The sequence below is a fragment of the Alsobacter ponti genome, assembly GCF_024294805.1.
Classification (GTDB): Bacteria; Pseudomonadota; Alphaproteobacteria; order Rhizobiales; family Beijerinckiaceae; genus Alsobacter; species Alsobacter ponti.
The window spans coordinates 223,225-278,057 of sequence record NZ_JANCLU010000002.1 but is presented as its reverse complement, the minus strand read 5'-3'; the positions used below and the strand labels follow the sequence as shown (position 1 = coordinate 278,057).

Annotated in this window: 57 protein-coding genes, 1 tRNA gene and 1 pseudogene (1 of these 59 running past the window's edge); 22 read left to right on the top strand and 37 right to left on the bottom strand. The window is 70.9% G+C overall.

What is annotated here, in order from left to right; genetic code table 11:
* Positions 1-55: 55 nt before the first annotated feature.
* Positions 56-580 (bottom strand): winged helix-turn-helix transcriptional regulator, encoded by a 525-nt coding sequence (locus NK718_RS03675; protein ID WP_254738752.1) that lies wholly within the window; start codon positions 578-580, stop codon positions 56-58.
* A gap of 108 nt (positions 581-688) precedes the next feature.
* On the opposite strand from NK718_RS03675, the gene NK718_RS03670 reads away from it, so the two are divergent.
* Complete coding sequence (locus NK718_RS03670; protein WP_254738750.1) at positions 689-1,279, top strand: dihydrofolate reductase family protein; 591 nt, start codon at positions 689-691, stop codon at positions 1,277-1,279.
* Complete coding sequence (locus NK718_RS03665; RefSeq protein WP_254738748.1) at positions 1,276-1,932, top strand: glutathione S-transferase family protein; 657 nt, start codon at positions 1,276-1,278, stop codon at positions 1,930-1,932. The genes NK718_RS03670 and NK718_RS03665 overlap by 4 nt, the downstream gene beginning before the upstream one ends.
* Before the next feature lie 22 nt (positions 1,933-1,954).
* Here the strand turns inward: NK718_RS03665 and NK718_RS03660 are convergent, their stop codons facing one another.
* The 7 genes from NK718_RS03660 to NK718_RS03630 form a co-directional block, all read right to left on the bottom strand.
* On the bottom strand, positions 1,955-2,635 hold the full coding sequence (locus NK718_RS03660; protein ID WP_254738746.1) for an ankyrin repeat domain-containing protein: 681 nt from the start codon (positions 2,633-2,635) through the stop codon (positions 1,955-1,957).
* A gap of 55 nt (positions 2,636-2,690) precedes the next feature.
* Entirely contained in the window at positions 2,691-3,206 is a 516-nt protein-coding gene (locus NK718_RS03655) for a MaoC family dehydratase (protein ID WP_254738744.1), read from the bottom strand.
* Positions 3,203-4,366 carry a CaiB/BaiF CoA transferase family protein gene (locus tag NK718_RS03650; RefSeq protein WP_254738742.1) on the bottom strand — a complete coding sequence of 388 codons (1,164 nt, stop codon included), beginning with the start codon at positions 4,364-4,366 and terminating at the stop codon, positions 3,203-3,205. Before NK718_RS03650 ends, NK718_RS03655 begins: the two co-directional genes overlap by 4 nt.
* A 9-nt stretch (positions 4,367-4,375) precedes the next feature.
* Positions 4,376-5,557 carry an ABC transporter substrate-binding protein gene (locus NK718_RS03645; RefSeq protein WP_254738740.1) on the bottom strand — a complete coding sequence of 394 codons (1,182 nt, stop codon included), beginning with the start codon at positions 5,555-5,557 and terminating at the stop codon, positions 4,376-4,378.
* Positions 5,558-5,568: 11 nt separating this feature from the next.
* Positions 5,569-6,864 (bottom strand): TRAP transporter large permease, encoded by a 1,296-nt coding sequence (locus tag NK718_RS03640; RefSeq protein WP_254738738.1) that lies wholly within the window; start codon positions 6,862-6,864, stop codon positions 5,569-5,571.
* A complete protein-coding gene (locus NK718_RS03635) occupies positions 6,861-7,379 on the bottom strand; it encodes a TRAP transporter small permease (protein ID WP_254738736.1) in 519 nt (172 codons plus the stop codon). The genes NK718_RS03640 and NK718_RS03635 overlap by 4 nt, the downstream gene beginning before the upstream one ends.
* Before the next feature lie 63 nt (positions 7,380-7,442).
* Positions 7,443-8,423, bottom strand: a complete 981-nt coding sequence (locus tag NK718_RS03630) for a C4-dicarboxylate TRAP transporter substrate-binding protein (RefSeq protein ID WP_254738734.1) — start codon at positions 8,421-8,423, stop codon at positions 7,443-7,445.
* A 115-nt stretch (positions 8,424-8,538) separates the two neighbouring features.
* Between NK718_RS03630 and NK718_RS03625 the strand changes: the two genes are divergently transcribed.
* The 5 genes from NK718_RS03625 (at position 8,539) to NK718_RS03605 (ending at position 14,203) form a co-directional block, all read left to right on the top strand.
* Positions 8,539-9,390 (top strand): IclR family transcriptional regulator, encoded by an 852-nt coding sequence (locus NK718_RS03625; RefSeq protein WP_254738732.1) that lies wholly within the window; start codon positions 8,539-8,541, stop codon positions 9,388-9,390.
* Positions 9,387-9,845, top strand: coding sequence for a MaoC family dehydratase (locus tag NK718_RS03620; RefSeq protein WP_254738730.1), 459 nt, complete (start codon positions 9,387-9,389; stop codon positions 9,843-9,845). Before NK718_RS03625 ends, NK718_RS03620 begins: the two co-directional genes overlap by 4 nt.
* 1 nt (position 9,846) lies before the next feature.
* Positions 9,847-10,626: an SDR family NAD(P)-dependent oxidoreductase gene (locus NK718_RS03615; protein WP_254738728.1), complete on the top strand. Its 780-nt coding sequence runs from the start codon at positions 9,847-9,849 to the stop codon at positions 10,624-10,626.
* Between the two features lie 43 nt (positions 10,627-10,669).
* Positions 10,670-11,788, top strand: a complete 1,119-nt coding sequence (locus NK718_RS03610; RefSeq protein WP_254738726.1) for an enolase C-terminal domain-like protein — start codon at positions 10,670-10,672, stop codon at positions 11,786-11,788.
* A gap of 150 nt (positions 11,789-11,938) precedes the next feature.
* Positions 11,939-14,203: an FAD-dependent oxidoreductase gene (locus tag NK718_RS03605; RefSeq protein WP_254738724.1), complete on the top strand. Its 2,265-nt coding sequence runs from the start codon at positions 11,939-11,941 to the stop codon at positions 14,201-14,203.
* Positions 14,204-14,209: 6 nt separating this feature from the next.
* On the opposite strand, the gene NK718_RS03600 is transcribed toward NK718_RS03605, so the two are convergent.
* Complete coding sequence (locus NK718_RS03600) at positions 14,210-14,488, bottom strand: DUF6522 family protein (RefSeq protein ID WP_254738722.1); 279 nt, start codon at positions 14,486-14,488, stop codon at positions 14,210-14,212.
* A complete protein-coding gene (locus tag NK718_RS03595) occupies positions 14,485-14,943 on the bottom strand; it encodes an Rrf2 family transcriptional regulator (RefSeq protein ID WP_254738720.1) in 459 nt (152 codons plus the stop codon). The genes NK718_RS03600 and NK718_RS03595 overlap by 4 nt, the downstream gene beginning before the upstream one ends.
* A 76-nt stretch (positions 14,944-15,019) precedes the next feature.
* Here NK718_RS03595 and NK718_RS03590 point away from each other — a divergent pair, with 76 nt between their 5' ends.
* Together NK718_RS03590 and NK718_RS03585 are read left to right on the top strand one after the other, a co-directional pair.
* Complete coding sequence (locus NK718_RS03590) at positions 15,020-15,178, top strand: hypothetical protein (protein ID WP_254738718.1); 159 nt, start codon at positions 15,020-15,022, stop codon at positions 15,176-15,178.
* Positions 15,179-15,186: 8 nt separating this feature from the next.
* The gene (locus tag NK718_RS03585; protein WP_254738716.1) at positions 15,187-15,612 is read left to right on the top strand and encodes a group III truncated hemoglobin; all 426 of its coding nucleotides are present in this window, start codon (positions 15,187-15,189) and stop codon (positions 15,610-15,612) included.
* Positions 15,613-15,619: 7 nt separating this feature from the next.
* Here the strand turns inward: NK718_RS03585 and NK718_RS03580 are convergent, their stop codons facing one another.
* The gene (locus NK718_RS03580; RefSeq protein ID WP_254738714.1) at positions 15,620-16,054 is read right to left on the bottom strand and encodes a hypothetical protein; all 435 of its coding nucleotides are present in this window, start codon (positions 16,052-16,054) and stop codon (positions 15,620-15,622) included.
* Positions 16,055-16,339: 285 nt separating this feature from the next.
* Between NK718_RS03580 and NK718_RS03575 the strand changes: the two genes are divergently transcribed.
* From NK718_RS03575 to NK718_RS03540, 8 genes are all read left to right on the top strand, one after another.
* Complete coding sequence (locus NK718_RS03575) at positions 16,340-16,801, top strand: RidA family protein (protein ID WP_254738712.1); 462 nt, start codon at positions 16,340-16,342, stop codon at positions 16,799-16,801.
* On the top strand, positions 16,798-17,850 hold the full coding sequence (locus NK718_RS03570) for a pyridoxal-phosphate dependent enzyme (protein WP_254738710.1): 1,053 nt from the start codon (positions 16,798-16,800) through the stop codon (positions 17,848-17,850). The genes NK718_RS03575 and NK718_RS03570 overlap by 4 nt, the downstream gene beginning before the upstream one ends.
* Before the next feature lie 75 nt (positions 17,851-17,925).
* Positions 17,926-19,524: an ABC transporter substrate-binding protein gene (locus tag NK718_RS03565; RefSeq protein WP_254738708.1), complete on the top strand. Its 1,599-nt coding sequence runs from the start codon at positions 17,926-17,928 to the stop codon at positions 19,522-19,524.
* A 3-nt stretch (positions 19,525-19,527) separates the two neighbouring features.
* A complete protein-coding gene (locus tag NK718_RS03560; protein ID WP_254738706.1) occupies positions 19,528-20,448 on the top strand; it encodes an ABC transporter permease in 921 nt (306 codons plus the stop codon).
* Entirely contained in the window at positions 20,441-21,289 is an 849-nt protein-coding gene (locus NK718_RS03555) for an ABC transporter permease (protein WP_254738704.1), read from the top strand. Before NK718_RS03560 ends, NK718_RS03555 begins: the two co-directional genes overlap by 8 nt.
* Positions 21,290-21,294: 5 nt before the next feature.
* On the top strand, positions 21,295-22,413 hold the full coding sequence (locus NK718_RS03550; protein WP_254738702.1) for an amidohydrolase family protein: 1,119 nt from the start codon (positions 21,295-21,297) through the stop codon (positions 22,411-22,413).
* A gap of 6 nt (positions 22,414-22,419) precedes the next feature.
* Positions 22,420-23,403: an ABC transporter ATP-binding protein gene (locus tag NK718_RS03545; RefSeq protein ID WP_254738700.1), complete on the top strand. Its 984-nt coding sequence runs from the start codon at positions 22,420-22,422 to the stop codon at positions 23,401-23,403.
* Positions 23,400-24,371 (top strand): ABC transporter ATP-binding protein, encoded by a 972-nt coding sequence (locus tag NK718_RS03540; protein WP_254738698.1) that lies wholly within the window; start codon positions 23,400-23,402, stop codon positions 24,369-24,371. The genes NK718_RS03545 and NK718_RS03540 overlap by 4 nt, the downstream gene beginning before the upstream one ends.
* A 21-nt stretch (positions 24,372-24,392) precedes the next feature.
* Here the strand turns inward: NK718_RS03540 and NK718_RS03535 are convergent, their stop codons facing one another.
* The gene (locus NK718_RS03535; protein ID WP_254738696.1) at positions 24,393-25,586 is read right to left on the bottom strand and encodes a type 1 periplasmic-binding domain-containing protein; all 1,194 of its coding nucleotides are present in this window, start codon (positions 25,584-25,586) and stop codon (positions 24,393-24,395) included.
* 25 nt (positions 25,587-25,611) lie between these two features.
* Positions 25,612-26,586 carry a PQQ-dependent catabolism-associated beta-propeller protein gene (locus NK718_RS03530; protein WP_254738694.1) on the bottom strand — a complete coding sequence of 325 codons (975 nt, stop codon included), beginning with the start codon at positions 26,584-26,586 and terminating at the stop codon, positions 25,612-25,614.
* A 122-nt stretch (positions 26,587-26,708) separates the two neighbouring features.
* Here NK718_RS03530 and NK718_RS03525 point away from each other — a divergent pair, with 122 nt between their 5' ends.
* Positions 26,709-27,638 carry an ankyrin repeat domain-containing protein gene (locus tag NK718_RS03525; RefSeq protein ID WP_254738692.1) on the top strand — a complete coding sequence of 310 codons (930 nt, stop codon included), beginning with the start codon at positions 26,709-26,711 and terminating at the stop codon, positions 27,636-27,638.
* Positions 27,639-27,646: 8 nt separating this feature from the next.
* Here the strand turns inward: NK718_RS03525 and NK718_RS03520 are convergent, their stop codons facing one another.
* The 19 genes and pseudogenes from NK718_RS03520 to fdnG form a co-directional block, all read right to left on the bottom strand.
* Positions 27,647-28,225, bottom strand: coding sequence for a c-type cytochrome (locus tag NK718_RS03520; RefSeq protein WP_254738690.1), 579 nt, complete (start codon positions 28,223-28,225; stop codon positions 27,647-27,649).
* Between the two features lie 111 nt (positions 28,226-28,336).
* Positions 28,337-30,046: a pyrroloquinoline quinone-dependent dehydrogenase gene (locus NK718_RS03515; protein ID WP_254738688.1), complete on the bottom strand. Its 1,710-nt coding sequence runs from the start codon at positions 30,044-30,046 to the stop codon at positions 28,337-28,339.
* Positions 30,047-30,165: 119 nt separating this feature from the next.
* Positions 30,166-30,522 (bottom strand): hypothetical protein, encoded by a 357-nt coding sequence (locus NK718_RS03510; protein WP_254738686.1) that lies wholly within the window; start codon positions 30,520-30,522, stop codon positions 30,166-30,168.
* Positions 30,523-30,542: 20 nt separating this feature from the next.
* Positions 30,543-32,780, bottom strand: a complete 2,238-nt coding sequence (gene selD, locus NK718_RS03505) for a selenide, water dikinase SelD (protein WP_254738684.1) — start codon at positions 32,778-32,780, stop codon at positions 30,543-30,545.
* A complete protein-coding gene (locus NK718_RS03500; RefSeq protein ID WP_254738682.1) occupies positions 32,777-33,217 on the bottom strand; it encodes a biotin/lipoyl attachment domain-containing protein in 441 nt (146 codons plus the stop codon). The genes selD and NK718_RS03500 overlap by 4 nt, the downstream gene beginning before the upstream one ends.
* A gap of 1 nt (position 33,218) precedes the next feature.
* Complete coding sequence (locus tag NK718_RS03495; protein ID WP_254738680.1) at positions 33,219-33,602, bottom strand: DsrE family protein; 384 nt, start codon at positions 33,600-33,602, stop codon at positions 33,219-33,221.
* On the bottom strand, positions 33,599-34,705 hold the full coding sequence (locus tag NK718_RS03490; RefSeq protein WP_254738678.1) for a lipoate--protein ligase family protein: 1,107 nt from the start codon (positions 34,703-34,705) through the stop codon (positions 33,599-33,601). The genes NK718_RS03495 and NK718_RS03490 overlap by 4 nt, the downstream gene beginning before the upstream one ends.
* Entirely contained in the window at positions 34,702-35,892 is a 1,191-nt protein-coding gene (locus NK718_RS03485; RefSeq protein WP_254738676.1) for a radical SAM protein, read from the bottom strand. Before NK718_RS03485 ends, NK718_RS03490 begins: the two co-directional genes overlap by 4 nt.
* Position 35,893: 1 nt before the next feature.
* On the bottom strand, positions 35,894-36,904 hold the full coding sequence (locus NK718_RS03480) for a radical SAM protein (protein ID WP_254738674.1): 1,011 nt from the start codon (positions 36,902-36,904) through the stop codon (positions 35,894-35,896).
* Positions 36,901-37,302 carry a hypothetical protein gene (locus NK718_RS03475; RefSeq protein ID WP_254738672.1) on the bottom strand — a complete coding sequence of 134 codons (402 nt, stop codon included), beginning with the start codon at positions 37,300-37,302 and terminating at the stop codon, positions 36,901-36,903. Before NK718_RS03475 ends, NK718_RS03480 begins: the two co-directional genes overlap by 4 nt.
* A 1-nt stretch (position 37,303) precedes the next feature.
* Positions 37,304-37,753 carry a hypothetical protein gene (locus NK718_RS03470; RefSeq protein WP_254738670.1) on the bottom strand — a complete coding sequence of 150 codons (450 nt, stop codon included), beginning with the start codon at positions 37,751-37,753 and terminating at the stop codon, positions 37,304-37,306.
* Between the two features lie 46 nt (positions 37,754-37,799).
* A tRNA-Sec gene (locus NK718_RS03465) sits at positions 37,800-37,895 on the bottom strand.
* A 126-nt stretch (positions 37,896-38,021) separates the two neighbouring features.
* Positions 38,022-39,869: pseudogene (selB, locus tag NK718_RS03460) on the bottom strand (selenocysteine-specific translation elongation factor); the annotation flags it as partial.
* Positions 39,866-40,654, bottom strand: coding sequence for a tetratricopeptide repeat protein (locus NK718_RS03455; RefSeq protein WP_254738668.1), 789 nt, complete (start codon positions 40,652-40,654; stop codon positions 39,866-39,868). The pseudogene selB and the gene NK718_RS03455, both read right to left, overlap by 4 nt.
* Positions 40,651-42,051 (bottom strand): L-seryl-tRNA(Sec) selenium transferase, encoded by a 1,401-nt coding sequence (gene selA, locus NK718_RS03450; protein WP_254738666.1) that lies wholly within the window; start codon positions 42,049-42,051, stop codon positions 40,651-40,653. The genes NK718_RS03455 and selA overlap by 4 nt, the downstream gene beginning before the upstream one ends.
* 6 nt (positions 42,052-42,057) lie before the next feature.
* Positions 42,058-42,975 (bottom strand): formate dehydrogenase accessory protein FdhE, encoded by a 918-nt coding sequence (gene fdhE, locus NK718_RS03445; protein WP_254738664.1) that lies wholly within the window; start codon positions 42,973-42,975, stop codon positions 42,058-42,060.
* Positions 42,976-43,042: 67 nt separating this feature from the next.
* On the bottom strand, positions 43,043-43,708 hold the full coding sequence (locus NK718_RS03440; RefSeq protein WP_254738662.1) for a formate dehydrogenase subunit gamma: 666 nt from the start codon (positions 43,706-43,708) through the stop codon (positions 43,043-43,045).
* A complete protein-coding gene (fdxH, locus tag NK718_RS03435) occupies positions 43,705-44,613 on the bottom strand; it encodes a formate dehydrogenase subunit beta (RefSeq protein ID WP_254738660.1) in 909 nt (302 codons plus the stop codon). Before fdxH ends, NK718_RS03440 begins: the two co-directional genes overlap by 4 nt.
* Before the next feature lie 15 nt (positions 44,614-44,628).
* Positions 44,629-47,715 carry a formate dehydrogenase-N subunit alpha gene (fdnG, locus tag NK718_RS03430; protein WP_254738658.1) on the bottom strand — a complete coding sequence of 1,029 codons (3,087 nt, stop codon included), beginning with the start codon at positions 47,713-47,715 and terminating at the stop codon, positions 44,629-44,631.
* A gap of 243 nt (positions 47,716-47,958) precedes the next feature.
* Here fdnG and NK718_RS03425 point away from each other — a divergent pair, with 243 nt between their 5' ends.
* The 4 genes from NK718_RS03425 to NK718_RS03410 all read left to right on the top strand — a co-directional run bounded on the left by NK718_RS03425 (position 47,959) and on the right by NK718_RS03410 (position 51,766).
* Positions 47,959-48,213, top strand: a complete 255-nt coding sequence (locus NK718_RS03425) for a sulfurtransferase TusA family protein (RefSeq protein WP_254738654.1) — start codon at positions 47,959-47,961, stop codon at positions 48,211-48,213.
* Positions 48,214-48,529: 316 nt separating this feature from the next.
* Positions 48,530-49,024: a MarR family winged helix-turn-helix transcriptional regulator gene (locus NK718_RS03420; RefSeq protein WP_254738652.1), complete on the top strand. Its 495-nt coding sequence runs from the start codon at positions 48,530-48,532 to the stop codon at positions 49,022-49,024.
* A complete protein-coding gene (locus tag NK718_RS03415; protein ID WP_254738650.1) occupies positions 49,021-50,193 on the top strand; it encodes an HlyD family secretion protein in 1,173 nt (390 codons plus the stop codon). Before NK718_RS03420 ends, NK718_RS03415 begins: the two co-directional genes overlap by 4 nt.
* A 10-nt stretch (positions 50,194-50,203) precedes the next feature.
* On the top strand, positions 50,204-51,766 hold the full coding sequence (locus NK718_RS03410) for a DHA2 family efflux MFS transporter permease subunit (RefSeq protein ID WP_254738648.1): 1,563 nt from the start codon (positions 50,204-50,206) through the stop codon (positions 51,764-51,766).
* A gap of 16 nt (positions 51,767-51,782) precedes the next feature.
* On the opposite strand, the gene NK718_RS03405 is transcribed toward NK718_RS03410, so the two are convergent.
* From NK718_RS03405 to NK718_RS03385, 5 genes are all read right to left on the bottom strand, one after another.
* Complete coding sequence (locus tag NK718_RS03405) at positions 51,783-52,025, bottom strand: tautomerase family protein (RefSeq protein ID WP_254738646.1); 243 nt, start codon at positions 52,023-52,025, stop codon at positions 51,783-51,785.
* A 51-nt stretch (positions 52,026-52,076) separates the two neighbouring features.
* Complete coding sequence (locus tag NK718_RS03400; RefSeq protein WP_254738644.1) at positions 52,077-52,472, bottom strand: (R)-mandelonitrile lyase; 396 nt, start codon at positions 52,470-52,472, stop codon at positions 52,077-52,079.
* Between the two features lie 76 nt (positions 52,473-52,548).
* Positions 52,549-53,568 carry an SH3 domain-containing protein gene (locus NK718_RS03395; RefSeq protein ID WP_254738642.1) on the bottom strand — a complete coding sequence of 340 codons (1,020 nt, stop codon included), beginning with the start codon at positions 53,566-53,568 and terminating at the stop codon, positions 52,549-52,551.
* A gap of 178 nt (positions 53,569-53,746) precedes the next feature.
* Positions 53,747-54,397, bottom strand: a complete 651-nt coding sequence (locus NK718_RS03390; protein ID WP_254738640.1) for a carboxylesterase family protein — start codon at positions 54,395-54,397, stop codon at positions 53,747-53,749.
* 37 nt (positions 54,398-54,434) lie between these two features.
* Positions 54,435-54,833 carry the 3' portion of an SGNH/GDSL hydrolase family protein gene (locus NK718_RS03385; RefSeq protein ID WP_254738638.1) on the bottom strand. Its footprint extends 381 nt past the window's final position, so only the last 399 of its 780 coding nucleotides appear in the window; its start codon lies beyond the right edge, outside the window; the stop codon is at positions 54,435-54,437.

The window sequence follows — 54,833 nt, the reverse complement described above, 5'->3', positions numbered from 1 at the left end:
CAACGCAACTTTAAGCCCAACTCCCGGCGAATGGGCCTAATATTAAGCTGCTTGTTTAATTTTCCGCTGGCTCCTCACCGGCCTCGCCGCCGGCTTTTCGCGCCAGGACGGCCCGGTAGGCGGCCTGCAGCTCGGCCATCACCGAGCGAGCCGGCCGGGGCGCGCCCAGGTGCAGGTGGCGCAGCTCCGCCATGAACGCCTCCCAAAGCGGCGGACCGCCTTTCTCCAGCAGCTCGGCGCGGATCGACAGCTCCTCGGACACCGGCGTGTGCCGGCGTCCCCACGCCCCCATGTGGGCGAGCAGCGGCACGAGCTGGATGGCCGGCTCGGCGAGGCTGTAGATCGCCTTCTGCTGGTGGGCGGGGTCGCCCACGCGGGTGAGCAGGCCGGCCTCGACCAGCTTCTTCAGCCGGTCGGCCAGGATGTTGGAGGCGATGCCCTCCTCCGAGTGGCGCTGCAACTCGCGGAAATGCCGCCGGTTGCCGAACATGACGTCCCGGATGACGATCAGGCTCCAGCGGTCGCCGAGCACTTCGAGGGTCAGATTGATCGGGCAGCCGGACCGGTGCGCGGCGTCCATGGCGTCTCCGCAGGCGGACGAACCAAAACCGCTTGCAATGTAAAAGCGCTTGCGTCACCCTTCAACTGCTTGCAATATGCAATCAGAAAAACATTTCGGAGGACCGCCATGGGAAGCCTCGTCCTGTCCGTCTTCGTCAGCCTGGACGGCTACATGGAGATGCCGAACGGTCAGTTCCGCCCCCCGGCGTGGTCGGATGACCTGGCGACGCACTGGTCGGGCTACGCGCTCGGGCGCGCCCGCCACCTCGTGTACGGGCGGGTCAATTTCCTCTTCAACAAGGCGTTCTGGATGCCGGCCGCGACGGACAAGTCGAGCCCCGCCGCCGGCGTCCCCCACGCGGCGACCATGAACAGCCTGCCCAAGACGGTGTTCTCGCGCACGCTGTCGGGCGACCCCGGCTGGAACGCCCGGCTGGCCGGGCCGGACCTCCCCGCCGAGATCGCCCGGCTCAAGCGCGAGGTGGACGGCGACATCTTCGCCTTCGGGGGCGCGAGCCTCGCCAACGCGCTGATGCGGGCGGACGTCGTCGACGAGTATTTCGTCATGGTGCTGCCGGAGCTGTGGGGCGAAGGCCGCCGCCTGTTCGAGCCCGGGCGTCCCGAGATGAAGCTGAAGCTGCTGGACACGCGCTCCTTCGACACCGGGGCCGTCGCGCTGCGCTACGCCCGCGACCGCGCCGAAGGAGCCGCGCCATGACGCCGATCCTCTACGCCCACCCGTTCTCGTCCTACTGCCAGAAGGCGCTGATCGGGCTCTACGAATACGGCGCGCCGTTCGACTACCGCATGCTGTCCTCCGAGCACCCTGAGAACGGGGCCGAACTGGCCCGGCTCTGGCCGCTGCTGCGCTTCCCGGTGCTGGTGGACGCGGGCCGCACCATCATGGAGGCGTCCATCGTCATCGAGCATGTCGGCCTCTCGCATCCGGACGCGATCCGGCTGGTGCCGAGCGACCCGGGCGAGGCGATCGAGGTGCGGATGCTCGACCGCGTCTTCGACAACTACGTGATGACGCCCATGCAGACCGTCGTCTTCGACGCCCTCCGCCCGCCGGAGCACCGCGACGGCTACGGAGTGACCAAGGCGCGCGAGCTGCTGGACCGCACCTATGCGTGGCTGGACCAGCGCCTCGCCGGCGGCGGCTGGGCGGCCGGCGCGTTCAGCCTGGCCGACTGCGCCGCCGCGCCGTCGCTGTTCTTCGCGGACTGGGTGCACCCGATCCCGCCCGAGCGCGCCGCCCTTCGCGCCTACCGCGCCCGGCTGCTGGCCCGCCCCTCCGTCGCGCGCGCCGTCGACGAGGCGCGCCCCTACCGTCACCTCTTCCCGCTCGGCGACCCCGGCCGCGACTGAGGCGGAGGCGACAGGCTCCCGCCTAAGGCTTCAGCAGCGCCATGATGGCGGTGTAGCCGCGCGCCTGGGCGAGGTCGTAGGGCGTCTTGCCGTTGCGGTCGGCGATGTCGCGATTGGCCCCGGCGCGCACCAGATGGCGCACCGTCTCCTGGTGCCGCCGGCCGCCGTCGCCGAGGATCACCGCCTCGATCAGCGCCGTCCAGCCAAGGTTGTTGACATGGTCCAGCGGCGCGCCGGCGTCGATCAGGATCTTCACCACCTCGTCGTGGCCGAGATGGGCGGCGGCGATCAGCGCGGTGCCCTTGTAGGGGCTCGTCACCTGCCGCGGATTTCCGCCGACGGCGATGGCGGCGCGCAGGGTGGGCGGGTCGTCGGCCACCGCCGCGATGGTGATGCAGTCGTAGTCCTGGTTGTCGACGGCGCGCGGGTCCGCGCCGGCGTCGACGAGGGCGCGCATGGCGTCCTGCCGTCGGGCGAAGCAGGCGACGTGGAGCGGCGTGCGCCCGGCGCCGTCGCGGGCGTTGGGGTTCGCGCCCGCCTGCGCCAGCCGGCGCAATTCGGCGGCGTCGCCCTGCTGCGCCGCCGCGTGAAGGCCGCGATAGGCGGCGATCTCGGCGGCCGACGGCGGCGTCTGGGCGCGCGCGCCTTCGCCGAGCGCGACGACGGCGAGGCCGGCGAGCGCGGCCATACTCCGGATGAACATCGTGCTGTCCTCCCCTGCGGGAAGGCAGCTTAGCCGGGGGCGCGGCGCGCGGCGATCACAGTCCCGCGCGCGCGGCGGCGGCGTCGCGGTAGGTCACGGTCTGCAGGTGCTCGCAATAGAGCACCAACTCGCCCTCGCCCTTGAAGACCTCGTAGCTGCACACGGCGAGCCCCATTTCCGGGTACTTCGCCTCCTTCCGCAGCCAGGTGCGGATGCCGTAGATCGTGTCGCCGATGAAGACCGGCTTGACGAAGCGCAGCCGGTCGTAGCCGTAGCTGAAGCTGTTGGTGTTGTTGTGCGCGAACAGGCCCAGCCCGTAGCTGAACACCTGCGCGCCCGAGACGAGGCGGCGGCCGAACACGCCCTCCTTCTCGGCGAAGATGGCGTCGCCGACATAGGGGTGCATGTCGAGCACCATGCCGTTGAACATCATGGCCTCGCCCTCGGAGATGGTGCGCCGGATCGAGCGCTTGCGCTCGCCGATCGGCACGTCCTCCCACAGCCAGGTCTCCATGTTCCACACCGGGATGGCGGCGTGGGCGGCGGGGTCTGGATTCGGGTTGCGGCTCATGCGTCGCTCCTCGCCTCGGTGAGGCCGTACTCGTTCTCGATCTCCACCGTGTGCTCGCCGACGCGCGGGGCGGCGCGGCGGGCCCGCAGGCGGTCGCCGTCGACGGTGATCGGGCAGCGCGTGGTGGTGAGCCGCGCGCCGCTGCCACGCTCGATCTCTTGCAGGAAGTCGAGCCGGCGGAAGGCGTCGTGCTGCAGCAGCTCGTCCCAGCTCATCACCGGCGCGCACCAGTAGTCGGCCGGCGTCAGCAGGTCGAGCCAATGCTGGGTCGAGTTGGTCGCGATGTGGTCGACCAGGATGCGCTTGATCTCGTCGCGCCGGTCGAACCAGCTCTTGGGGTCGGTATAGGCGGCGAGCGGGGCGCAGCCCAGGATCTCGCCGAGCTTCGTCACCGAGCCCATGGCCAGCGCCAGGAAGCCGTCCGTCGTGCGGTAGATGCCGTAGGGCGCGGCGAGATAGGCGTGGGCGTTGTTCACCGCCGAGCGGCGCGGCGGCTGGCCGCCGTCGTTGAGGTGCGTGCTCAGCACCTCGAACTGGAAGTCGAGCATCGACTCCAGCAGGCTCACCTCGATGTGCCCGCCCTTGCCCGTCACGCCCCGGCGCACCAGGCCGGCCAGGATGCCCTGCACCAGATGCGCGCCGGTGAGCATGTCGGCGACCGCGAGGCCGCACGGCATCGGCCCCTGCCCGGCGTCGCCGTTGAGCCAGACGAAGCCCGAGCGGCTCTGCGCCAGCAGGTCCTGCCCGGGCAGTTCGGCCCACGGCCCGTCCGGTCCGTATCCGGTGACGCTGCCGTAGACGATGCGCGGGTTGATGCGGGACACCTCGTCGTAGCCGAGGCCGAGCCGGTCGATGACGCCGGGCCGGAAGTTCTGGATCAGCACGTCGGCGCGGCCGATCAGCCGCTTCAGGCGGGCGACGTGGTCCGGGTTCTTCAGGTCGCAGGCGTAGCTGCGCTTGTTGCGGTTGATGGTGTGGAACAGCGTGCTGTCGCCGTCGAGCTCCAGGTTGGAGATGTAGAGGTGGCGGCAGAGGTCGCCCTGCCCCGGCCGCTCGACCTTGATCACCTCGGCGCCGAGGTCGGCGAGGCGCAGGGCGGCGCTGGGGCCTGACAGGAACTGGCTGAGGTCGAGGACCAGCAGGCCTTCGAGTGGTCGCATCGTGATGTCCTATGCGGAGCGCGCGACGCCGGCGGCGTCCTGGGCGCGGGCGAAGCTGTCGTTGAGCCAGGCGAGCAGCGCGTCGTCGGCGATCTCCCCGCGCAGGCAGGCGGTGATGCGCTCGCCGGCGTGCTCGAACAGCGGGATCCAGCCGTCGAAGCGCGGGCGCACATGGGCGGTGCGCAGCGTCTCCAGCGTGCCGGAGAAGAAGCCGCCGCACAGCGCGTCGTTGCCGGCGTCGGTCCAGGCGGCGAGGCTGGCCGGCTGCCCGCCCAGGCGGACATAGTCGCCCTTCTGGTGCTCGGCGCTGGCGAGCCAGCGCGCATAGTCCATCGCCACGTCGACGTTGCGCGAGCGCGCGCTGACGGCGACCCCGGTGCCGCCGAGCTGGGTGCCGGCCGGGCCGCACCCGCCATGCGAGGGCGCGTCGGTGAAGGCGAGGCGCGGGCGCGGGTTCTCGCGGGCGTAGTTGGTGTAGCCGTAGCCGTAGGCGCAGTAGACGATGTCGTCGCCCGTCACCATCGCCTCGTAGCAGCGGATCGGGTTCATCTCGGTCGAGCGCGGGTGCGACACGTCGGCCAGCGCGTGGAAGCGCTGCATCACCTCGCGGCCCAGCGCCTCGGGCAAGAAGACCGGCGTCTCGTCGACGATGGGATGGCCGAGATTGGCGGCGATCGAGATGACGGTGGAAATGGCGTCCGTGGGGAAAGCCGTGGTGGCGATCCACTGGCCGCGCGCCTTGGCGCGGCGGCCGAGCGTCAGCACCTCCTCGAACGTGGCCGGCGGGCCGACCTCGAAGGCGCGCAGCAGGTCCGGCCGGTAGGACGAGACCTGCGTCGCGGCGTCGAGCGGCAGCGCCCAGACGCCGCCGCGATACTCGTAGGATGGCCAGGACTGGCCGACGCTGTCGGCGGCGAAGGCGGCCTTCTCGTCCGCCGTCAGCGCCCGCGACCAGTCGACCAGGTAGGGATGCGCGGCGGCGAAGCCGACGAAGGGATGGTCGACGACGATCAGGTCGTAGACCTCGGCGTACTGCTCCAGCGGGGCTTCGCCGAACTCGCGCAGGCTGCGCTTCTCCCAGACGATCGACACGCCGGGATGGGCGGCCTCGAAGGCGGGCGCGCCCTTCACCAGCGGATCGACGCCGCGCGGGTGGTCCCAGGTCATGCCGCGCAGGACGATGCCGGACATCACGTTCTCCGTCAGTTGTACATGAGGTTGGGCAGCCACAGAGTGAGCCCGGGGAACACGCTCAGGATCACCAGCAGCAAGCACATCATCGCCAGATAGGGGAACACCTCGATGGCGTAGTCGCGCATCGGCACGCCGAGCACGCGCGAGGCGATGTACATCATGCCGCCGACCGGTGGCGTGACGCCCGCGATGGTGAGGTTGGCCACCATCACCACGCCGAAATGCACCGGGTCGATGCCCGCCTTCTGCGTCATCGGCAGGAGGATCGGCGTCAGCACGATCAGCGCCGACGACCCCTCGATGGCGGTGCCGATGATGATCAGCAGCACGTTGATGACCAGCAGCAGCGATGTCGGGTTCCACTGCCCCTCGAGGCCGGCGGCGAGCTTCTGCGGCACCATTTCCCAGGCGAGATAGAAGCCGAAGGCCGAGGCGGCGCAGATCATGATCATCACGGCGCTGGTGTCGAGCACGGCGTCCTGGATGATCGCCGGCAGCGCCTTCAGCGGGAAGGCGCGGTAGACGACGAGCCCGATCACCAGCACGTAGGCGACCACCACCGCGCCGGACTCGGTCGTCGTGAAGATGCCATAGCGCGTGCCGAACAGGATCACGAAGGGAATGGAGAGCGCCCACAGGCCGTCGAGCAGCGCCTGGCGGATTTCCGCCGCCGTTGCGCGCTTGTCGCGCTGGGGCCCGTAGCCCCGGCGCACGGCCACCACCCAGGTGGTCAGCATCAGCCCGAGCCCCAGCAGCAGCCCCGGCACGATGCCGGCCGCGAACAGCCGCCCCACCGAGGTCTCGGTGAGGTAGCCGTAGACGATGAGGCCGATCGACGGCGGGATCAGCGCGGCGATGATCGACGAGCAGGAGGTGATGACGGCGGCGAAGGCGGGCGAGTAGTTGCGCCGCGCCATCTGGATGCCGATGGTCTTGGACAGGATCGCCGAATCCGCGTTCGACGAGGCGGTGAGCCCGCCCAGCATGGTGGCCAGCACGATGCACATCTGCGCGAGCGCGCCGGTCATGTGGCCGACCAGGATCTCGGCGACGTTGAGCAGGCGGCGCGTGATGCCGGCCGCGTTCATGATGGCGCCGGCCAGCACGAAGAACGGCAGGGCCAGCAGGGAGATCGACTGCGTCCCCTCCGTCAGCTCCTGCGCGAAGGTGGAGAGCGGGACGTCCTGCCGGTTCAGCACGAAGAACAGCAGCGCCGGGATGGCCATCGCCCAGGTCACGGGCGTGCGCAGCGCGAACAGCACGAACATCAGGAGCGAGGGCAGCCAGGGCGAAAGCGCGGTCATGTGATGTTCGCCTCGTGCATCTGGAAGCGGTCGGGATTGCGCCACACCTGGACGTGGCGCAGCAGCATCAGCGCGCTCGCCAGCGACAGCGGCGCGTAGATGATCGAGCGCGGCAGGTTGAGCGCGATGGTGAGCGACTTGTGGGCGTCGACGGTATGCACCGCGAAGAACACCGCCAGCGCGGCGAAGAAGGCGGCCAGCATCCAGAAGTTGAACAGCGCCACGGCGCGCTGCGCCCCCTGCGGGAACATGGCGACGAACACGTCGATGTCCGAGTGCAGCCGGTAGCGCACGCCGGCCGCCGCGCCGAAGAAGGTGAGCCAGGCGAAGCCGATGGTCGCCACCTCGTAGCTCCACGCCGCCGGCTGCGGGAACACGTAGCGGGTCAGCACGCCCCACAGCACGGCGCCGACCACGACGACCATGCACACGCCGGAAATGACGTCCTCCAGGGGAAAGTCGAGGATGTCGCGCGTCCTCGTTCGCGGCGCGCTCAGCTCGTCGGCTGCGGCCATGGCTCTGTCTCCGTCCACCAAGGAAAAAACGGACGCCCGGCCGAGCCGGGCGTCCGGACAGGCCTACTTGGCCATCGCGGCGCGGGCCTTGTCGACGAAGCCCGGCGTGAGGTTGGGCAGCGACTGGTAGACGCCGGCGCTGGCCTTCTGGAAGGCGGGAACGTCGACGTCGGAGATGATCTGCACGCCCGCCTTCTCCAGCGTCCTGGCGAACTCGTCGTCCTGGTCGACCGTCGCCTTCGTCAGGTTGGCGGCGGAGGTCTTGCCTTCCTCCATCAGGATCTGCTGGAGATCCGGCGGCAGGTTCTTGAAGAAGTTGGCGCTCGTCACCCAGGTCGTGAACATGATCTGGTGGTTCGTCTTGGAGACGATCTTGCGCACTTCCTGCAGCTTGGAGCCCCAGATGGCCCCGAACGGCGCCTCGGCCCCGTTGGCGACGTTGGACTGCAGGGCGTTGTAGACCTCGCCCCAGGCGATCTCGGTGGGCCGCGCGCCGAACGCCTTGAACGTCTCGACCATGATGGGCGACGGCGGCACGCGCATCGTCAGGCCCTTGAGGTCGTCGGGCTTGCGGATGGGCTTGTCGGCGATCATGTGGCGCGCGCCGAACAGGCCGTTGGCCATGATGATCTTGATGCCCTTCTGCTCGAGCTGGTCGGAGACCTGCTTGAACACCGGCGACGCGAACAGGCGGTTGGCCTCCTCGACGCTGCCGAAGATGTACGGCCCGGCCAGCACGCCGGCGTCCGGCGCGAACTGGCCCATCTGGCCGTAGTCCGTCATGTTCATGATGTTGGCCCCCGAGCTGATCATCTCGTTGACCTTCTTCTGCGCGCCGAGCTGCTCGGCCGGGAACAGCTGCAGCTCGATGCGCCCCTTGGAGCGCTCCTTCACCCGCTGGGCGAAGGCCTCCATCTCCTTGTAGGAAGCTTCCTGGGTGTTGGCGACCGAGGTCGCGAACCGCAGCTTGAAGTCCTGCGCGGCCGCCGGCGCGGCCAGCGCGGCGAGCGCGGCCAGCGCCGCCGCGAGCGTCTTGATTCGCATTCTCTCCTCCTCCGGGCTCGCGCGGTTCGTCGCCATCGACGCGCCGCGGTGCTACGTTTCCTCAAGTGTTATTTCACTGGCGAAATTCGTTTTCGCATGTCAAACATAGGGACGCATGAAACAGACTGTCAAGCCGCAAGAGGAAGCGCCTATCGCCCCTGCCGCCGCCGACGACGGCGACACGCAGCGCGTCTACGCCGTGCCGGCGCTGGAGAAGGGCCTCGACGTGATGGAATTCCTGGCGGGCCAGGAACAGCCGGTGACGCTGACCGGAATCGCCCAGACGCTCGGCCGCTCGCCGAGCGAGCTGTTCCGCGTGCTCTCCGTGCTGCAGCGGCGCGGCTGGATCGCCCGCGCGGCGGGCGACACGTACCGCCTGTCGACCCGGCTGTTCGAGCTGGCGACTGCCTATCCGCCCGCCAAGCGCCTCGCCGACATCGCCCTGCCCGAGATGCGCGCCCTCGCCCGCGAGCTGCGCCAGTCCTGCCATCTCTCGGTGCCGGACGAGGGCGAGATCCTGGTGTCGCTCAGCGTCGAGGCGCCCGGCCCGGCCGGCGTGTTCGTGCGCGCCGGCACGCGCTATCCGCTCGGCGCGACCGCCTCCGGGCGCGTCATGCTGGCCTTCGGCTGCGAGGCCGGGACGCCGCGCCGCTCTCCCACTCCCGAAGGGGCCGAGCGCAAGGCGCCGCCCGACGTGGAGGCGCGGGTGGCGCGCATCCGCGCCCGCGGCTTCGAGGAAGTCGCCGGCGAGTGGCTTGCCGGCGTCATCGACATATGCTGGCCGATCTTCGACGCCCACGGCGACGTCGCCGCGGTTCTGGCGATGCCGTTCCTCGCCGTCGCGCCTCTGCGCCAGGAGGTCGATGTGGCGCGCGGGCGCATGCGCGCGGCGGCCGAGGAGATCACCAGGGCGATCGGAGGCGGCGACTACCAGAATCGCCTCGACGCAGGGGGGAGACGCGAATGACGACCGTGATCCAGTATTTCGAGGACTACGTGGTGGGGGCCGAGCGCCGGACGCACGGCCGCACCATCACCGAGACGGATTTCGTCGTCCACGCCGGGCATTCGGGGGATTTCTTCCCGCACCACATGGACGAGGAGTTCGCCAAGGCGACGCCGTTCGGCCGGCGCATCGCGCACGGCACCATGGTGCTGACCATCGGCGTCGGCCTGACGGCGGGGGTCATCAACCCCGTCGCCTTCACCTACGGCTACGACCGGATGCGCTTCATCAAGCCGGTGTTCATCGGCGACACCATCCACACCGTGCTGACCATCGCCGAGAAGACGCCGGACCCGAAGCGTCCCGGCCAGGGCCGCGTCGTCGAGCGCGGCGCCGTCATCAACCAGCGCGGCGAGACCGTGCTCGCCTTCGACCACCTGCTGATGGTCGAGATGCGCGACGACGGAGGGGCGTGACATGACCCACCCCTGGAGCTTCGCCGACCTCGCCGGCCGGCGCGCGCTCGTCACCGGCGGCAGCGTCGGCATCGGCGCGGCGGTGGCGCGCGCCATGGCCGCGTGCGGCACGCGCGTCGTGGTCCACTACCATCGCAACTTCGAGGCCGCCGCGGAGGTCGTCGACGCCATCCAGGCCGAGGGCGGCGAGGCGTGGGCCGAATCCGCGGACCTGTCGCGGCCGGGCGCCGCGACCGCGCTCGTCGAGCGCGCCGCCGACCGGCTCGGCGGCCTCGACATCCTGGTCAACAACGCCGGCGACATGATCGCCCGCGTGCGCGCCAGCGAGACGCCCGACGATTTCTACCGCACCGTGATGGACCTCAACCTCACCTCGGTGTTCGAGGCCTGCCGGGCCGCCGCGCCGCTCTTGAAGGCGTCCGGCGACGGCGTCATCGTCAGCACCAGCTCCATCGCCGCGCGCAACGGCGGCGGGCCGGGTTCGGGCGTCTACGCGGCGGCCAAGGCGGCGGTCAGCTCGCTCACGCGCTCGCTCGCCCGCGAGCTGGCGCCGGACGGCGTGCGCGTCAACGCGGTCGCGCCGGGCTTCATCATGACCTCGATCCACGAGCGGCTGACCGACGACACCGCCATCGAGACGGCGCGGAGGTCGATCCCGCTGGGCCGCATCGGCGCGCCGGAGGACTGCGTGGGGGCCTATCTCTGGCTCGCCAGCAACCGGCTCTCGGGCTACGTCACCGGGCAAGTGATCGAGGTGAACGGCGGGCTGCTCTCTCCCTGAGACGGGCGGACGGGACGACACAAAGGAAGCCGGGAGGAACGCGATGAGGATCACGTCGGTCGAGGTGCGCGCCTGCCGGCGCGGGGCGGAGCGCTTCGGGGCCTCGGCGCACCGCACGGGCGATTTCCAGGGCTTCGAGTTCCTGGTGGTCACAGTGGGGACGGACGCCGGGCTGTCGGCGTCGATGTTCGGCTTCGCCGGCCGCTCCGCTCAAGGCGCGGGCCGGCTGATCGCCGACAGCATGCGCCCCTTCCTGCTCGGCCGCGACGCGCGCGACCGCGAGAAGGCCTGGCACGATTTCCGCGTCGCCGACCGCTGGTGGGGCCACCTGCCGATCTACGCCTACGGGCCGTTCGACGTCTGCCTCTGGCTGCTCGGCGCGCAGCAGGCCGGGCAGCCGCTCGCCAAGTATATCGGGGCGTATCGGGACGAGGTTCCGATCTACGCCAGCTCGATGGTGCTGGGCTCGGCTGAGGCCTACGGCGAGCAGGCGGCGGCGGCGCAACGCCAGGGGCTCGCCGGCTACAAGCTGCACCCGCCCGGCCGCTCCTGGGCCGAGGACCTCGCCGCCCACGAGGCGGCCCGCGCCGCCGTGGGGCCGGACTACTGCCTGATGTCGGACCCGGTCGCCTCGTTCAATCTCGAGCAGGCGATCCGCTTCGGCCGCGAGCTGGAGCGCATGAACTACCACTGGCTGGAGGAGCCGCTGTTCGACGAGGACGTCCACGCCCTGCGCGAGCTGACCCGCGTGCTCGACATCCCGGTGGTCGGCACGGAGGTCATCGCCAAGCACCCCTACAGCGTGGCCGAGTGCATCTCCACGCGCGTCGTCGACCGGGTGCGCGCCGATGTGTCCTGGACCGGCGGCATCACCGGCGTGCTCAAGACGGCGAGGCTCGCCGAGGCGTTCGGCGTCAACTGCGAGGTCCACACCTCGATCTTCCACCCGCTGGAAGTCGTCAACCTGCACTGCTGCGCGGCGATCCGGAACTGCGAGTTCTTCGAGGTGCTGTACCCGATCGAGGACTTCGCCTTCGGCCTCGCCGGCGAGCTGCCGATCGAGGGCGGCGTCGCGCGCGTGCCCACCGGCGCGGGGCTCGGCATGGAGCTGGACTGGGACGAGATCGACCGCTGCACGGTCGCGGTGTTCAAGGGGGATTGAAGCGGCGGCACGCGGCGCAAGCTTGCGTTCACGAAAAGGCGCTATGCGTCGGCCGTTCGTCGATAGGGCTGGATTCCGCCGCGATTTCGGGCCAATGCGAACCCGGACTTCGCCCCGAAGCCCGCCATCGACCGCCCGGACCGCCCGCCCATGACCTCCACGCCGACGCATCGGGTCGACTTCCTGCTCATCGGCGGCGGCGTCGCCGCCGTCACCGCCGCGCAGACGCTGCGCGCCGAGTCGGAAGGCGGGTCCATCGCCCTGCTCTCGGCCGAAACGGAACTGCCCTATCACCGCCCGCCCTTGTCGAAGGCGTCGAGCCTGCGGGATCCGGCGCGGCTGGAAATCCCGATCCGCCCGGCCTCGTTCTACGAGGAGCAACGCATCGACCTTCGGCTCGGACAGCTTGTCGTCGCGGTGGACCCGTCGCGCCACGTCGTGCGCACGAGCGATGGCGGCCACATCGGCTACGGCAAGCTGCTGATCGCCACCGGAGCGGAGCCGCGCACGCTGGCCGTGCCGGGGGCCGACCTGCCCGGCGTCTTCACGCTGCGCACCAAGGCCGACGCACGCGCCATCCGCGAGGCCGCCGCGAAGGCCAAGAGCGCCGTCGTGCTCGGCGGCAGCTTCCTCGGCATGGAGATCGCCTTCGCGCTTCGGGACCTCGGCCTGGCGGTGACCATCGTCGAACGCGGGCCGGTGCTGCTGCACAGGCTGATGCAGCCGGCGCTTTCGGACCGCTTCCGCCGTCTCGCCGAGTCCCGCGGCATCCGCGTGCTCCTCAACGACAACGCCGAAACGATGACCGGCCGCGGCCGCGTGCGCGCGGTGCGCTGCGTCTCGGGCGAGAACGTGCCGGCCGACCTCGTGGTGGTGAGCATCGGCGTGCTGCCCGCCACATCGTTCCTGGCAGGAAGCGGCATCGCCCTGCAGGACGGCTACATCGTCGTCGACGAGCAGATGCGCGCCAGCGCGCCGGACGTGTTCGCCGCCGGCGACGTGACGCTGTTCTACGACCCGATCTTCGCCCGCCAGCGCCACATCGAGCACTGGGACAACGCGGTGAAGCAGGGCCGGCTCGCGGCCCGCAACATGCTCGGCCGGCGGCTGCGCTTCGACGAGGTGTCCTACTTCTTCTGCGAAATCGGCAGCCCCGGATTCAGCGTGCTGGGGGCGACCTCCGAGGGGTCGGACTGGGTGACGCGCGGCGACCCCGAGAGCACGACGTTCTCGATGTTCTATCTGCGCGACGACGTGCCCCGCGCCTTCTTCGCCATGGGCCGCGAGCCCGACGAAATCCGCTGGGCCGAGGGACTGATTCGCCACCGCGTGAACCTGGCCCGCGTGAAGGGCGAGTTGTCCAACCCCTCCTTCCGGCTCGACCAGCTGCCCCGCCAGACCGCGCTGATCCTGCAGGGCGGCGGCGCGCTGGGCGCTTACGAATGGGGTGTCGTGCGCGCGCTGGAGAAGGCCGGCGTGACGCCCGACATCGTCGCCGGCGTGTCGATCGGCGCGTTCAACGGGGCCATCGTGGCGAGCCATCCCGGCCGCGCGTCCGAGGCGCTGGCCGCCTTCTGGAACGACCTCTCGGTCGCCATCGCCGGGCTGCCCGGCGCGGCGATGCGCGGCGCGGCGGCGGCGGCGCAGATCCTGACGCTTGGCGTGCCGGGTTTCTTCCAGCCGCGCTGGCTGACCAGCGGCCTCGGCGTGTTCGAGAACCCGGCCAACTGGACGAGCCTCTACGACACCTCGCCGATGCGCGAGCTGATCGCGCGCTATGTCGATTTCCCGGCGCTCAAGCGCAGCCCGGTGCGCCTGCTCGTCAGCGCCGTCGACGTGGCGACCGCGAAGCTGGCCATCTTCGACAGCTATGTGGACGACCTCACGCCCGACCACGTGCTGGCCAGCGGCAGCCTGCCGCCGGGGTTCCCGTGGACCGAGATCGACGGCAAGGCCTACTGGGACGGCGGCATCGTCAGCAATTCGCCGCTCGACCTCGTCAACGAACGCTGCGGCCACGACGGCAAGCGCGTCTTCGTCGTCGACCTGTTCTCCAACGCGCGGCCCTTGCCGCGCAACATGGTGGAGGTGCTGCTGCGCCGCGACGAGATCGTCTACGCCGAGCGCGTGCGCAACGATCTGCGCCAGCGCGAGACCGAGGCGTCGTACCGGGCGCTGGTCTCCTTCGTGCTCTCGCACGTGGCGGAGGAGGACGCCGCGCGCATCCGCAACCTGCCGCCCTTCATCCAGCTGATGGGCCGCGGCGCCGACACCGAGATCACGCGCTTCGTGCGCGAGGCGCGCCGCGACGAACCGCCCTCGCGCGACTACGATTTCTCCGCCGGCGCGATCCGCGACCACATGGAAGAAGGCTACCGCGTCGCCTCGCGCGTGCTGGGCCTGCGCAAGAGCTAGCCGCCCCTAGCGTCTCGGCGGGCCGCCGGCGCGGCGCATCGCGCTGTCGGCCGCGCCGAAATCGACGCTGCTGCGCTGCACCGGTCGGCCGGCCGCGTCGAGCACGATGCGGGCGCGGCGGGAGCCGTTGAAGAAGGTCAGCCGGCGGCGGCCCTCGTCCTCGCCGACGCCGTTCTCGACGACGCTGGTGATGCGGCCCGCGCGCATCGCCTCGAGCGCGGCTTCCGGCGTCAGGCCGAAGGCGGAGGCGACCCACTCCAGCGGGATTTCGACGTCGCCGCTCATGGCGCGGCCCCCTCGCCCGCCGTCGCCAGCGACAGCCGCGCCCGCAGCGCCTGGCGCGGCGCGACGAGGTCGGCCAGCGTCACGGCGTCGAGCTCGGCCAGGAAGGCGGCGAGCGCGCGGCCGAGCGCGCCGGTGAGCCGGCACACGCCGGTGAACACGCAGGAGGCGGGCTCGTCGCCGAGGCAGGCGACCAGCGCGACGTCGTCCTCCAGCGCCCGCACCACGTCGCCGACGCGGATCGACTCCGGCGCGCTGGCGAGCCGCAGCCCGCCGCCGCGCCCGCGCAGCCCCGTCACGAAGCCGGCCCGGATGAGGCTGTTCGCCACCTTCATCAGGTGGTTGCGCGACAGGCGATGGCGCGCGGCGAGGTCCTCGATGGTCATCAGCCGCTCCGGCGCGGCCGCGAGGCTCATCAGAACGCGCAGTCCGAAGTCGGTGTGCGAGGTGAGTTTCATGGGCGGTTCCGAAAAGATGTATTTACAGTACCTCTTTTTGGGAGTACGTCAACTTCAGCATCCCAAGGAGCGCATCATGGTCGCTGTCCTCGCCAAGGGCTTCCTCCTGCCCGGCAATTTTCTCGCCGACCTGCTCGGCGTCGAGAGCGCCGACGACCGCGGCATGACGCGGACGCTGGTCAACATGCTGTTCTGGAACCTGGTGGGCGCGTTCGTGGCGCTCTGGCTCGCCTGAGGACGACGATGTCCGCACCGTCCAGCCAGGCCGCGCTGTCGCCCGGCGGAAGCGTCGGCGTCGACCCCGATCTCGTCGCCGCCATCGTCGACGCCTTCTACGCGAAGGTGCGCGCCGACGCGACGCTCGGCCCGATCTTCGAGGCGGCGGTCCACGACTGGCCGTCGCATCTGGCGCGGCTGCGTGACTTCTGGTCCTCGATCACCCTGATGACCGGCGACTACAAGGGCCGGCCGCTGCAGGCCCACATGGGCCTGCCGGAGCTGACCGACGACCATTTCCGCCGCTGGCTCGCTCTGTTCGACGAGACGCTCGCCGAGCTCTGCACCCCGGCGCAGGCGGAGGTGTTCGCCACCCGCGCGCGGCGCATCGCCGACAGCTTCCGCTACGGCCTGGCGCTGCGGCGCGGCGAGCTGGTTTCGCCGCTGGCGTGAGCGCGCGCTAGCCTCCCGGCGCGTCGCAGCGCCGGTAGATGGGGCCGGCGTCGCCCTCGGCGAGGTAGCGCACCAGCATGCCGGGACCCGCCAGCGCGAAGACGGTGCTCGTCGTCGCGTAGGATACCGAATTGGCGCAGGCGAGCTGGATGCTCACGCGCTTCTCGTCGAGCGCCATGCTGCGCACGCGGCAGGTGGCGAGCGGCGTGACGATCCGCTTGCCCTGCACGATGAAGGCCGGCGCGAAGGCGTCGACCGGCTTCTTGAAGCGCATGCCGCTCGGCGTCGACGCGAACACCGAGGCGCAGGACGTGCCGTCCGCCACCCACGCGCCCTGGAACGCGCCCTGCAACGCGTCCGCCGGCTTGCCCTGCGCGCCCGCGCCCGAGGCCGCCAGCATCGCGCCCGTCCCGACCACCACCGCCAGCAGAAGCCTGCCCATCGCACCCTCCCCCGGGCGCGCCGGTGGCCCCGCGCCGGCCGTGCGCCACGACGGGTCGATTAAATCATCGGACTGAACTGGCGGCCTTGATCTTTCTCACACCCTGATGGGGGGCCGCACGTCGCCGGCTGCCGTCCGGCGGCGGGGCGCGTCGCCGCCTCAACCCCCTTGCCGCCACGAGCCAAGCTGTTAAAGTGAGTTCCAGAGTTCGGAGCGTTATTCCATTGTTGTGGATGTCTCGCTCCCGACAAGAAGATTAGCACAGTTCAGCGGGGAGAGCGCAGGGTGAACCCCTACGAGAGGCTGCAGTCGCTGGGGCTGGCGTTGCCGGCGGCCCCCAGGCCGGTCGCCACCTACGTTCCGTTCGTGCTGTCGGGCGGGATGCTCTTCCTGTCCGGCCAGGGCCCGCGCGACGGCCAGGGCGGCTACGCCACCGGCCAGCTCGGCCGCGACGTCTCCATCGATCAGGGCTACGCCCACGCGCGCACCACCGGCCTCTATTTGATCTCGGTGATGGAAATGGCGCTCGGCGACCTGCGGCGCGTCGGGCGCGTCGTCAAGGTCCTCGGCATGGTCAACGCCACGCCCGATTTCACGGACCATCCCAAGGTCATCAACGGCTGCTCGGACCTGTTCGTCGAGGTGTTCGGCGAGGCCGGGCGGCATGCCCGCTCGGCGGTCGGCATGGGCTCGCTGCCCAACGGCATGACGGTCGAGGTCGAAGCCATCGTGGAGGTCGCAGCGTGAACGTGCCGGTCAAGCCCACTCCCCTGACGCCGCCGGACTTCACGGCCATCCGCGAGGCCATCGCCCGCGTGCCGCGCGTCAAGCTGATCGAGCGGCCGACGCCGATCACCGAGGCCCCCAACCTCGCCAAGGCGCTGGGCGGCGGCCCGCGCGTCTTCATCAAGCGCGACGACCTCACCAGCATCGGGCTCGGCGGCAACAAGCTGCGCAACCTGGAATTCCGGCTGGCGCGCAGCATGGCCGAGAACCCCGACACGGTGATCGTCGGGCTCGACCTGCAGTCCAACTCGGCGCGCCAGACGACGGCGGCGTGCAACAAGCTCGGCCTGCGCACCATCCTGGTGCTGGAAGGCAACCGCCCCAACATCGTCCAAGGCAACCTGCTGATGGACTACCTGCTGGGCGCGGAAGTTCATTTCGCCCCCTCGCGCGGCGAGCAGCGGCGCATGCTGGACGACCTCGCCGACAAGGTGCGCGCCGAGGGCGGCCGGCCGCACATCCTCAACGACAACCCGATGTTCGACGTCGCCTCCGCCATCGCCTATCTCGAGACGACGCTGGAGGTCATCGAGCAGCTCGCCGCCGAGGGCGTGTCGCCGACCGTGTTCTACATGTCGTCGAGCGGCAAGGGGCAGGCCGGCATCGTGCTCGCGCAGCACCTCACGGGCGTTAAGTTCGCCATGCACGGCGTCACCGCCACCGACGAGTTCCACGTGCCCTCGCGCACCGCCGCCATCGCCAACGAGACGGCGCAGGCGCTGGGCCTCGACCTGACGATCTCCGAGGACGAGATCGTCAACTTCGCCGACTTCGTCGGGCCCGGCTACGGCAAGCCCTCGGACGCCGGCAACGAGGCGGTGCGGCTGTTCGCGCGCACCGAGGGCGTGATCCTCGATCCGATCTACACCGGCAAGGCGGCGGCGGGCCTCGTCGCGCACATGCGCGAGGGCCGCTTCGGCCCGGACGACGTGGTGGTGTTCGTCCACACCGGCGGCGTGCCGGCGAACTTCACCTGGAACGAATTGTGGCTGGACGACCGCCGGCCGTGAGGCTGGCGCGACGAACGAACTGACGGTCCGACGAGCCGGGCGCGAGGACCCGGCCGCTTCTGGAGGGAGGGGTTGATGGACAGACGGCATTTCCTGGGACTCACGGGCGCGGCCGCGGTCGCGCCGTTCGCGCAGCCTGTGGCCCGCGCGCTGGCGCAGTCCGCGCCGGGCACGATCACCTACGGGCAGAGCACGTCCATCGTGACGCTCGACCCCGCGCAGGGCGCGTTCAGCAACTATCCGGGCGGCTACGAGGCGGCGCTGTGCCTGTTCGACCGGCTGCTCGACTTCGACGCCGACATGAAGATCGTGCCCGGCCTGGCGCAGTCCTTCCAGCTCGCAAGCGACCTCAAGTCGATCACGCTGAAGCTGCGGCCCGGCGTGCTGTTCCACGACGGCACGCCGCTCGACGCCGCCGCGGTAAAGTTCAACATCGAGCGGTTGATGGACAAGGCCCGCAACCCGACGAACCGGCCGCTGTGGGACCCCGTGACCGCCGTCGAGACGCCGGACGCGACCACCGTCATCATCCGCACCGGCGCGCCCTACGCGCAGCTGCCCAACTCGCTGGCGCACGCCTCCGGCTCCATCGTCTCGCCGGCGCAGATCGCCAAGGTGGGCGAGAAGGGCTTCGCGCAGGCCCCGGTCGGCGCCGGCCCCTTCGAGGTGGAGAGCTTCAAGCCCGGCACCGAGCTGACGCTCAAGGCGTTCGACCGCTACTGGGGCGGCAAGCCGGCGGCGCAGAAGATCGTGTTCAAGTTCATCGCCGAGGCGGCGACGCGCATCAGCGCGCTGCGCACGGGCGCGGTCGACGTCATCGACAGCGTGCCGGTGCAGCTCGTGCAGCCGCTGACGCAGGACCCCAACGTCACGGTGCTGCGCAAGCCCGGCCTGCGGCCCATCGGCCTCGTCATCAACCTGACGCGCGAGCCGCTGGCGGACGTGCGCGTGCGCCAGGCGCTGAACTACGCCGTGCCGGTCGAGACCATCGCCCAGCGCGTCTTCTTCGGCTTCGCCAAGGCGCCCGACAGCCCGCTCGCCTTCGACACGGTGGGCCACGCCGCGGTGGGCAAGAGCACGTTCGACCAGGCCAAGGCCAAGGCGCTGCTGGCCGAGGCCGGCTGGAAGCCCGGCGCGAGCGGCATCGTCGAGAAGGACGGCAAGCCGCTGAAGCTCGATCTCTACGCGCCGGACGGCCTGTTCCCCGGCGACATCCCGGTGGCCGAGATCGTCGCCGCCTCGCTCAAGCAGATCGGCGTCGACGCCCAGATCAGCAAGATCGAGAAGGGCGCGTACTGGGACCAGCTGCGGCAGGACCGCGCCGGCCTGAAATGGGACCTCGCGATGTTCGGCTTCAACCCGTCCAACGCGTCGGGCCTCTACCACATGGAATCGCTGTTCAAGGCGAACAAGGACGACGCCGGCCGCCCCGACGTGTGGAACGTCGGCCGCTATCGCAACCCGAAGGTCGACGCCGCGCTGGCCGCCGCCAACGCCGACGCCGATCCGGCCAAGCAGAACGCGGCGCTGGCCGAGGCGCAGAAGCTGGTGTGGGACGACGCCCCCTATATCTGGCTGCAGGTGAACGAGAACGTCTCGGCGGCGCGCAAGTCCGTCTCCGGCGTCGAGGTGTGGCCCATCGTGTTCACGGTGGTGCGGCGCGCCAAGGCCTGAGACATGCTGCGCTTCCTCGTGCAACGGCTGGCGACGATCCCGCTGGTCGCGATCGGGGTGATCACGATCCTGTTCGTGATCTTCAAGTCCGTTCCCGGCGACGAGGCCACCCTCGCCGCCGGGGCCACCTCGACACAGGCCGAGATCGAGGCGATGCGCGTGCGCCTCGGCCTCGACCGGCCGCTGCTGATCCAGTACGCCGGCCACATCTGGGGCCTGCTGCATCTCGACCTCGGCTACTCGTCCACCTTCCGCGGCAACCCGCTGCCGGCGATCCTCGAGCGCATCCCGGCCACGCTGCTGCTGATGTCGAGCGCCATCGCCGTCACCGTGGCCATCGGCATCCCCGCCGGACTGGTGGCGGGCGCCAACCAGAACCGCTGGCCCGACTACGCCATCTCGGGCGGCGTCGTCGCCCTGCTCGCCATCCCGAACTTCTGGCTCGGCATGGTGCTCATCGCGGTCCTCTCCGTGCAGATGCGCTGGCTGCCGAGCTTCGGCGCGGCCGGCGCGGCCTCGCTGGTCATTCCCACCATCGCGCTCTCCGCCCGGCTCATCGCGCTGGTGGCGCGGACCACGCGCGGCATGGTGGTGGAGGAAATGCGCAAGGACTACGTGCGCACGGCGCGCGCCAAGGGCCTGCGCTGGAAGGCGGTGCTGTCGCGCCACGTGCTGCGCAACGTGCTGATCCCCATCGTCACCGTCATCGGCCTGCAGGCCGGCTACCTGCTCGGCGGCTCGGTGGTGGTGGAGCGTCTGTTCGCCTGGCCGGGCCTCGGCGACCTGATGCTCACCGGCGTCTCGGTGCGCGACTACACGCTGATCCAGGGCGCGACCCTGTTCTTCGTGGTCGGCTTCCTCGTCATCAACCTGGCGGTCGACATCCTCTACCGCTTCATCAACCCGCGGCTGCGCCATGGCTGACATCGCCGCCGCGCCGCGCCGCCGCCGGCGCAGGCCGAACCTGCACCTGCTGGTCGGCGGGTCCCTGCTGGGCCTGTTCGTGGCGCTCGCCGTGCTGGGGCCGACGCTCGCGCCCTACGACCCGATGGCGCAGGACCTGTTCGCCACGATGGAGCCGCCCACCGCCGCGCACTGGCTGGGGGCGGACCAGGTGGGGCGGGACATCCTGTCGCGCATCATGGCCGGCACGCGCTACACGCTGTCCATCGCGCTCGCCTCCGTCGCCGCCGCCGCGCTGATCGGCGTCGCGCTGGGGTCGATCGCAGGGCATTTCGGCGGGCGGGTCGACCGCGCCGTCACCGGCTTCGTCGACCTGCTGCTCACCATTCCCAACCTCGTGCTGGCCATCGCCATCGCCTCGGCCGTCGGTTCCAGCCCGACCGGGCTGACGGTGGCCATCGCGGCGAGCTTCGTGCCCTCCATCGCCCGGCTGGTGCGCAGCCGCGTGCTGGAGCTGCGCGAGGAGGACTTCGTCAACGCCGCCGTCACCATCGGCATGAGCCCCTGGCGCGTGCTGGCGCGCCACGTGCTGCCCAACGCCATCAGCGTCATCGTGGTGGAGACCAGCCTGCTCGCCGGGCAGGCGGTGCTGGTCGGCTCGGCGCTCGGCTTCCTCGGGCTCGGCGTGCAGCCGCCCGCGCCCGAATGGGGCGCGATGCTCGGCGCCAGCCGCGAGGCGCTGGAGATCGCCCCGCACCTCGTGATGGCCCCCGGCCTCGCCATTTCGCTGCTCGTCTTCGCCTTCAACACGTTCGGCGACGGGCTGCGCGACCGCTTCGACCCCAACATGCAGCAGAGATGAGACCCATGGATTTCGGCATCGTCGACGGCCATTGCCATATCTTCCCGCCGCTGGCCGGGGCCAGCGGCTTCCCGGACGTGGCGACCCACCGGCTGCACCAGCAGCGCGCCATGCACATGCACGGCAACCAGCCCTATCGCCGCCTGCGCGACCACGCGCTGGTGACCGAGCGCATGCTGTGGAACCCCGACGACCCGTCCGAGGCGGGCCGCGCCACCGACGTCACCTTCTCGCCCGACAGGCACGGCCGCGTCGGCTGGGAGAAGGATGGCGAGCGCTACTACGTTCAGTTCCTGCCGCCCTACATGACCGACCTCTCCGCGCCCGCCGAGACCATCGTGGCGCAGATGGACTATGCCGGCATCGCCACTTCGATCCTGCAGAACGACCACATCTACGGCAACCTCGCCGAGGACTTCGCGGCGGCGGGCCGCGCCTATCCGGGCCGCTTCATCGGGCTGGCGCAGGTGGAGGAGGCGTTCGCCTGGCGCGACGACCAGATCGCGGCGCTGCACCGCCAGGTGTCGCAGCTCGGCATGGCGGGGCTCTACTTCACCACCACCGGCATGTTCCGCTCCGGCTTCACGCCGCTGCACGACGACCGCGCCTACGACCCGTTCTGGCGCGAGGTGGAGAAGCTCGACTTGCCGGTGTGGTGGGTGCAGTCGGCCCGCTCGCCGGTCGGCGACTACGCCGACGAGATGCGCTGCATGGCCAACATCTCCGAGCGCTTCCCCGGGCTGCGCCACGTGCTCGTCCACGGCGTACCGACCTCCGTGTTCGCCGACGAGGCCGACCGCATCGCGCTCCCCGACATCCTCACCTCACTGCTGAAAGGCGGCCGGGTGTGGAGCGAACTGCTCTACCCCATCGCCTGGGGCGGCCGGCACGAATACCCCTATCCGAAGGCGCGCGTGCATTTCCGCCAGCTGTTCGACGCCTTCGGGCCGGACCGCTTCGTGTGGGGCTCGGACATGCCGAACGTGGAGCGCTACTGCACCTACCGGCAGTCGCTGACCTATGCGTGGAACCACTTCGAATTCCTCGACGACGCGGCGCGGCGCAAGATCTTCCGGGAGAACGCGCTGTCGCTGTTCCACCGACCGCCGATCCTGGGCGCCTGATCCGCCATGGACGACGTTCTCGCCATCGAAGGCCTGACCGTGGAGCTCGACCTGTCGCGCGGCCGCTTCGCCGCCGTGCGCGACGTCAGCCTGACGGTCGGGCGCGGCGAGATCGTCGCGCTGGTGGGCGAGTCCGGCTCCGGCAAGAGCATGACGGCGCTCGCCGTGATGCGCCTGCTGCCGGAGCCGCCGGCCCTCATCGCCGCCGGCGCGATCCGCTTCCGCGACAAGGACCTCGCCAGCGCGCCGGAGGACGTGCTGGCGGGGATTCGCGGCGACCGGATCGGCATGATTTTCCAGGAACCGATGACCTCACTGAACCCCTCGATGCGCGCCGGCCCACAGGTGGCCGAGGTGCTCGCGCTCCACAAGGGGCTGGACGGCAAGGCGGCGCGCAAGCGCGTCGAGGAGCTGTTCGCGCGCGTGCGCATCCCCGACCCGGCGCGGCGCTTCGACGACTACCCGCACCAGATGTCCGGCGGCATGCGCCAGCGCGTGATGATCGCCATGGCCATCGCCTGCGACCCCGACCTCGTGGTCGCCGACGAGCCGACGACGGCGCTGGACGTGACCACGCAGGCGCAGATCCTCGACATCTTCCGCGCCTTCCGCGACGAGGACGGCCGCTCCACCCTGCTCATCACGCACGACCTCGCCGTAGTGGCGGAGACGGCCGACCGGGTGGCGGTGATGTATGGCGGGCGCATCGTCGAGACCGCGCCGGTCGAGCGCCTGTTCGAGGCCGCCGCGCACCCCTACACGCGCGGCCTCATCGCCTCGATCCCCAACCCGGACGAGGACATCGAGACGCGCGGCCGGCTGACCGAGATCGCCGGGGCGGTGCCGGCGCTGTGGGCGATGCCGAAGGGCTGCGCCTTCTCGCCGCGCTGCCCGCGCGCCACGCCGCGCTGCGCCGACGAGCAGCCATCCTCCGAAACCATCGCCCCCGGCCACGTCGTGGCGTGCTGGAACCGGGAGGACGCGCGATGAGCGCCGCGACGCCGCTGCTCGAACTGGACCGGCTCGGCAAGCGCTTCCCCGTGCGGCGCGGGCCGTGGGCGGCCGACGGCGTCGTCCACGCCGTGCGCGACGTGTCGCTCAGCCTCGCGCCCGGCGAGACGCTGGGCGTGGTCGGCGAGAGCGGCTGCGGGAAGTCCACCCTGGCGCGCATGGCGGTGCGGCTGATCGAGCCCAGCGAGGGGGCCATCAAGCTCGCCGGGCGCGACATCACCGCCCTGCCCCAGAGCGAGCTGATTCCGCTGCGCCGCACGATGCAGATGGTGTTCCAGGACCCCTACAGCTCGCTCAACCCGCGCATGCGCGCCGGCGACATCGTCGGCGAGCCGCTGCTCGTCCACGGCGTCGCCTCGGGCCGGGAGCTGGACGAGCGCGTCCGCGCGCTGTTCGCGCAGGTCGGGCTGCGCGACGACCAGACCCGCAACTTCCCCTCCCAGTTCTCCGGCGGCCAGCGGCAGCGCCTCGCCATCGCCCGCGCATTGGCGCTCGACCCGGCGCTGATCGTCGCCGACGAGCCCGTCTCGGCGCTCGACGTGTCGATTCAGGCGCAGGTCGTCAACCTGCTGGTCGACCTGCAGGCCCGGCGCGGGCTGTCCTACCTGTTCATCGCCCACGACCTCGGCATCGTCCGCCACGTCAGCGACCGCGTCGCGGTGATGTATCTCGGCGCCGTCGTGGAGACCGGCCCGGCCCGCGCCCTGTTCGCCGCGCCGGCGCATCCCTATACGCGCCTGCTGCTCGAGGCGATCCCCCGCCCCGTGCCGCGGCGGACCGCCGGTCCGCGCGCCCGCGCCGCCGGCGAAATCCCCAGCCCGCTCGATCCGCCGCCCGGCTGCGCCTTCCACCCGCGCTGCCCGCTGGCCACCGCGATCTGCCGCGAGGAGCGCCCGGCCCTGCGGCCGCTCGGCAGCGGCGTCGAGGCCGCCTGCCACCACGCCTGAGGGCGCGGAGCAGCCGGCCGGTCACTTGCCGCAGGGCGTCTCGCGCGGCAGCAGGCCGAGCGTGTCGAGCACGTTCGTCTCGTGCAGGAAGCCCTCGATGGGCGCGAGATCGACGACGGCGTTGTGGGTGGCGAGCAGCATGGCCTGGCGCAATTGCCGGTCCCAGGGGCGGAACGAGCCCGGCAGGCCCTTGTAGAGCTCCAGCCTGAGGTCCGGGTCCAGCAGGCGCGCCGCCAGCGGCGCGCCCGTCGGGCGTCGCGCCTCCTCGGCCTCCGCCTCCACCAGGGAGCGGACGGCGACCCAGGCGGCCCAGTCCTCCTCCTCCATCGCCCGGCCCGCCGCGCGCTCGAACCGGCGGTTGAGCTGCGGCGCACCGTTGCGCTCGTAATAGGAGCTCCAGCCCAGCGCATCGAGCCCGTGCGGCCCCACCACCGGGCGCGGCAGGTTGATGCGAAAGCCCATGGTCCGCCCGGCGTCGCCCAGCGAGTCGGCGATGTAGAGGGCGTCGAAATCCTGGCCCCCGGTGAGCAGCGCGACGTTGGTCTCCTCCCGCCGGCGCGGATCGTTGGTGATGGCGAAGCTCTTCACCGCCACGATCCGCGCGCCGAACTTGCGGGCGGACGTCTGGATGCTGTCGGCCAGCGCCTGGTCCTCGGGCTCGGGGCCCTTCAGCACGAGGATCCTGCGCCAGTTGCGCTGGACGAGGAACTGGACGAGCGCGTCGGTGCGCTGCAGGCGGCTCGGGCGCACGTGGACGAGCGGGGCGGCGCAGGTCTCCGCCCGCAGCCCGTCGTCGATCGAGCGGATGTCCACCAAAGCGAGGCCGGCGGGAGCGGCGGCGGCGGCGCGAAGATCCTCGACGCCGAGGTCGAGGATGGCGGCCGTCGTCCCCTGGGCGGACAGGTCCGCGAGCGCGCCCGCCACGGACGCGCCGTCGGCGAGGGAGACCCTGCGAAGCTCGATCGCCAGGCCGGCGGCGCGCGCGCCCGCCAGCGAGTCGCGCACCCCGACCTCGGCTCCCGGAAAGGGCGAGCGATGCACGAGCCGGAAGACGCCGTCGCGGTTGGCGGCGACGGCATAGAGCGGGTCGGCCTCCCGCTCGACATAGGCGATCCTGAGCGGCCGCTGCGGAGCCTGCGCCGCCACGGAGGCCGCGCACGCCACCGCGAAGACCACCGCCAGAAGCCACCGGATCGGATGCGTTCGTCTGCCCATCGCCGCGCCGCCCCGGTCCCGCCGCCTAGTCGTCGATGAGGACGGCGTAGGGGATCATGCCGACAGGCACGGTCTTTCGCACCTTCCCCGACGCGGTGGCGATGATCGTGAGGTCGTCCGACAGCCCGTTGGCGACGTAAAGCGTCTTCTCGTCGGCCGAGAGCCTGAGCCCCCAGGGGCGCTTGCCGACGAGGATCAGGTCCGTGACCTTGCGGCTCGGCACGTCGACGACCGCCACATGGTTGGCCCGGCCGAGCGCGACATAGGCCGTCTTGCCGTCGCGGGTCATCACCAGGTCGACCGGCGTCACCATCTCCCGGCGCATGCCTTTCGGCCGGAACTCGATGCGCTCGACCGATTCCAGTTTGGCCACGTCGATCACGTCGACGACGCCGGACAGCTCCGCCGACACCCAGAGCTCCCGCCCGTCCGGCGTCAGGGCGAAACGGCGGGGCCGCGTGCCGGTGGGGATGTCCTTCACCACGGCCCGCTTCTCGGTGTCGATGACGTGGACGAGGTTGGCCGCCTCCGACGCGACGAAGACGCGCTTGCCGTCGGGTGTCACGAGCACGCCTTCGGGCTCCGGCCCGGTCGGGAAATGCGCCTTGACCTCGCCGGTCTCGAGATCGAGCAGCGTCGCCTCGCTGTCGTCCTCGTTGGAGATGAACAGGTCGCGCCCGTTCGGGTGCAGATCGAAGGTCTCCGGGTCGGCGATGTCGCGATAGCGGCGCAGCAGCTTGTGGCTCTCCACGTCGTAGACGGCGATGGTGTCGTCGTTGCCGCAGCCGACGATCAGCGCCTTGCGATCTTGGGTGAAGCGCATGCCGCGAGGGCGGGCGCAGGACTTGAAGGAGCCGGTCACCTCGTCCTTCGCGTTGAGGATGAAGATGTCGTCGGATCGCTCGTTGGAGACGAAGATCTGGCCGGTTCCGGCGGCCCCGGCGGGCGTGGCCGCGCAGAGCGCGAGCAGCGCCAGAGACAATCCCCACCGACCGGTCATCCCTCTGTCCTCCCGCGCATCGCGCCCCCGGCAGGCCGCGTCGCGCGGCGTGCGAAGATCGGCATTGGCAACTTCCGCAATCCGCTCCAACATCGACGCGACAATCGGAGGGAAGCGCAAGAATGAAAACCCGGCAGGTCTCTCGTATCGCCGCGGTCGCCTTCGCCACCGCCGCCAGCCTGGCGTGCATCGAGGGCGCGGCCCGCGCCGACGCCATCCCCTGCCCGGACCTCGACAGGCGTTTCGCCGCGATGGCCCAGGGGGCCACCCACCTGGAAATGGTGTCCCTCGCCTTCACCGCCGCCGACAGCGGCTGCGCCGACGTCGTGGCGAAGCTGCTCGATGGCGGCGTGCCGGCGATCTCCCGCGACCGCGACGGAAACTCGGTCCTGACCCGTGCGGCGAAGGCCGGGCACGTGCAGGTCGTCGACCTGCTGATCGCGCGGGGAGCCGATCTCGAAGAACGCAACGTGCAGGGCGAGACCGCCTTGTTCGCGGCCGTCTCCGCCAACCGGGCCGCCATCGCGACTCGGCTCGCCGCCGCCGGAGCGCGCATCGACGCGCCGGGCCGCTCCGGCGTCACTCCGCTGAGCGCGGCGGCGTTCAACGGCAACGACAAGATGGTGACGTGGCTGATGGAGCACGGGGCCGACGCCAAAGACATGGACGCGACGGGCAAGTCGGCGATCGTCTACGCGGCCGCGCGCGGCTTCACGCCCATCGTCAAGCGCCTGCTGGACGCCGGCGTCGACGTGAACCGGCGCTACGGAAACGACCTCACCGTCCTGATGTGGGCGGCCGGCCACTCCAACGACGCGCCCGAGGCGGACGGTCTGGCGACCGTCGATTTGATCCTGGCGCGCGGCGCGCGGCTCGACGACGCCGACAATCGCGGGCGCACCGCCCTGATGACCGCCGCGGAGATGGGCCACGACGCCATCGTGCGGCGGCTCGCCGCCGCCGGCGCCAACACGGCCCTGCGCGACCGCGACGGCAAGACGGCGCTCGACCTCGCCTCGGCGGACTCGGTCCGCGCGGCGTTCCCGCGCTGAACCGCCGTTCAACGGCCCGCCATGTAATTGGCGAGCGCGTCCATGTCCTCCGGGGCGAGCGTGCCGAGGATGTCGCTCATCCACGGGTTGTTGGTGCGCTTGCGACTGCGGAACTCGGTGAGTGTGAGCAGCAGGTAATCGCGCTGCTGGCCGGCGATGCGGGGCTGCACGGAGTCTCCCATGCCCTGCTCGCCATGGCACGCGCCGCACTGTCCGGACACGATGGCGCTTTCCGCGCGCTTTGTGTCCTCCGCGCTGGCGCGCGGCTGGTTCAGGTTCGGCCAGGGCTTCTTCGAAAAGTACTCCGCCAGCGCCATCATCTCGTCGCGGCTCAGGTCCTTGGCGATCTCGGTCATGGCGTCGTTCTGGCGCTGTCCGAGCTTGAAGTCGCGGAGCATGAAGTAGATGTAGCCCTGGTGCTGGCCCCAGATGACCGGGATGTTCTTCTCGGTCGGCACGCCGTTCTCGCCGTGGCAGGCGGAGCAGAGCGGGAGCTTGTCGTCGATGTTGACCTGGGCCGTCGCCGGCGCCGCCAGAGCCATCGCCAGGCCGAAGGCGGCGGCGAACAGGTATGCAAGTCGCGTCATGCGGTTTTCGGCTCCGGTTCCATCGCGGATACGAAAAGGGAACGCCGACGGGGACCCTAAGGCTCCCCGTCGGCTGAAAGGCGAGGTCCGGGGCTTGGGCCCCGGCCCGTGTCAGTCCGCCAGAGTGAACGCGATGATCGAGTTGCCGCGCTTGTAGTCGATCTGCGTGTTGCCGCCGGCGCCGACCACGACGTACTGGCGGCCGTCGACCGTGTAGGAGGACGGCGGCGCGTTGACGCCCGCGCCGGCCTGGAACTTCCACAGCACCGAGCCGGTGTCGGAGTCGTAGGCCTTGAACTGGCCGTTGGCTTCGCCGGTGAAGACGAGGCCGCCGGCCGTGGCGAGGATGCCGCCGATCATCGGCTGCGGGGTCTTCACCTGCCAGCGGATCTTGCCGGTGTTGTAGTCCACCGCCGTCACGTTGCCCCACTGCTCCTCGCTGGGGATGACCTTGAAGGCGCCGCCGAGCCACAGCTTGCCCGCGGGATAGGGCGAGCTCTCGACGTGGTAGGTCATCGGCTGGTGCAGGTTGATCGCGTAGGCGAGCCCCTTGCCGGGATCGGTGGCGATGGGCGACCACTCCACGCCGCCGTTCGCGCCCGGCAGCATGCGCGCGCCTTCCTTGGTGGGCAGCACCCACATGTTCTCCTGCGGCACCATGGCCTCGGAGAAGCGGATCAGGCTGCAGTCGTTGGCGTCGTGAACGTAGACGTGCCCGGTCTTGCCGGCATGCAGGACGCCCTTGATGGGCTTGCCGTCCTTGCCCGCGACGGTGGTGATCACTGGCGGGGACACGGCGTCGAGGTCCCACACGTCATGCGCGATGTACTGCAGGTGGCAGACATACTGGCCCGTGTCGAGGTTCACCGACACCAGCGAGTCCGTGTAGAGGTTGTCGCCGGGACGCAGCGAGCCGTCGAGGTCCGGCGAGGGGTTGCCGACCACGAAGTAGATGCGCCGCGTGTCGAGATCGACCGCCGGGTTCTGCCACACGCCGCCGCCGAGGGTCTTGAAGGGGTCGCCGGTCTTGGCGAGCTGCGCCTTCTCGGCCTCGATGTTGCGCTTCATGTCGCGGCCGGTCGCGTCATGGGTCGCCCACACGCCGACCGAATTCTCCGGGACCGTGTTGAACGTCCAGATCAGCTTGCCGGTCTTGGCGTCGAACGCCTTGACGAAGCCGCGGATGCCGTATTCGCCGCCATTGGTGCCGATCAGGATCTTGCCGTCGACGGCGGTCGGGGCCATCGTCTCGCTGTAGCCGAGCTCCGGATCGGCGATCTGGCTCTCCCAATTGACCTTGCCGGTCTTGGCGTCGAGCGCCACGAGCTTGGAGTCCAGCGTGGCCATGTAGACCATGTCGCCGTAGACGGCGACGCCGCGATTGTTGGGTCCGCAGCAATAGATGGTGATCGGGCCGAGCTTGTGCTTGTAGTGCCAGAGCTCGTCGCCCGTGCGCGCGTCGAGCGCGTAGACGTGGTTGAACGACGTCGTGACGTACATGACCCCGTTGAGGACGATCGGGCTGGTCTCGAGAGACTCCCGCACCTCGGTCTGGAAGATCCACGCCGGCCGCAGCTTCTGGACGTTGCCGGTGTTGATCTGCCGGTTCGGGTAGTAGCGGGTCTGCTGGTAGTTGCCGTTCGTGTGGAGGAAGTTGTTGCCGTCTCCGGCGGCACGGTTCAGCAGATCCTGCGTCACCGTGTTCATGTCGCCCCATTTGCTGGCGCTCTTGACCTCCTGCGACGATGCGACTGGAGCGTAGGCGTAGGCAACGGCAGCAACGGCTGACGCCGCCAAGAACTGGCGCGTTCTATTGACCATCCCTGGATTCCTCCCCAAGTGCCGGCCCGAGCCGGATTTAGCACTTAGCGATTGTCAATTTGCAGCCACGGGTTGAGGTCTGTCAATTGGACGCCGGAGGATTTCATTGCCGCAGCGCATCATCGCCAGGCGCAGCGTCCGAGATCCTTCTCGTGGATGGCGAAGATCTCCCCTTCCCGCACGGCCACATTGCGAGCATAGCACGCCCGCCCCTTCACGTCGCGGAGAAGCACGTCATAGGCGCCGGACGCCGCGCCGGAGATCGGCAGGCGCTCGTCGAAGTCGACCTCCCCGTCCTTGTCGTTGGCGCACTGGTTGGGGCCCCATCGCTTCGTACCGGCGGGGGCGAGCCGGACCTCCTTCAGGGTCACGCCCGTCAGGTTCCAGAACTGCGTGCCCAACGCGCGCGCCGGCTTCGTCTGCGCCTGCGCCTGCGGGCACGCCAGCAGCGCGACCATCGCCAGAATTCGCCACATCGCCATTCCCCTCCCCACCGTCAGCCGAGCATCGAACCTTCGCACACGATCGGCGTCGCAGCCCCGGGCGGCAGCACCTCGCCGATGGAAGCCGCCATACAGCCGGAAGCCGCCAGCGCGGAGAGCGCTTCGTCCGCGCGGTCCGGCGCGACCGCCGCCAGCAGACCGCCGGAGGTCTGCGGATCGAAGAGCAGCGCGGCGTCGCCGGGATTTTTGAACGTCACGTCGCGCGCGAGCGCCGCGTTGCCCGGCGTCAGGCTGGACTGGAAGCCCCGGCGGGCCAGCTCGACCGCGCCCTCCAGCACCGGAACGGCCTCCAGGCGCAGACAGGCGCGCAGGCCCGAGGGTCGCAGCATTTCAAGCAGGTGGCCGGCGAGCCCGAAGCCGGTGACGTCGGTCATCGCGCGGGCCCGCGAGGACAGGACCGCGGCGGCCGGCGCGTTCGAGGCCAGCATCGCCGCGATGGCGCGCTCAGCGACGGCGGCGCTCGCCGCCCCTCGCATGTCGGCGGCCATCGCGAGCCCGACGCCGATCGGCTTGGTGAGCACCAGGACGTCGCCGACCCGCAGGTCCGACTTGCGCCTGATGGCGTTCGGCGACACGCGGCCCGTCACCGCGAAGCCGAGCGCCAGCCGATCCCCCTCCCCCGAATGCCCGCCGATCAGCGACACGCCGTGCGCGTCGAGCTCCCGGCGCGCGCCCGCGAGCAGCTGGAGCAGGTCGCCCTCCACCGCTTCGGCGCGGCCGTGGCCGACGGTGGCGATGGCCAGCGCGCGCCGCGGCTCGCCGCCCATGGCGAGGATGTCGTTGAGCGCGTGAAGCGCCGCGATGCGCCCGAAGAGGTAGGGGTCGGAGACCGGGGACGTGATCTGGTCGACGGTCTCCACCTGCGCGAGGCCGTCGGTCACGCGCACGACGGCGGCGTCGTCGGGCGGGTCGAGGGAGACCAGCACGTCGTCCTTGGGCGGAGGCGCCGGGGGAAGCCGGTGCAGGGCGCGCCGCAGCGGGTCGGGGGCGACCTTGGCCGCGCAGCCCGCGCAGCGCATCGCGGTCCCCGCTTCCAGTTCGGCGTCGGTCGCCGGCCGCGCCATGGCGCTCCCGAACCCGGAGAACATCCGCATGAAGCGGCGGTCGATGCGGTCCTTCCAGCGCCACACCCACGCGCCCTCGGCGGCGAACCACGAACCCCGCGCCGCGACGGCGCGGCCGTCCCCCGTGGCCAGCAGCGTGAGGAAGCGGCGCTGCGCCCGGTGCTCGGCCAGCTTCTGCTTGCGCAGCCGCGCGCGGATATTGGCGGCGAGGACCGGCCCCTGGCGGACGGCGAAGACCCCGGCCTTCTCGCGCCGGTCGTCGACGACGACGCCGCAGTCGCCGACCGCGAAGACCGCGTCGTCGTCGGTGACCTGCAGGGTCCGGCGCGTCGTCACGGAGCCGTCCTCGGCGGTCGGCAGGCCCGAGGCGGCGAGCCAGGCCGGCGCGCGCGCCGCGGTCGAAAACAGGACGGCGTCGGCCGGCAGCACGCGGCCGTCCTCGGCGACGACCGCGTCGTCCCGCACCTGCGCCACGCGGAACCCGGTATGCGCCTCCACGCCGAGCCGGGCGAGCGCGGCGCGGACATGCCGCCGGGCGCGGTCGTTCAGCGTCGGGACGAGGTCGACCCCGGTGACGACCGCGATCTCGACGGGTCCGCAGGAGCCTCCGGCCGCGGCGGTGGGGCCGCTCAGCCGGCGTCGCAGGGCGCAGGCGATCTCGACGCCCGCCGCGCCGCCGCCGACCACGACGATCCGGCGCGGTCCGTCCGGCCGGGACGCGGAGACGAGCAGTTTGTCCAGCTTGCCGAGGAACGCCGAGATCGGCTTGACGGCGATGCCGAACTCGCGCGCGCCCGCGATCCCCGACAGGTCCGGCGTGATGCCGACGTCGAGCGACAGCGTGTCGTAGCGCAAGGGAGGCCTGTCGGCGAACAGCACCTCCCGCGACGCGCGGTCGAGGCCCACCGCCGGCGCGAAGACGAGCCGCGTCCCCGTCGCCCGCGCCAGCCGATGCAGGTCGATGTGCATCTCGTCCGCGTCGTAGATGCCGGCGACGTGGCCCGGCAGCATCCCCGAATAGGGCGTGAGCAGGCGGTCGGTGACGAGCGTCAGGCGCACGCCCGGCTCCTGCCGCATGGCGAACGCGGTCATCACCTGGACATGGGTATGCCCCCCGCCGACCAGCACCACGTCGTGGCGGACGAATCCGGCGGGCGCGGCGTTCATTCCTCCGCGCACCCTTCGAAGCCTTCCCGGTCCATCCAGTCGGCATAGGCCCGCGCGGCCGCCTCTCCCCGGAGCAGCGCCGCCGGATCGAACGGCCCGGCCGGGCGCGCCTCGATCATCCATCCCGCGCCGTAGGGATCGGCGTTGGCGAGCGAGGGCCGCGCGATCAGCGCGTCGTTGACGGCCGACACCTCGGCGTCGAAGGCGATGCGCGCCGGGCCCACCCACTTGCCGCTCTCCACCGTGGCGCAGGCGCGGTTCTTCTCGACCGGCCGGCCCACCCGGCGCGGCGTGAAGGCGAGGATGTCGCCGGCCAGCGCCACCGCGACGGAGGTCATGCCGAGGCGGAACGAGCCGTCGGGGAGCGGCTCGTACCAGACGTGGTTGTCCACGTCGTAGCGGAGATGGTCGGGAAAGACGCAGCCGCGAACGATCATCTCAATAGCTCAGGACCCTGCAATCGCTGTCCATCATGTCGACGATCATCTGCGTCGTGCTCATCATGCCCGCGCATTCGGGGATGAGATCGTCCGCCGCCATGCCGAACAGGTCAAGGTTCGCCGGGCAGGCCCAGAACCGCGCTCCGTTGGCGTGCGCGTCGCGGATGAAGTCGTAGACGGTCTTGCCGCTGCCGGGCTTCACCTCGATCGTCTCGGCGACGCCCTTGCGCAGCAGGCGGCCCGCCGTCGCGGTGCAGACGACGTCGACCTCGTAGCCTAGCACCGCCGCCACGGACGCCTGGTAGAACGGCGCGCCCAGCTCCTCGCCGTTGCGCGGGTCGCTGTTGACCATGACGATCAGCAGGCGTCTCGCCTCGCTCATCGGGCCGCTCCTCCCGCCGCGAGCGACGCCGCGTCGCGCAGCGCGGCCACGAAGTCCTCCGCGCCGATCCCCGCCAGCCGGCCTTGCGAGCGCGCGAGATGGTCGCGCGCGAGGTCGGCGACGTCGCGCAGCCTCGCATGGCGCAACCGCGCCTCCAGATCGCCCAGCAGGCGCGGCGGCGTGGCGAACACGTCGCCGGCGATCAGCGCCTGGTCGATAGTGTCGTCCGCCCCGTCGCGCAGCTTCAGGACGATCTCGACGACGCCGCCGGGCAGCGCCGCCTCATGCGTCACGACGCGCCCGCCGGGCGGGAAGGCGCGGTCGCTCCCGTCGACGAACGCATCGCGGCCGATCTCCGCGTCGTGGATGCGCTCCGCCTCCGCGAGTTCGCGAGCCGACAGCCTGCCTTCGACGGGCGCGAGGCCGAGCGCCAGCGCCATGGCGGGCGCCAAAGCCGACCGGACGCGCGCGGGCGGCGGCGGCGTCCCCAGCACCGTTGCGAGGTCCGTCACCCGGTCCGCCAGCGCGGAGAGCCCGCGCTTGCCGAGCTTGTGCGCCGGCAGGTTCAGCGCGCCGGCCAGAAGCCCGACGTTGAGCGAGACGAGCACCGTGCCCTGGAACACCAGGGCCGCGCCGTCGACGTACCCGCCGGTGCCCGACACCTTGCGGCCGTCGACCTCGATGTCGTTGCGGGGCCGGAAGCGGGCCCGGACGCCCAGGCTCCCGAGCCCTTCGGCGACGGCCGTGCAGATCGAGGCGGTGAAGGCGTCGAGCCCGCCCGCCGCGCGCCGGCTGGAGACGACGAGCTCCCAGCCCAGGATCCCCGGCCCCATCACGATCGCGCCCCCGCCGGTCATCCGGCGGGCGGTCTCGACCCCGTGCGCGGCGGCCCAGGCCAGGTTCACCTCCTTGACGAGGATCTGGTGGCGGCCGACGATGGCGCTCGGCGGGAAGAGCTGGAAGCGCAGCGTTTCCGGGGCCTCGCCGCGTTGCAGGCCCCGGCACAGCGCCTCGGTGATGCTGAGGTTCATCCGCGCCGGGAGCAGGTCGCCGGCGATCACCCGCAATTCACCCGTCATGCCCGCCGCCACGCCCGCCTTCATGGCCGCCTCGCCAGTTGCGCGCGGATGCGGCGCAAATCGTTACCGTTGGGCTGGAACGGATAGCTCGCGATGTCGGAGGGCGGACCGTCGCCATAGGGGCGGTCGCAGGCCGACAGGTCGGGCCGCTCCTTCCCCGGGCAGCCGGAGGTGCGAAACGGAAGGCCGGACGCCACGATGGCGTCGAGGCGTTCGGCCGCCATGCCGAAGTCCAGCAGCTCGCCGCCGGCGGAGAAGGCGAACGCCTCGAACGGATGGTCGGCATATTCCAGCAGGTAGCGGGCGAGCTGGACCCGCCGCCAGCGCGCGCGCGGCGGCGCGGGCACGTGGTCCATCAGGCTGCCCCGCTCCGGGTAGAAGCAGAACAGGTGCGAATGGCCGCCGACCGCGTGCAGGCGGCGGCAGATGTCGAGCACGTCCCGGTCCGTCTCGCCCAGCCCGACGATCAGGTGCATGCCGACGCGGCCCGGCCCGAACAGCTCTCGGGCGTGCTCGAAGGCCCGCCAGTACCCGCCCCAGCTATGCGGGCTGTCGACTCCCTTCCCGCGCGTGCGCTCGAAGATCTCCGGCGTGCAGGCGTCCAGCGCCACCGTGAAGATGTCGGCCCCCAGGTCCAGCATCCGCGCCACGTCGGCGCGCGTCATAGTGGTCGGGTTCGAGAGGATCGACACGGGGATGTCGCCGCGCGGGATGCGCGACGTCCAGCGCTCGAGCACGGTCAGCGCGTCGGCGTCCGAGGCGGGGTGCGTGATCATCGAGATGCACATGCGCTGGAACGGCGTCGCCGGGCCGGCGTCGGCGATGCGGGCGACGATCTCGTCCAGCGGCGCGGCCGGCCAGTCGGCGCGGATGAAGTTCCGGTCCGCGTAGTTGGTGTTGGCCTCGCGATGGCGGGCCAGCCCGCAATAGGCGCAGTTGGCGCGGCAGCCCTCGGGATAGGTGAGAAGAAGGTTCAGGCAATGCGTGCAGGCGCAGCGGTGCATCCGGCCGGGGATCAGGCCGAGCGTGATGGCGGCGGCCGTCGAGAGCTGCACGTAGTCCGGCGACCGCATGGCCGGCGTGCGACGGTAGCGCGGGCGGTAGAGCCCCTGCGGCGCCACGGCGTCGCGCTTCACCGTCGCGCCGTTGCGCTTCTCGGGCGGCACCGGGGCAGGCGTTCGCGGAAACTGGAGGTCGCCGACGCAGGCCATGTCAGGCCGCCCTGGCGCAGCTGGCCGCGCCGCAGCACGCGCCCTGCCGGTCGACCGGCCGCCCCAGCGCGCGCGCCGCGCGCACCGCCTCGTCGGCCGGGTAGGCGACGCCGTCGAGCCCGGCCAGCACGGCGGCGACATCGATCAGCGCCCGGTCCGGCCCGTGCGGGCGGGCGCATCCCAGCAGCAGACGTCGATCCGGGAGCCGCGCGCGCGCGGCGGCGAGGAACGAAGCCGCCTCCAGCGGATCGACCCGACCGAAGCCGGGGTCGGCGTAAGCCGGCATCAGCACCACCAGGATGGCGGACTCGGTTTGCGTGCGGGCGATGATGTCGAGGGCCTCGTGCTCCCCCAGCAGGCGGCCGAAATGCAGCCCGACGACGATGTGGGGCACGACCGCGAGCCCTTCCGCGGCGAGCGCCACGAGCGACGCTTCGAAATCCGCGACCGGGCGGTCGAGGTGGTAGACCTCGCGGATCGTCCGCGCGCTGCCGATGATGTCGAGCATCGCGACATCGACCCCTGCCCCTTTCAGCGCGGCGGCGCGCCGCGCCGTCACCAGCCCGGTATGGACGAGCACTTCGAGGCCCGGGTGGTCGCGCTTCAACCTCGCCACGACGGGAAGATAGGGTTCGAACGGCACCTCGTTGCGCGGGTTCGACCCTCCCGACAGCAGGAAGCCCCGCATCCCCCGCGACGCGATCATCTCGCGCGCCTTACGCTCGAACGCGGCGGGATCGCCCGTCGGGATCATCGGCTTCAGGATGCCGGCGCGGCAGTGCTTGCAGTTGAGCGCGCACGCGCCGCCGGTGATCGAGAAGGCGGGAAACGCGCCCGACCCCCGGCACGCGCCGAGTTCGTCGCTGTCGTAGCGGCGGAAGCTGGGCGTCGCCGCCAGCAGGCCCCGGGCGTGGAAGGCGCGCCCGGCGTCGAGCAGATCCCGCGCCAGGGCTTCCGGCATGCCGACGTCGTCGAGAACGGATGCGAGCCCCGGGAACGCCGGCGCGTTCACGAGGGGACCTCCTCGACGCGCATGCGCCGCCCCCACGCGTCGAAGAAGTGGCCTTCGTTGATCGCCAGCCGGTCGTCGGCGATCTTCGCCTCGTGCTGGAGCAGGAAGATGCGCGCGCTCGGGTTGTCCAGCGGCCCGCCGGTCCGCGCGTCGCGTTTGGGGAAGAACACGGCGGCGTCCCAGCGCATGCCGGAGCCGGCGAACAGCGTCGTCACCTCGCCCCAGTCGATGTCGACGCCGATCACGTGCATGTAGGTGGAGCAGAGCGGCGTGACGTCCTTCTTGCCGATCTTCACCAGGATCGCGAACGCGGTGAACCCGCGCGGGCCGCCGGCGGCGTACTCGGCCTTGAGCCAGCGGTCGAAATCGGTCTGCGCGGCGTCCCCGTTGTCCGTCATCTCAAAAATCCACCACGGGTGTTTCCTGCGCGTAGACGTCGAAAAGGGCGAGGAAGGGCTGGCCCGAGCGCGCGGCGAACCAGTCCTCGAACTCGGCCAAACGCGCGAGGACGGCGTCGTGGTCGGGCTCGCCCTCGCAGTTCAAGGCCTCGTCGATCGCCTCGGTGACGGGCGAGAACCGGTCGAGGATCACCTTGTGCGCCTCGTTGGCGCCGGAGAGGCCGGTCTTCTGGGCCAGCGCGTCGCGGCCGCGCCGCGCCGCCTCGTCCGCATCGGCGGCGCCGGCGACGGCGGCGGCGACGGCCTCCAGCAGCCCGGAGCGGCGATGGGCGAAGACGCGCTCGCGCTCCAGCACGCGAACCCGCTCCGCGTAGCCGCGGCGGAACGCGTCCTCGGCGTCGCGCGCGCTGGCGGCGGCCTGCCGCAGCCGGTCGAGGAAGCCGTCAGCCACGGCCGCCTCCCGTCGCGGGAGACGGCGCGGCGGCGCGCGGCGAAGGTGGCGGAAGAGAATGGGAGTCGAACCCACCTGAGACCGTCTCGCGGCCCCAACCGGATTTGAAGTCCGGCCGCCCCACCGGGGACGCTTCTCTTCCTGAAATCGATGTGTCGCCTGGCGCGGAGCCCTCCGCGACCGCGAACAGCTCCCGCCGATGCGGGTTGATGCGCCGTTTGTCCCCGCGCCGGATGGTCACGCCGTGCCGGTCGAGGAATTCGAGGACCTGGATCGCCACCTTGCGCCCCACCACGCCGCCGCAGGCGGCCTCGAGCCGGTCGCGGAACTGCGCGGCCACGAACCAGCCGCCCGCATCCTCCTCGAGGCGGCGCGCCATGTCCACCGCCTCGGCCACCGCCGGGCGCAACAGGAAGTGGTCGTGCGCCACCTCGTCCGCCTCGCCGGCGCGCGCGAGGCGCAGCAGCACGCGGCGCACGGCCTCCTCGCCGATGCCGAGCGTGTCGGCGATGTCGCGAACGCGCGGCGGCCGGAAGCGGACCTCGCCGGCGATCAGCGGGCGGATCAGCGTCCACAACTCGGCGTCCTCGGGCGGCACCTCGACGCGATGGCTCGCGAGCCGCACCCAGTTGCCGTCGACGGCGAGCCAGCCCTGCTCCGCGAAGCGGCGCAGCAGCAGGCGGAACAGCGCCGCGGGAATGGCGCGCGCGGCCTGCATCCGCAGTCGCTCCAGCCCCTGCCCGCCGAGATCGGGATGGGCCGCGTGGAAATCCGCGAGCGCCCCGCGCAGCGCCTCCGACAGCGCGTCCAGCCGCTCGCCGGAGACCGCGAACACGCCTCCCTCCGCGCCGACGAGCACCGCGCCGGCCGCCTGCGCCCGCGCCCGGGCTTCGGCCAGCGGCACGCCGGCGTCGCGGGCCCAGGCGGCGAGGTCGACCGCGCCCGCGGCGCGCTCCAGCAGCGTCCGCAACCCGCCCTCCGCGCCCGCCTCGGCCAGCGCGGCGAGCAGCGCCAGCCGCTCGGGGGCGCGCCGCCGGCGTTCCGGCGCGCGCAGGTCGAGGAACCGCCCGCCGGCGAGCGTGCGGCTCGCCGAGACGTCGCGCAGCACGAACCGGTCCTGCGCGCGCGCGCAGATCGGGCGCTCCAGCACCAGCTGGGCGAGCACCGTCTCGCCGCGCGTCGGCGCCTCGGCGTCGAGCAGGACGATGCGAGCCCCCACCTCGGCCGTGCCGTGATGCAGCCGGGCGGGCATCCACTGGGTCAGTCCCTTCGCCGCGCCGGACGCCACGACCAGCACGGCGTCGATGCGCTGGGCGGGGGCGTGCGCCGCCGGCGCGACCACCATGTCGCCGCGCGCCACCGTTTCGCGCGAGATCGCCGGCCCGGCCAGGTTGAGCGCGCAACGCTGGCCGGCGACGCCGGTCTCCGCCTTGCGGTTCTGGGCGTGGATGGAGCGCACCCGGGCCTCGTGGCCCGCCGGCGACACCACCACCGCGTCGCCCACCGAGACGCTGCCGTCGAGCGCCATGCCGGTCACGACCACGCCAGTTCCCTGCAGCACGAAGGCGCGGTCGACCGACAGGCGGAACAGGCGCGAGGCGTCGCGCGCCCGCAGCGCGCGGTGGCGGGCGGAGAGAAGCGCCGCGAGCTCCGCGACGCCCTCCCCGGTGACGCTCGACACGGGCAGGATGGCGCCGCCGGCGAAGCCCGCCTCGGCGAGCCAGGCGGCGATCTCGGCGGTGACGGCGGCGCGGCGCGCGGCGTCCACCGCGTCGACCTTGGTGAGGGCCACCACGACCTCGTCAATGCCGAGCAGGCGGACGATCTCGGCGTGCTCGCGCGTCTGCGGCATGACGCCGTCGTCGGCGGCGACGACGAGCAGCACGAGGTCGAGCGCCTGCGCGCCCGCCAGCATGGTGTGGACGAAGCGCTCGTGGCCGGGCACGTCGACGAAGCCGATGACGCCGCCGTCATCCTGGGGCCAGTAGGCGAAGCCCAGGTCGATGGTGATGCCGCGCTCCTTCTCCTCCTTCAGCCGGTCGGCGTCGACGCCGGTCAGCGCCTTCACCAGCGATGTCTTGCCGTGGTCGACGTGGCCGGCGGTGCCGACGATCATGCCGCGCCTCCCTCGGCCGACGCCTCGGCCGCGAGGCGCTCCGCCAGCGCGAAGGCCTCGTCGGAGAGGCTGGCGCGCACGACGCCAAAGAACGTGCCGGCGAGCGGCGAGCCGCGGTCGCGCGCCATCACCAGCAGCGTCATGGCGCGCAACGGATCGCGCTCCACGCCCTGGCCGAGATGGTTGGCCGCGCCGAGCATCGCCATGGCGTCGGCGTCGCCGGCCTCGACCCCCTTCGCCCACCAGGACGCCGCCAGCGCCGCGTCCCGCTCCACGCCGAGCGCGTTGTGAAAGATCATGCCCATCCGGGTCATGGCGCTGGCGACGCCGTCGGCGGCGGCCAGCTCGGCCCAGCGGCGCGCCTCGACCGGATCGGGCGGCGTCAGCTCGCCTTCCAGCAGCATCCACGAGAGCATGTCGCGCGCCGGCGCGTCGCCGCCCTCCGCCGCCTTGCGGTACCAGTGAAGCGCCGCGGCGGGGTCGGGCTCGCAGCCCTGGCCCTGCAGGCAGGCGGAGGCGAGGTTGCGCTGCCCGGCGGGGTCGCCGCCCTCCGCCGCCAGCGTGAGCCAGCGCAGGCCCAGCGCCTCGTCGCGCGCCACGCCCAGCCCGCCCATGAAGCACGCGCCGACATTGTTGGCGGCGCGCGCCACGCCCTGGTGGGCGAGAGGCCCCCAGATCGCCAGCGCCGCGTCGTAGTCGCCGCGCTCGGCCAGCGTCCTCGCCTCGGCGAGGCGGTCGTCGAGGCTCGGCGCGGCGCGCCGTCCGGTCAGCAGCGAGAGGATCATGCCGCCCCTCCCCGCAGCGAGGCGAGCTGCGCGGCGAACGTCTCCTCGTCGTCGAGGCATCGCAGGTCGAGCCAGAACCGGTCGTCCTTGACGCGCCCGATGACCGGCACGGGCAGGCCGCGCAGCCGCGTGGCGAAGTCCGCCAGCGCGTGGCCCTTGCGGCGGCCGGGCGGCGAGGCGACGAGGGCGGCGCTGGGCAGCGTGTCGACCGGCAGCGCGCCGGAGCCGATCTGGCTGGCGCAAGCCGCCACCTCGGCCGTCCAGCCCTCCGGCAGCGCGGCGCGCCAGGCCTCCAGGAGGCGGTCGGCCTGGGCGCGGATGTCGGGCTCGGCGCGGGACAGGAAGCGCAGCGTCGGCAGCCGCCCGGCGAGGCGGTCGGGGTCGCGGTAGAGCTTCAGCGTCGCCTCCAGCGCCGCCAGCCGCAGCTTGTCGAGCCGCAGCGCGCGCTTGAGCGGATTGCGGGCGCAGGCGCGCACCAGGTCGGCGCGGCCGACGACGAACCCGCATTGCGGCCCGCCCAGCAGCTTGTCGCCGGAGAACGTCACGAGGTCGGCCCCCGCCGCGAGCGCGTCGCGCACGGTCCGCTCGCGGGCCAGGCCGTAGCGCGAGAGATCGACCAGCGAGCCCGAACCGAGATCGTCGACGAACGGCACGCCCGCCCGCCGCGCCAGCGCCGCCAGCTCTCCCGGTTGCGTCTCGGCGGTGAAACCCTGGATGGCGTAGTTCGACGTGTGCGCCTTGAGGATCAGCCCGGTGCGCGGGCCGATCGCCTCCTCGAAGTCGCGCGCATGCGTGCGGTTGGTGGTTCCCACCTCGCGCAGCTTCGCGCCGGAGCGGGCCATGATCTCGGGCAGCCGGAACGAGCCGCCGATCTCGATCAGTTCGCCGCGCGAGACGACGCACTCCTTGCCTTTGGCGTGGGTGGCGAGCACCAGCAGCAGCGCGGCGGCGTTGTTGTTGACGAGGCAGGCGTCCTCGGCCCCTGTCAATTCACGGATCAGGCCGCGGACGTGGTCGTCGCGCTCGCCGCGCCCGCCGTTCTCCAGCGAGAACTCCAGCGTCGTGGGATGGCGCATCGCCGTCACCACCGCCTCGACGGCTTCCTCGGGCAACTGCGCGCGGCCCAGATTGGTGTGCAGCACCGTGCCGGTGAGATTGATGACGCGGCGCTGCGAGGGCGCGGCGCGCGCCTCCAGGCGGGCCATGGCGCGGGCGGCGACGTCGTCGGGCGACGGCGCCCGCGGCGTCGGCGGGCCGGCGCGCCAGACGGCCAGCGCGTCGCGGATGGCGTCGCCGGCCTCGGCGCGGCCGAAGGTCGCCACCGCCAGCCGACCGAGGTCGCTGCGCAGCACGCGGTCCACCGACGGCAGGGCGCGGGACGGAGCCGGCGTGTCCATCGGCGCTCAGAAGCCGGCGAGGAACACGTTGAACCCCGCCCTCCGATAGCCCTCCTCGCGAACCATCAGGTCGAGGCCGGCGCTCGCGACGTCATCGGCGACGGGGTCGAGCTTCGGGTCCGTCGCCGTGTGGAAGATCTTGAGGTAGCAGCCGCAGGCGTCGCAGCACTCGGCCTTGATGGTGTCGGCCGTCCCCTCGACGTGGGAGTAGCGGATGCCCTTGGTGGAGGAACACGCCACGCACTTGATGCGGACCACGTGCCAGCGCGTCGCGCAGGTGGCGCAGCTGACGAAGCGCGTGCCGTGCGCGCCGGACCAGCCGACCACCTCCGACGCGACGGGCGGGCCGCCGCAGGCGGGGCACGCCCCGTCGGCGACCGAAGACAGCCGCTCGGCGGCAAGCGACGCGGCGAGCCGGGCGAAATGCACCTGCAGGCCGGCGGCGACGAAGACGTGCTCGGCCAATTCGTGCGCGGGCAACGCGTCCTCGAGGACGTTGCCGATCATCTGCCGCATCTCGTCGGGCGAGGCGGCGCGCACGCCGGCGAGCGCAGCGGCCGAGGCCTCGGGCATGTCCATCCCGGCGGCGGCGTCGAACAGGCGCGAGAGCGTGTCCAGCATCGCCGCGTCGACCTCCACGGAGGCGCGGGCGATCGGCGCCATGCCGTGCTCGTAGGCGCGTTCCATTTGCTCGGCGGCCGGCAGGCTCGGCGGCGGCAGGTCGGCCACGACGGCCGCCTGCGCCCCGGCGAGGTCGCCGAGGAAGGCGAGATAGGGACCGAGCGGGTGATCGGGAACGAGGTCGCGGAACCGCGCCGCGCGGCGGGCGAAGAGGCTGGCCGGGTCTGGCGCGACGGCGAGGGGCGGTTCGGCCGCGTCGCCGATGTGAACGGGCTGGAACTGCGGTGCGACGGGACTGGACAATGAAACGAACCTCACGGGTCACGTGTTCAAGGCGCTCCCGGGCCTGGCGGTCCGGGAGCGAGAGAGATCAGGCGCCGGGCGCGCGCTGCGCCGGCTCCGCCGCCTTCTGGCGAAGCCATTTGCGGTGGTGCCGGTAGGCCCAGCCCGCGGTGACGGTGCCGCGCGTCATGGCGCGGACCGTGCCGCGCACCCAGATCGCGGCGTAGACGTGCACGATCCAGATGGTGATGGCGCCCACCGCCGCCAGGGCATGCGCCAGCACCGCGAAGCGCTTCTGGTCGATGGTGGTGTAGGCGAAGAAATACTCGTCCCAGATCGCCAGTCCCGAGGTGATCAGAACCAGGATGAGCAGGGACATCCCCCAGAACACCAGCTTCTGGCCGGCATTGTACTTGCCGACCTCGGCGACGTTTTCCTCGTCGGCGCGCATCACCGCGCCGAGGTTGCGCATCCACCTGGTGTCGTCGGCGTTCCACAAATTGAGCCTGACGAAGCGGACGAACAGGCCGGCGAAGGAGAAGAACAGCACGACGCCGATCCACGGATGGATCTCGCGCGTCAGCGTTCCGCCCCCGAACAGGCCGGTGAGAAAGAAGAGCGACGGCGTGAACAGCGCCATCCCGCTCAGGGCGAGCAGGATGAGGCTGATCGCCGTCACCCAGTGGTTCAGCCGCGCGCCCGTCGTGTAGCGGGAGACGGCGTGGCGTTCGATCGTATCGTTGGACGGGCTCACTTCCGGCCCTCCTGGATTTTCTCGCCTTCTTCCTCGTCACGGGCGGTGACGCGGTTCGCCCCCATCACGGTGTGGTGCAGCACGCCGGTCAGCGCCGCCACGCCCATCAGGGCAATGCCGGCGTACTTTACAGCGCCCTTCCACAGCTCGACCACCGGCGAGATGCGCGGGTTGTCGGGCAGGCTGGCGTAGAGCTGCGGCCTGTCGTTGTGGTGCAGCACGTACATGACGTGCGTGCCGCCCACGCCCGGCGGATCGTACAGGCCCGCCTGGTCGAAACCGCGGCTCTTGAGGTCGGCGACCCGCTTCTCGGCGAGTTGCTTCATCTGCGCCTTGGTGCCGAAGGAGATGGCCTGGGTCGGGCACGCCTTCGCGCAGGCCGGTCCCTGGCCGACGGCCACGCGGTCCACGCAGAGCGTGCACTTGTAGGCCTTCTCCGTCGTCTTCGAGATGCGCGGGATGTTGAACGGGCATCCCTTGATGCAGTAGCCGCAGCCGATGCACGCGGAGTGGTTGAAGTCCACGATGCCGTTCGTGTACTGCACGATGGCGCCCGGCGAGGGGCAGGCCTTCAGGCATCCGGGGTCGGCGCAGTGCATGCAACCGTCCTTGCGGATGAGCCATTCGAGCCGGCCCGTCGCGGTGTTGTCCCACTCCGTGAAGCGGATCAGGGTCCAGGTGTTCTCGGTGAGGTCGTGCGGGTTGTCGTAGACGCCGGTGTTGACCCCCACCTGCTCGCGCAGATCGTTCCATTCCAGGCAGGCGACCTGACACGCCTTGCACCCGATGCACTTCGACGTGTCGATGAGCTTCGAGACCTGGAAATCGTCCTTCGGCGCGAGCGCCCCCGTGATGCCGCCGGCGGTGGCGGACTGGCGGGCGAGTTCAAGTGCGATATCAGCCATTGAAGCGCCCTCCCCTCACGACGTCGCCGGGCCGGTATCGGCCCTGATGTCCACCAGGAACGCCTTGAACTCCGGCGTCTCGATGTTCGCGTCGCCGACGAAGGGCGTCAGGGAGTTGGCCCCGAACCCCTTCTTCGTGGCGCCGATGAACCCCCAGTGGATGGGGATGCCGACCACGTGTACGGTCTTGCCGTCGCACGTCATCGGTTTGATGCGCTTGGTGACGACCGCCTTGGCCTTCACGAAGCCGCGCGCCGAGTCGACGCGCACCCAGCCGCCTTTCTGGATGCCCTTCTCCCGCGCCAGCTCTTCCGAGATCTCGACGAAGAATTCAGGCTGCATCACTGCGTTCACCTGATTGTGCTTCGTCCAGTAGTGGAAGTGCTCGGTAAGCCGGTAGGTCACCGCCGCGTAGGGGAATTCCTTGGCGTCGCCGAACTGCTCCATGTCTCCCTTGAAGACGCGCGCGGCGGGATTGCCGCGAACCTTGGGCGCGATGACGTTCGCGACCGGGCTCTCGAACGGTTCGTAGTGAACCGGGAACGGACCGTCCTTCATCATGTTGCGCACGAACAGGCGTCCCACCCCCTCGTTCGTCATGATGAACGGCATCACCTGGTCCGGCTTGGCCGTCGGGGCGATGTCCGGAATGTCCGGACCCGACCACTTGGAGCCGTCCCACGCGATGGGCGAGCGCTTCGCGTCCCAGGGCTTGCCCTGGAGGTCCGCCGAGGCGCGGTTGTAGAGCACGCGCCTGTTCGCCGGCCATGAGAAGGACCAGTTCTGGTACACGCCGAGCCCGGACGGATCGCGGTTGTCGCGGCGCGCCATCATGTTGCCGGCGTCCGTGAAGCAGCCGCAATAGATCCAGTTGCCCGAAGACGTCGTGCCGTCGTCGCGCAGCATGGCGAAGGCGGGAACCTGCTTGCCCTTCTCCAGCAGCTTCTTGCTGGGGTCGGCGGGGTCCGGCACGTCCTCGAGAACCTTCCCGTTGATCTCGCGCGCGAGTTCCTCGGGGCTGGGTTCGTCGGGGTTCGCGTACTCCCAGGTCAGCGCCTTCATGGCGTCCGGATAGGCGCCGCCCTCCTTTTCGTAGAGGGCCTTGAGCCGCCGGAAGATCTGGGCCACGACCCACACGTCCGAGCGGATCTCGAAGCGCTTGTCCTGCCCCGGCCAGTGCCACTGGAGCCAGCGCGAGGAGTTCGTCAGCGAGCCCTCGTCCTCCGCGAAGAGGGTGGTGGGAAGCTCGAACACCTCCGTCTGCACCTTGGACGGGTCGGACGGATTGAACTCGCCGTGGTTCTCCCAGAAGCGGGCCGTCTCCGTCTGGAGCGGGTCCATCACCACCAGGAACTTCAGCTTGCCCAGGGCGGCGCGGATCTTGTTCTTGTTGGGGAACGACATCAGGGGGTTGAAGCCCTGGCAGAAGTACCCGTTCATCTTGCCCTGGTGCATGAGCTCGAAGGCCCGCAGCACGTCGTAGGACGGCAGGTCCAGCTTGGGCAGGAAGTCGTAGCCCCACTGGTTCTCGGCCGTCGCGGCGGCGCCCCACATGGACTTCTGGAAGCTCACAAAGAACTTCTTGTAGTTCTGCCAGAACGACGTCTGGCCGGGACGCATCGGCTTAAAGCCGCGCGTCTTCATGTAGGTCTCCAGGTCCGGCTCGCGGTCCGTCGCCAGCGTCAGGTAGCCGGGCAGCAGGTTGGACATGAGCCCGAGGTCGGTCAGCCCCTGGATGTTGGAGTGGCCGCGCAGCGCGTTCATGCCGCCGCCCATCATCCCCATGTTGCCGAGCAGCAGCTGCAGCATCGCCATGCAGCGGATGTTCTGCGACCCCTTGGAGTGCTGGGTCCAGCCGAGCGCGTACATCGACGTCATCACCTTGTCGGGCGCGGACGTCTCGCCGATCATCTCCGCGATCTTCAGGAACGCCTCCTTCGGCGTGCCGCAGATGCGGGAGACGGTCTCCGGCGTGTACTGGGCGACGTGCTCCTTCAGCAGGTTCCAGACGCAGCGCGGGTGCTGCAGCGTCGGGTCCACCTTGGCGAAGCCCTGCTCGTCGAACTCGTAGTCCCACGAGGCGCGGTCGTAGTCGCGCTTCGACTCGTCATAGCCGGTGAACAGGCCGTCCTTGTAGCCGAAGCCCTCCTTCACGATCAAAGGCGCGGACGTGTAGTTGCGCGTGTACTCCCACTGGATCTTGTCGTTCTTGATCAGGTAGGCGATCACCCCGAGCAGGAACGCGATGTCGGTGCCCTGGCGAATGGGAGCGTAGTAATCCGCCACGGACGCCGAGCGCGTGTAGCGCGGGTCGACGACGATCAGCTTGGCGCCGCGGTTGGCCTTCGCCTCCGTGACCCACTTGAATCCACACGGATGCGCCTCGGCGGCGTTGCCGCCCATGATCAGCACGAGGTCCGTGTTCTTGATGTCGGTCCAGGAGTTGGTCATTGCTCCACGGCCAAACGTCGGGGCGAGACTCGCCACCGTCGGGCCGTGTCAGACACGCGCCTGGTTGTCGAACACCAACATGCCGGTGGACCGGACGACCTTGTAGGTCATCCAGGCCGTTTCGTTCGTCGTCGCCGACGCGGCGAGGAAGCCCGTGGACAGCCAGCGGTTGACCGTCGTGCCGTCCTGGTTCTTGGCGATGAAGTTCGCGTCGCGGTCGTCCTTCATCAGCCGGGCGATGCGGTCGAGCGCGTAGTCCCAGGTCACGCGCTCCCATTTGTCGGAGCCCGGCTTGCGGACCATCGGGTATTTGGTGCGGGTCTCGGCGTTGACGAAATCCAGCAGCCCCGAGCCCTTCGGGCACAGCGTGCCCTTGTTGGTCGGGTGGTCGGGATCGCCGTCGATGAAGCTGATCGTCCCGAGCTTCCCGGCGGCCTTGTCGGCCCCCTTGGAATACATGATGATTCCGCAGCCCACCGAGCAGTAGGGGCAGGTGTTGCGGGTTTCACTGGTCTGCGCGAGCTTGAATGGCCGGATAGATGCAGCCAGCGCGTCCTCGACTCCATCGAAGCCGAACGCGCCGATCGCAGTGCCCGCCAGAGCCGCGCTGCCGGTTCCGAGGAACCGCCGCCGCGAGATCTCCTTGAGCATTCCCTTCGCTCCCTCCAATTTGGCCCGGCCGCGATCGCGGCGCGGGCTATTTCGATCTTCTCAAAGCGGTTACCGCATGTCAAACGACCGCTCCGCAAATGTAGCGGACCGAATTTCTCGAAATATACGCGTGAAGAAATATCGCGGATCATTATACATCCGGTCCGAGATATTCAGACCTGAATTTGGCCGGCCGCGCGGCGCCGTCGCGGCGGCGCCCGGCGATTCGACGAGGAGGCGGCCATGAGCGGCCGGAGCGGACCGGCGGGCGCGACCTCTCTCGACCTCTCCGGCAAGGTGTGCCCGGAGGTCGTCCTGCTGGTGGCGAAGGCGGCGCGCGGCCTCCCGCCCGGCGCGCTCCTGCACGTCGTCAGCACCGACCCGCTGAGCCGCATCGACATTCCCCTGATGGCCCTCAAGGCGGGCCACGAGCTGGCCGAAGGCGACCACGAAGGCGGGGCCTTCTTCTTCACCCTCCGGGTCGCCGCGAGGGGATGATCCGGCGGCGGACGGGGACGCCGCATCGGCCCGGACGGCGGCTGGCGGGCGTCGTTCGATGCGAACACCCGGTTTCCGACCTTCGTCCATCGGACGATCCGATCGCTGCGACGTTCGGGCGCGAATTCCATGCTGAACTCGGGCGTTTCCGGGGGAGTTACAGCGGAACTCATCCGAACGAGGCCGCACGGGAGGCGTGCGCGGGCCGCATGGCGCGATCGCCGGCGTGTCCTTGAAATCCTGAAACGCAGCTTATATTAAGCTAGCATATCATTTCATCCGCCGGGTTCCGCCCGGCCGCCCGGAGCCCACCGACATGGACGAAAGTCCGGACCTGACCCAGGCGCGGGGCAAGCTCGCGCACCGCGAACTCGCCTTCCTGATCGCCGACGTGGCGCGTCTGATGCGCACCGCGACCGACCAGCAGGCCGGCGCCGCCGGCACCAGCCGGGCTCGCTGGGCCGTGCTGGTCCGCATCGAGAAACACCCCGGCCTGAGCCAGAACGAGCTGGCCCACCTGCTCGACATCCAGCCCATCACGCTTGGCCGCCTGGTCGACCGCCTGTGCGAGGAGGGCCTCGTCGAGCGCCGGCCCGACGCCTCCGACAGGCGGGTCAAGCGCCTGCATTTGCTCGAGAAAGCCTATCCCGTTCTGGACCAGCTCTCGGTCATCGGCCGCAGCCTGATGGGCCGCGCCTTCCACGGCCTCGACGGCGGCGCCGTCGCCCGGCTGATCGACGACCTCTCCACCGTCAAGCACAATCTCCGGCGCGAACTGAACTGCGCGCCGCTCGACAGGACCGCATCATGAGCACCGCGACCGCCGCCAGCGAGGCGCAGAAACCGACGCCGTTTCCCTCGGAGGCGAAGCCCGGCCCCAAGCTGGAGATCGCCGCCCCGGCCCCCGCCGCGCCTGCCTTCCGGCGTCGCCGCCCCTGGCTGCGCATCGTCCTGCTGATCCTGATCCCCGCGCTGGCGCTGGCCGGCGGCGGCTGGCTCTGGCTCTCCGGCGGCCGCTATGTCGGCACCGACAACGCCTATGTCGCCGCCCAGAAGGTGCTGATCACCCCCGACGTCTCCGGCAAGGTGGTTTCCATCGCCGTGAAGGAGGGCCAGCGGGTCGCCGTCGGCGACGAGCTGCTGCGCATCGACCCCGAGCCCTATCGCATCGCCCTGGAACAGGCGCAGGCGAAGGTCGCCGGCGTCGAGACCGCGTTCGCCAATCTCAAGGCGACGCTGGAGAGCGCCGACCGGCAGATCGAGAACGCCCGCCAGACGCTGTCGCTGCGCCAGTCCGACGCCCAGCGCAAGGCCGACCTCCTCGCCAACCGCACCGGCTCGCGCACCGACGCCGAGCTCTCGGAGATCGCCGTCACCGCCGCCCGCGCCCAGCTCGAGAGCCTGGAGCAGGCGCGCAACGCCACGCTGAACCAGCTGCGCGGCCGCGCCGACCTGCCGATCGCCGAGTACCCGCCCTACATGGAAGCCCAGGCCGCCCTGTCGCGCGCCACGCTGGACCTCGATCGCGCCACGCTGCGCGCCCCCATCGCCGGCGTCGCGACGCAGGTGTCCAGCATCCAGATGGGCCGCTATCTCCCCGCCGGCACCGCCGTCTTCAGCATCGTCGACACGCAGAACCCCTGGGTGGACGCCAACCTGAAGGAGACCGACCTCACCAATGTGAAGCGGGGCCAGAAGGTGACGCTCTCGATCGACACATTCCCCGGGCGGGTCTTCCACGGCCAGGTCGCGGCGATCAGCCCCGGCACCGGCGCGCAGTTCTCCATCCTCCCCGCCCAGAACGCCAGCGGCAACTGGGTGAAGGTGGTGCAGCGCGTGCCCGTGCGCATCGAATTCGACCCGAGCCAGGACGTCAGCGAGCTGCGCGCCGGCATGAGCACGACGGTCGACATCGACACAAGGCGCGAGCGCAGCCTCGCCGGGCTGTTCGGCCTGTCGGCGACGGCGCACGGCCAGTAAGGACACGGGAATGTCCGCGCTCGCGACACCGGCGACCCCGGCGGCCGAAAGCCCCGCCCTGCGGCGCGGCTTCATCACCATCTGCGTGATGATGGCGACGATCATGCAGGCGCTGGACACCACCATCGCCAACGTCGCCCTGCCCTACATGCAGGGCAGCCTCGGGACGACCCAGGACCAGGCGAGCTGGGTGCTCACCTCCTACATCGTCGCGGCGGCGATCATGACCTCGCCGCTCGGCTGGATGTCGGCCCGCTTCGGCCGCAAGCGGCTGTTCATCGCCTGCACGGCCGGCTTCACCGTCGCCTCCATGCTGTGCGGAGCGGCGCAGAACATCGAACAAATGGTGCTGTTCCGCCTTCTTCAGGGCGTGTTCGGCGCGGCGCTGGTGCCACTGTCACAGTCCGTGATGCTGGACAGCTATCCGCTCGAGCAGCGCGGCCAGGCCATGGCGATCTGGGGCATGGGCGTGATGCTCGGCCCGATCATGGGGCCGACGCTGGGCGGCTGGCTGACCGAGTACTACAGCTGGCGCTGGGTGTTCTTCGTCAACCTGCCCTTCGGCATCGTCACCGTGCTCGGCCTCGCCGCCTTCATGCACGAGACGAAGGTGCAGAAGTCCCTCAGCTTCGACTGGACCGGCTTCCTGGCGCTGAGCGTCGGCATCGGCGCCCTGCAGCTCATGCTGGATCGCGGCGAGCAGGTCGGCTGGTTCGATTCGATGGAGATCGTGATCGAGGCGACGCTGGGCTTCGGCGGCTTCTACATCTTCCTCGCGCACGCGCTGACCTACGAGAAGCCGTTCATCCCCATCCAGATTTTCAAGGACCGCAACTTCAGCGTCTGCCTGGTCTTCATGTTCATCATCGGCATCATCCTGCTGGCGAGCATCGCCCTGCTGACGCCGTTCATCCAGGTGCTGATGGCCTATCCCGTGCTCGACGCCGGCCTGCTGCTGGGCGTGCGCGGCATCGGAACCCTGGTGGCCATGATGCTGGTCGGCCGGCTGCTGCGCTTCGTCGACGGCCGCCTGCTGGTCTTCGCTGGCCTGTCGCTGTCCACCTGGTCGCTGTGGATGTCGATCGGCTTCTCGCCCGACACGTCGGCGCACCACATCGAGATCATCTCGGCGGTGCAGGGCTTCGGGCTGGGCTTCGTGTTCGTGCCGCTCAACACCATCGCCTTCGCGACGCTGCCGGCCCAGTACCGCACGGACGGCACCGCCCTTTGGACGCTGATCCGCAGCATCGGCAGCTCGATCGGGATCTCCATCGTGTTCGTGGCGCTGGTGAACAAGAGCGCCATGTTCCACAGCCAGCTCTCGGAACAGATCACCCCGTTCAACGACGCGCTGCGCAATCCCGACTGGGCGGGGATCCTGAACCCGGCCACCGACGCCGGCCGCGCCATGCTGGACCAGATGGTGTCGCGCGAGGCGTCGATCATCGCCTACGCCAACGATTTCCAGCTGATGACCTGGATCAGCCTGCTGGCCTTCCCGCTGCTCCTGCTGCTGCGCAAGCCCAAGACCCGGTCCGCGCCTTCGGGCCACGCCGCCGCCGCGATGGAATGAGGTTCGCCGGAGGGCGCTAGCTCTTCTCGGCCAGGCGACCGTAGCCGGGCTTCTTGAACAGGATGTCCGGCCGGCCGGCGATCTCCGGCTCGTAGACCCGCGCCTGCCAGTCGTCCGGCGAGACATCCTCGACGCTGACCGAAATGGAGCGTTCGGCGCTGCCGACGCTGTCCATGACCGCCCTGGCGATCGCCTCGGAGAGCTCGCGCTTCTGCGCGTCCGAGCGGCCCGGGTAGAGTTTGACGATGACGTGAGGCATTCAGGCTCTCCAGGTCGGCGGAGCGCCCGCCGCGCGGCGGCGGGGCTCCCCTCACCGCGTATATTGCGCGTCCGTGACGTGTTCCATCCAGTCGACGGCGCGGCCGTCGAGACGTTCCTGGATGGCGATGTGGCTCATCCCGGTCGTGGCTGTCGCGCCGTGCCAGTGCTTCTCGCCGGGCGGGAACCACACGACGTCGCCCGGCCTGACCTCCTCGACCGGCCCGCCCTCGCGCTGCACCCAGCCGCACCCCCAGGTGACGATCAGCGTCTGCCCCAGCGGATGCGTGTGCCAGGCCGTGCGCGCCCCCGGCGCGAAGGTGACGTGACCGGCCTCGACCCGCGCGGGATCGGGAGCCTTGGCCAGGCGGTCGATGCGGACCGTGCCGGTGAACCAGTCCGGGTTCGCCGTCTCGGTGGGCTTCGACCCGGCGCGCGCGATGTCCATGGTGTCCTCCACTTCCGGCCCGCCGAGCGGGCAGCCGCATGATGGCTCGGACGCCGGCCCGGGTCGAGGGGCGCGCTCACCCTCCGGTGATGACGGCCTCGGGAATCTCCAGCCTTTCCGGGCCGATCGTCAGGATGAACAGGTCGGCGTTTCGGCGCACCTGCAGCGGCGCGACGTCGTTGTCCGAGCCGGCCGGCGCGCCGGCGACGAAGCGGATAAGTCGCGTCCCGCCGTCGGGCCAGTACACCGTCACCGATCCCGAGCCGCCGCCGGTGCGCACGACACCAAAGCGGCACGAGCCCATCGGCTGGCCCTCCCGGCGGGCGCAGGGGAGGTTTCCGGTGGCGTGGAAGTCGGTGCCGGGGACCTTGGCGTCGGACGGCGGCGGGCCCTCCCTCAGGTAGCGACCGGCCGCCCAGCCGACCGTCCTTTTGTCGCCGGTCGTCTCGACCTGGCACCAGCGCTCGCCTTCCCTCATCCGGCAGCCGCGATTGCGCAGGGAGGCCCCGTTGGGGACGCTCGCCAGGACCGGCGCGGTGGCGCTCGGCTCCGCGCGCAGGCGCAGCGCGTCGCCCCGGCGCAGGCCCGCGACCCGCCAAAAGTCCGGGCCGCCCTGCAACCCATCCGCGTAATCGCCCTGGACCGGCTGCTTCAGCGACTCGCCCTTGGCGGGCGCGATGGCGATGTCGAGGCGGTAGGCGGAGCGCTCGTTCCGGCGGGCGGCAGAGCGCATCATGTAGACGGAAATCGTATAGATTCCCGAGGTTTGCAGGGTCGCCGAGAAGCGGTTGACGGCGGGGGTCAGGGGCCCTTCCGTGCCGCTGACGGCCAGCGCCTCGTCACCGGGGCCGCGGCCGGGCGGGTACACGTTGAAGTAGGTGGCCCCGTTCGACGGCGCGAGCGCGACGGTCATCGCCTGCCCCGCTTCCGCGCCCACCGTGTAGAGGACCGACTGGGACCCCGCGATCTTGCCCCGCAGGGTCACGCCGCTCTTTCCCGGGGGGAAGCGGACCTCTTGGACCCTTGTTTCCTCGGCGGCGAAGCCGGCCGTCGAGGCGAAGACGCAGGCGAGAAGGACTGCAACCCAGCGGTTCATGACCCCGACCCCCCGTGGCCGCCGGCGGGCCCGCCAGCGCGCGACAATTTATAATTTCAGGGATCGGAAACGACAATTTCAAGGCGGTTTCGGCGCGAATTCCGCGCCCGAACAGCGCCTCGATTCCATCTTCGCATGGAAGCAATTTCGAACAGCGAACTTCGGCGCGCAGTTCGGCTCAGGCGGCCGGCGCGGCGTGCGACAGCAGCCAGCCCGGCAGCTCGGGCTCGCGATAGGCCGCGTCCCAGGAGTTGTGGGCGAGGCCGGGATAAAGTGTCAGGCGAGGACGCCCGGCCGGGCCCGCGCCGTCGCGCACCAGGCACTCGGCGATGGCGGTCGAGCACGAGGCCGGCACCACGGCGTCGGCGAGGCCGTGGAACAGCCAGACCGGCAGGTCGGCGAGCTCGCGCCCGGCGCGCATCGGGTCGGCCCAGCCGCACACCGGCGCGAGCGCGGCGAAGCGCCAGGGCAGCGCCTTGGCCAGCGTCAGCGTGCCGTTGCCGCCCTGGCTCAGGCCGGTGAGGTAGCGCCGGCGCGGGTCGGGCCGGAACTCCGCCTCCACCGCCTCCAGCGTGGCGTGCAGCAAGCCGATCCATTCGGGCCACAGCGTCCCGGCGTCGGGCTTCTGGGGGCAGACGACCAGGAACGGCCAGGCGGAGGGGTTTTCGAGGATGGCGGGCGGCAGGCCGACGCGGGTCTGCGCCCCGTCGGTCCCGCTCTCGCCCTTGCCGTGCAGGAACAGGATGGCCGGCAGGCCCTTTGCGGGCGCGCCTTCGGGGCGCATCACGACGTAGTCCCGGCCGGCGGCGTTGCGTTGCAGGAGCTCCATCGCGCCCTCCAGGTCGCCTTCCGGGTCGCCGCGCCGGTTAGCGGCGGGTCGCCAGCGCGCCGCCGATCATGACCCGCAGGTCGCCGGCGAGCTCCTGGGCGAGGCAGCCATAGCCGAGGTCGCTCATGTGGAAGCGGTCGGAGGCCAGCGTGCGCAGGAACCCGGCGGGGTCCCGCTCGCTCCAGCGCTTCATCATCTCGTAGCGCCCGAACAAGGGCACGTGCTCCTCGGCGCTGACGTCGCGGATCTGGTCGACGATCGCTTCCAGGCGGGACGGGTCCGCCGCGCCGGGGAAATATTGCGGGTCGATGATCATCACGCGGGCGCCGCTGTCGCGCGCCGCCTTGATGCCGTCGCGCAGCACGTCGGCGAAGCCGTCCGCGCCGCCCGGCTTGACAGCGTCGTTGGTGCCCACCTGCCACAGCACGAGGTCGAA

Coding starts and splice junctions, on each gene's coding strand:
- NK718_RS03400 (WP_254738644.1), bottom strand. CDS start 52,472: ATGGACATCGCGCGCGCCGGGTCGAAGCCCACCGAGACGGCGAACCCG.
- NK718_RS03610 (WP_254738726.1), top strand. CDS start 10,670: ATGAGGATCACGTCGGTCGAGGTGCGCGCCTGCCGGCGCGGGGCGGAG.
- NK718_RS03590 (WP_254738718.1), top strand. CDS start 15,020: ATGGTCGCTGTCCTCGCCAAGGGCTTCCTCCTGCCCGGCAATTTTCTC.
- NK718_RS03630 (WP_254738734.1), bottom strand. CDS start 8,423: ATGCGAATCAAGACGCTCGCGGCGGCGCTGGCCGCGCTCGCCGCGCTG.
- selD (WP_254738684.1), bottom strand. CDS start 32,780: ATGAACGCCGCGCCCGCCGGATTCGTCCGCCACGACGTGGTGCTGGTC.
- NK718_RS03420 (WP_254738652.1), top strand. CDS start 48,530: ATGGACGAAAGTCCGGACCTGACCCAGGCGCGGGGCAAGCTCGCGCAC.
- NK718_RS03645 (WP_254738740.1), bottom strand. CDS start 5,557: ATGTCCGGCATCGTCCTGCGCGGCATGACCTGGGACCACCCGCGCGGC.
- NK718_RS03415 (WP_254738650.1), top strand. CDS start 49,021: ATGAGCACCGCGACCGCCGCCAGCGAGGCGCAGAAACCGACGCCGTTT.
- NK718_RS03485 (WP_254738676.1), bottom strand. CDS start 35,892: ATGGCCTGCGTCGGCGACCTCCAGTTTCCGCGAACGCCTGCCCCGGTG.
- NK718_RS03550 (WP_254738702.1), top strand. CDS start 21,295: ATGGATTTCGGCATCGTCGACGGCCATTGCCATATCTTCCCGCCGCTG.
- NK718_RS03425 (WP_254738654.1), top strand. CDS start 47,959: ATGAGCGGCCGGAGCGGACCGGCGGGCGCGACCTCTCTCGACCTCTCC.
- NK718_RS03515 (WP_254738688.1), bottom strand. CDS start 30,046: ATGGTCAATAGAACGCGCCAGTTCTTGGCGGCGTCAGCCGTTGCTGCC.
- NK718_RS03545 (WP_254738700.1), top strand. CDS start 22,420: ATGGACGACGTTCTCGCCATCGAAGGCCTGACCGTGGAGCTCGACCTG.
- NK718_RS03640 (WP_254738738.1), bottom strand. CDS start 6,864: ATGACCGCGCTTTCGCCCTGGCTGCCCTCGCTCCTGATGTTCGTGCTG.
- NK718_RS03475 (WP_254738672.1), bottom strand. CDS start 37,302: ATGACGGACAACGGGGACGCCGCGCAGACCGATTTCGACCGCTGGCTC.
- selA (WP_254738666.1), bottom strand. CDS start 42,051: ATGGACACGCCGGCTCCGTCCCGCGCCCTGCCGTCGGTGGACCGCGTG.
- NK718_RS03405 (WP_254738646.1), bottom strand. CDS start 52,025: ATGCCTCACGTCATCGTCAAACTCTACCCGGGCCGCTCGGACGCGCAG.
- NK718_RS03530 (WP_254738694.1), bottom strand. CDS start 26,586: ATGACCGGTCGGTGGGGATTGTCTCTGGCGCTGCTCGCGCTCTGCGCG.
- NK718_RS03660 (WP_254738746.1), bottom strand. CDS start 2,635: ATGTTCATCCGGAGTATGGCCGCGCTCGCCGGCCTCGCCGTCGTCGCG.
- NK718_RS03670 (WP_254738750.1), top strand. CDS start 689: ATGGGAAGCCTCGTCCTGTCCGTCTTCGTCAGCCTGGACGGCTACATG.
- NK718_RS03500 (WP_254738682.1), bottom strand. CDS start 33,217: ATGATCGTTCGCGGCTGCGTCTTTCCCGACCATCTCCGCTACGACGTG.
- NK718_RS03560 (WP_254738706.1), top strand. CDS start 19,528: ATGCTGCGCTTCCTCGTGCAACGGCTGGCGACGATCCCGCTGGTCGCG.
- NK718_RS03555 (WP_254738704.1), top strand. CDS start 20,441: ATGGCTGACATCGCCGCCGCGCCGCGCCGCCGCCGGCGCAGGCCGAAC.
- NK718_RS03390 (WP_254738640.1), bottom strand. CDS start 54,397: ATGGAGCTCCTGCAACGCAACGCCGCCGGCCGGGACTACGTCGTGATG.
- NK718_RS03410 (WP_254738648.1), top strand. CDS start 50,204: ATGTCCGCGCTCGCGACACCGGCGACCCCGGCGGCCGAAAGCCCCGCC.
- NK718_RS03510 (WP_254738686.1), bottom strand. CDS start 30,522: ATGTGGCGAATTCTGGCGATGGTCGCGCTGCTGGCGTGCCCGCAGGCG.
- NK718_RS03615 (WP_254738728.1), top strand. CDS start 9,847: ATGACCCACCCCTGGAGCTTCGCCGACCTCGCCGGCCGGCGCGCGCTC.
- fdxH (WP_254738660.1), bottom strand. CDS start 44,613: ATGGCTGATATCGCACTTGAACTCGCCCGCCAGTCCGCCACCGCCGGC.
- NK718_RS03650 (WP_254738742.1), bottom strand. CDS start 4,366: ATGCGACCACTCGAAGGCCTGCTGGTCCTCGACCTCAGCCAGTTCCTG.
- NK718_RS03585 (WP_254738716.1), top strand. CDS start 15,187: ATGTCCGCACCGTCCAGCCAGGCCGCGCTGTCGCCCGGCGGAAGCGTC.
- NK718_RS03495 (WP_254738680.1), bottom strand. CDS start 33,602: ATGAGCGAGGCGAGACGCCTGCTGATCGTCATGGTCAACAGCGACCCG.
- NK718_RS03395 (WP_254738642.1), bottom strand. CDS start 53,568: ATGAACCGCTGGGTTGCAGTCCTTCTCGCCTGCGTCTTCGCCTCGACG.
- NK718_RS03600 (WP_254738722.1), bottom strand. CDS start 14,488: ATGAGCGGCGACGTCGAAATCCCGCTGGAGTGGGTCGCCTCCGCCTTC.
- NK718_RS03490 (WP_254738678.1), bottom strand. CDS start 34,705: ATGAAGGCGGGCGTGGCGGCGGGCATGACGGGTGAATTGCGGGTGATC.
- NK718_RS03565 (WP_254738708.1), top strand. CDS start 17,926: ATGGACAGACGGCATTTCCTGGGACTCACGGGCGCGGCCGCGGTCGCG.
- NK718_RS03655 (WP_254738744.1), bottom strand. CDS start 3,206: ATGAGCCGCAACCCGAATCCAGACCCCGCCGCCCACGCCGCCATCCCG.
- NK718_RS03580 (WP_254738714.1), bottom strand. CDS start 16,054: ATGGGCAGGCTTCTGCTGGCGGTGGTGGTCGGGACGGGCGCGATGCTG.
- NK718_RS03665 (WP_254738748.1), top strand. CDS start 1,276: ATGACGCCGATCCTCTACGCCCACCCGTTCTCGTCCTACTGCCAGAAG.
- NK718_RS03675 (WP_254738752.1), bottom strand. CDS start 580: ATGGACGCCGCGCACCGGTCCGGCTGCCCGATCAATCTGACCCTCGAA.
- NK718_RS03635 (WP_254738736.1), bottom strand. CDS start 7,379: ATGGCCGCAGCCGACGAGCTGAGCGCGCCGCGAACGAGGACGCGCGAC.
- NK718_RS03625 (WP_254738732.1), top strand. CDS start 8,539: ATGAAACAGACTGTCAAGCCGCAAGAGGAAGCGCCTATCGCCCCTGCC.
- NK718_RS03605 (WP_254738724.1), top strand. CDS start 11,939: ATGACCTCCACGCCGACGCATCGGGTCGACTTCCTGCTCATCGGCGGC.
- NK718_RS03455 (WP_254738668.1), bottom strand. CDS start 40,654: ATGATCCTCTCGCTGCTGACCGGACGGCGCGCCGCGCCGAGCCTCGAC.
- NK718_RS03520 (WP_254738690.1), bottom strand. CDS start 28,225: ATGACGCGACTTGCATACCTGTTCGCCGCCGCCTTCGGCCTGGCGATG.
- NK718_RS03595 (WP_254738720.1), bottom strand. CDS start 14,943: ATGAAACTCACCTCGCACACCGACTTCGGACTGCGCGTTCTGATGAGC.
- NK718_RS03525 (WP_254738692.1), top strand. CDS start 26,709: ATGAAAACCCGGCAGGTCTCTCGTATCGCCGCGGTCGCCTTCGCCACC.
- NK718_RS03540 (WP_254738698.1), top strand. CDS start 23,400: ATGAGCGCCGCGACGCCGCTGCTCGAACTGGACCGGCTCGGCAAGCGC.
- NK718_RS03620 (WP_254738730.1), top strand. CDS start 9,387: ATGACGACCGTGATCCAGTATTTCGAGGACTACGTGGTGGGGGCCGAG.
- NK718_RS03535 (WP_254738696.1), bottom strand. CDS start 25,586: ATGGGCAGACGAACGCATCCGATCCGGTGGCTTCTGGCGGTGGTCTTC.